Below are 57,671 nucleotides of genomic sequence, written 5' to 3' on the forward strand. Positions count from 1 at the left end.
CCGCCAAACATAATATGTTTGTCAGCAGTCTGAGTTGCCGCTGTCGGCAACTCTTTTTACTTCGACTATTTAAGTTTTGTCAGTGACAGGCGGAGCGGTTTCTTTTTCGCTACGGGCTAAAGTTTTTTCCAGCAATACAGAATATAGCGGTTTGCCACCTAAAAATTGAGCCATCATTGTGGCGCCAATGCAGGTAATAATCATCGGTAAGATTAACTGGTAGTTATTTGTCATTTCTAAAACTAAGACTATCCCAGTTAATGGGGCTCTGACGGTTGCGGCAAATAAAGCTCCCATGCCTGCAATAGCGAAAGTCCCCACTTCAATTTGGTAATTAGGGAATATTTCGAGGGCGGCGTAGCCGAAAACACCACCAAATAATGTCCCAAGGGCGAGTAAAGGAGAGAAAATACCACCTGGAGCCCCAGAGCTAAAGCTAATCGTCGAAGTTAAAAACCGCAAAGCAAAGAATATGAATAACAAAGTGATGGTAAATTGGCCTGCTACCATCTGGTGGATCACGGAATATCCACCACCTACAATTTCAGGCAGGTAAACGCCAATTGCACCACAAGCACCACCAATTAACCCGCCCATCAATACAAAGCGAGAAATTTTATTTTGGTAAAATGCTAAAAATTTACTTTGTAGGTACAATAAAAAACCATTAAAACAGATACCGATAACACCAAACATTAATCCTAAAATTAAATAAAGCCATAAAGTATTCATAGGTGCAGAAGAAAATTGGCCGATATTTAATACAATAGCTTCTCCATTGATTAGCCGATAGACAATGGTGGAGGTAACAACACCGATAAATACCGCTTTAATTGAAATTAAACTGTATTTAAATTGCGGACGCATTTCTTCAATAATAAACAAGATGCCAGCTAAAGGGGCATTAAATGCTGTAGATAAACCTGCCGCCGCACCAGAGGCAAGCAAGGTGTGGCGTGACTCATTATCTTTTAAACGAAATAAATCATAAAACATTTGGCTAAGGTTCGCACCAAGTTGCACGGTTGGTCCTTCACGGCCTAATACCATACCTGAGCCCAATGTTCCTAATCCACCAATAAACTTAACTGGGATGACTCTCCACCATCTTACGGGGCGTAAATCCTGTAATGCACCTTCAATTTCTGGGATCCCAGACCCACCAGATTCAGGAGAGAACCGTTTAACAAGGTAATAGCCTAACATGGCAAGAAGTGCCGAGATAAAAAACATCCCAACAACCATCAGCCATTTTGGGGCAACCCATTCACTCACCGATTGCACGCGATAGTTGCTAATCCAAGTTGTTCCTAATTCAAATAGTGAACCGATAAGACCGACCGCCGCACCAATGAGTGCCGCAAGTAGTAAGATTTTTACAGGTGTTTTATCTGATTCCTTTAGCCGTTTAAAAATCCGCAATCGGGTTTTTATCATAGATTTACTAGCTGAATTTACCTGGCTCATCTTTATTGGATTCTCTTTATACGATGGAATAACAAACACTTATAGGTAAGTATAACAAGAGTTATCGTAAGAGCGTTATCAGGATATAAATAAAATGCAAAATAGTGCATTTAAGCAAGAAAAGTGAAAACAAAACCAACAGTACGAATAGCATACTTTCATTACTGTGAATAGTTCTCATTTGCAATGAATATTAATATAGATCAATAAACCATTAGATAATGAATAATTCCACTTTTTTATTCTAATAAAGAGCGTAGTCTTAATGTTGTATTTGAAATGCAACTTTAAGAGGCGAACAACATGTACTGTGTGCAATGTGAACAAACAATTAGAACTCCAGCTGGTAATGGCTGTGCATACGCGCAGGGTATGTGCGGTAAAACAGCAGAAACTTCTGACCTACAAGATTTATTAGTTGCTGTATTGCAAAGCTTATCTGCAAGTGCAGTCACTGCCCGCTCACTGGGTATTATTGACCATGATATTGATAGTTTTGCTCCGCGCGCATTTTTCTCTACTTTAACCAACGTCAATTTTGATTCAGAGCGTATTATCGGTTACGCCCGTGAAGCTATTTATTTACGTGATAAATTAATAAAACATTGCCAATCCGTGAATAGTGTAGTGGCTTTCAATCATCCATTAATTAGTTTGCAATTAAATGGTACTGACATTCCAACCTTACAGGCACAAGCGGCTCAATTTTCATTAGATATTGATAAAGCTGAAGTCGGCGAAGACATTCACGGTTTACGTATGTTATGCCTATATGGCTTAAAAGGGGCGGCAGCCTATATGGAACACGCCCATGTTTTAGGTCAGTATGATAATGAGGTTTATGGCCAATATCATGAAATTATGGCTTGGCTGGGAACATTGCCATCGGATATGAATGAACTGCTTGATAATGCCATGGCAATTGGTCTGATGAATTTCAAGATCATGGAAATTTTGGATGCAGGTGAAACGAGCGAATTTGGTCACCCAACTCCAACGGAAGTCAACGTTCGTCCAGTCGCAGGGAAATGTATTTTAATTTCAGGTCATGACCTGAAAGACTTAAAAATGTTGTTAGAACAAACTGAAGGTACGGGTATCAATGTTTATACCCACGGCGAAATGCTGCCAGCACATGGTTACCCAGAACTGAAAAAATACCCTCATTTAGTCGGTAACTATGGTAGCGGTTGGCAAAATCAGCAAGTGGAATTTGCAAAATTCCCTGGGTCTATCTTGATGACCTCTAACTGTATTATTGACCCTGATGTTGGGGATTATAAAGACCGTATCTGGACGCGTAGTATTGTGGGTTGGCCGGGTGCAAAACATTTAGTGGGTGATGATTTTTCTGCAATGATTGCTCAAGCTCAGTCACTTGCCGGTTTCCCGTATACTGAAATCGAGCACAAAATTACGGTTGGTTTCGGTCGTCAAACACTGTTAGGTGCGGCAGACGCGGTGATCGATTTAGTTTCACAGAAAAAACTACGTCACGTATTCCTTGTTGGTGGTTGTGATGGTAGCCGTGGCGAACGTAGCTATTATACGGATTTTGCCCGTAGTGTACCTGAAGATTGCTTAATCCTTACACTCGCATGTGGTAAGTATCGTTTTAATAAATTAGATTTTGGCACATTAGAAGGGCTACCACGCTTACTGGATGTGGGCCAATGTAACGATGCATATTCTGCCATTATGCTTGCGGTGAATCTATCAGAGAAACTTGGTTGTGGTATTAATGACTTGCCATTGAGTCTGATTCTGTCTTGGTTTGAGCAAAAAGCGATTGTCATCCTTTTAACATTATTAGCGTTGGGTGTGAAAAATATTTACACCGGCCCAACAGCACCTGGTTTCTTAACTGAAAACTTATTAAATGTGCTAAATGAGAAGTTTGGTATGCGTAGTATTACGACAGTTGAGCAAGATCTGGCAGAAATTTTACCTGCATGATCAATAAACCGATAGAGAAAGCTTAAAAACGATGTGAAAGATGGGGGCTGCGACCCCCTTTAAAGGAGTAGCGCGATGACCATGCCAAGCAGTTTATGTCCAAATAGAATGCAAGTTCATTCTATTATTCAAGAAACATCAGATGTCTGGACAATCAACCTTATCAATCATGATTTTTATACATATTCACCTGGTCAATATGCTTTGGTCAGCATTAAAAATAGTGATGATGTCATGCGTGCTTATACTCTTTCATCATCACCGGGGCAAAGTCGTTTTATTTCCATTACTGTCAGGCGGTTAGACGATGGTGAAGGGTCAAATTGGTTAACACGTTCGGTTAAAGAAGGCGACTATCTTTGGCTTTCTGAAGCGCAAGGGGAATTCACCTGCGCTAATCTAAAAAACACTGAGTATTTGATGTTAGCTGCTGGATGTGGTGTGACACCAATTATGTCAATGACACGTTGGCTGATGGTGAACCGCCCGAGCTCCCATGTAAAAGTACTATTCAATGTTCGCGATGATAAACAAGTTATTTTTGCCGAGGAATGGCAAAAACTCGTCCGCTTATATCCAGAACGGTTGCAATTGTGTGTTATGGCAGAAACACCAGATAATGGCGATATTGCACAAGGACGTTTAACTGAAGAGAAATTGAAAGCGTTAGTACCCGATATTGATTCACGAATTGTGATGACGTGTGGGCCTGTGCCTTACATGAAAAATGCACAGCAATTTGCTGCTAATTTAGGCGTCCCTGCTGAACATTTCTTTATGGAGCGTTTTTCAACTGAACCAGAGGTTGTTGATAGTGAAGATATTCTTATATTAAAAATCCGTCAACGATTGGTCGACTTTAAAGTCCCAGTAGGTACTTCTTTATTATCTGCACTGGAGCAAAATAAACAGCCCGTTATTGCAGCTTGCCGAGCAGGGGTTTGTGGAAGCTGTAAAACAAAAGTGTTATCAGGTAAATACACAACAACAAGCACAATGACATTAACTGAAGCAGAAATAGCTGAGGGCTATGTTTTAGCTTGTAGTTGCCAATTACAGGGTGACACTGAAATAGCGTAAAATTATATAACATGTGCAAACTGTCTCATTAGAGTATTAATGGGACAGTATTATTTAAAATAAATCATAGTAATTATTTACAATACTCAAAATGAGAGTGCAATTAATGTTTCGGTAGTGAGCTATGTAAAAAATAAATAGATAATTTACTTAATGTATTAATCGCTGATACAGCAACCTCTTTGTTTGGATCCTGACATAAGTCTATGATTCGTATGATGGCATCATTATATTCAATCGTTGCTTTGAAATCACCTAAAGCAGAAATGGCAGCAATTTTGATTTCATCGTTTACGCGAAATGTTAGTTTCGTTAACATTCCAACAATTACTTTATCCATAATAAAACTTTCACTGTTATATAAAATAAAAAATATTCTAAGATAATTCTTGTAATATTTAATACTAAATTGATATCTGCAATTAAATATTAACAATTTAAAAGAATGCTTTTTAATGATAATTTCGAATTAAATAATGCCTTAAGTGTATTTTCTTACTTCATTATTTGTTTGTTGGCTTATTTTTAATATAAAAAACCAACTAATGACTGATATTAGTGATTACTTGTACTCTAATAAAGCGTTTTAATTATATTAAATTGGGCTTACTCCTTTATATTGTTTTTTTTGTATTGTACGGTAAATAGTGAATTAAGTTTTGATTAATTATCGGTAAGGTTTACTAAATAATATTACAAATGATACTTTGATTTCTCAAAGGGTTGGTTATTGATAAGTAAATAAATATATTTACTTCAATTCTAATATTCATTCTTATTATTAGTTACATTTTGTTACTTTATAAAGATATATTTAATATAAACTTAAACAGAACCTAAACAATAAGTTTTCCATGCGTAAAAAAACGTAGATATAGGGTGGCAATTAATTCACCAATGGGTATAATTCGCGCCGCATCCAAAGTGCAGTATCTCGTTAGGCGAGGCTCCTATACAAACATAGGTTACTGATCTGACGACGTCGAGAGACGCCCAAGATTAGGACAGGATATATCGACCGAAGGTATATCCCCATGTAACTTCCTGCTAAGTCAGGATACGTTGTATAGTGCTAAAACCGAGACGAAGAGATAGCTTTCGCATTCTCTCATCTGGTTTCGCCCCTATGTGAGTACTGTTTGAGTAACCAACAGTAATAGGGACTAAAAAAATGACATTCACTACCCAGAACAAAGCGGGAGCAGTTGCTATTGCTCAATCCGCAATGAAAGGCGCACGCCTCAAAGACAATAACACACAGCCAGCAAAAGTTGATGATGCAACAGTCAGCGCTTATATGAGTCAATCATATTTGCCAGTATCTGTCGCAGACTCAATAGCTTGCGTGAAAAAAAATCTTATTGAACACCTTGATGGCGAGCAAATCCCAACCTATTTATTTGTTGTCGACAATGACAATTATTTAAATGGCATTCTTTCAGTTAAATCATTATTAGCTTCACCTGAAAATTTATTAGTGTCTGATATCATGCGACACAATTATTTTTCTGTTGCCCCAGAACAATCACGTCATGATGTTTATGATCTGATTAATCATAGCGGTTTAGATATGATACCTGTGGTGCAATTTGGCAAATTAATGGGTGTTTTGCGTCCGCAAGATATCGCCGAACTGATTGAAGATGAGAATACACTCGATGCGCAGCTACAAGGCGCTACTACCCCATTAGATGAGCCCTACTTAACGACAAGCCCTGTAACTTTATGGCGTAAACGTGTCGTTTGGTTGTTGATGCTATTTGTGGCCGAAGCGTATACAGGTACTGTATTAAAAGCATTTGAAGAACAGCTCGAAGCCGCAATTTCGTTAGCATTTTTCATTCCGCTGTTGATTGGTACAGGCGGTAATAGTGGAACACAAATTACATCAACATTAGTCCGTGCAATGGCATTGGGCGAGGTGAGTTTACGTAACCTTGGTACCGTACTGAAGAAAGAGGTTTCTACCTCATTTTTAGTGGCGGTGACCATCGGTGGTGCGGCATTAATTCGTGCATGGATTTTAGGTGTTGGCCACGAAGTGACTATTGTGGTTAGCTTAACCATCGTTGCCATTACAATGTGGAGTGCGATTGTTTCTTCAATTATTCCAATGGTATTGAAGAAAATGAAAGTGGACCCAGCAGTTGTTTCTGCCCCGTTCATTGCAACTTTCATTGATGGTACAGGCTTAATTATCTACTTTGAAATCGCAAAATTAGTGATGACGGAGTTTGCTTAAGCGCACACCTCAAACTTGATGCGGCAGAAAGTCTAATTTTCTGCCGCAGCGACAGAAATCCCTTCTTGTTTCAATACTTCTCCACATTTTCGACATAAATATTGGTTTTCACCACGTAGTACTTTGTTGTGGCGGCGTATGGTTAATTCATGGGACACTTCACAGGCACAACGGTAGAGAAATGTTTTACTTTTTACTGTTGTAACCACAAAGTTATGTGTACGTTTCGCCGTGACTTCCAGTACGTGTTGCATCATCCATTTCCATTCTTTGCCATGAGGTGCGATACCTTTGCGGCCAAATACATGAAAAACCAACAAATGCGCTAATTCATGAGGCACAACCTCATCAATAAATTGCTCTGTATTTTCGATAAGTAAACTGGGGTTAAGGCGAATTTCCCATTCTTTTAAGTAAGCACTACCCGCAGTTGTCCCCCGTTGTTTGTAATTAACCGTTGGCTCTGAAAATGATTGTTCGAGTTTGTGTTCTGCAAGTGCGAGTTTTTCTCGCAATGTGCGCATGACTTGTTGCTGTAAAAAGAGTGGAACACGGATTGTTTTCATGGGGTAAAGGATACGTGAAGGTAATGGACATAAACAAGCAATAATTGACAGTAATTATATAAAAACATATATTGTATTTTTATATAATATTAATTAGAAATAACATATGCCCAATAATACCTCTGAACAGCAACTGTTAGCGATGAAGCAGGCCGCATCAGAAACGGCTTCATTATTGAAAACACTAGGGAATCCAGATCGCTTAATTTTATTATGCCAATTAACACAGGGTGAAGCCTGCGTTAGCGAGTTAGAAGAGCAGTTAGGAATATTACAACCGACACTCTCTCAACAATTAACAGTATTGCGTAATGAAGGCTTAGTGATGACGCGTCGAGAAGGAAAGCGCATTTACTATGCGATAGCAGATGAAAAATTATTTACGTTGCTCAATACGTTATATCAGCTTTATTGCCCTGTGAAGGAGAAATGAAATGACAATAGATTGGGCTAATTTTACGCCACTTTCTGCCGCGATTGGCGGTGTGCTGATTGGCTTAGCCGCAGCAATTTTATTAGTATTCAACGGTCGTATAGCAGGTATCAGCGGTATTTTAGGCGGTTTATTGAAACCAACTAAGGGGGATACTGCATGGAAATTGGCATTTATTATTGGTTTGATGAGCGCCCCAACGTTGTTTACTTGGTTGGCGTATACACCAGAAGTTAACATTGCGACCAGCACACCTATTTTAGTATTAGCTGGGTTATTTGTCGGTTTTGGCTCACGACTGGGAAGTGGCTGTACTAGCGGTCATGGGATCTGCGGCATGGCAAGGTTATCCCGTCGTTCAATTGTTGCAGTATTAGTCTTTATGATTGTTGCTTTTGCGACAGTCGCATTAGCCAACCATTATGGGATAGGGAGATAAAGCAATGCCTATTCTTATCGCATTAATTTCAGGGATACTGTTTGGTTTAGGATTGGTCATTGCCGGGATGGGAAATCCAGCAAAAATTTTGGCATTTTTAGATATTACGGGAACGTGGGATCCTTCTTTATTAATTACGATGGCAGTTGGAATGGTAATCAGTGGTATTGCTTTCTTAGGGGTTAAAAAACGCTCTGTTAGTGTACTTAATTGCCCATTGCAAATTCCTACCAATCAAACGATAGATAAAAAACTAGTCACCGGAAGTGTGTTATTTGGTGTGGGGTGGGGGTTAGCAGGGATCTGCCCAGGACCTGCATTATTGTTAACAGGAATGGGATTGACACAAGGGATAATATTTACATTAGCAATGGTTGCGGGGATGGCTATCTTCCAGTTTACGCAAAAAAATTAATCGCTCATTGTGAGCAATAAAAAACCCATCATTTGATGGGTTTTTGTATGTGACTTATTGACTAAAGAGATTACAGGCCTGCAGCGGCACGCAATGCTTCAGCTTTGTCAGTTTTTTCCCAAGGGAACTGAGAACGACCAAAATGGCCATATGAAGCAGTTTGTTGGTAAATCGGGTGTAATAAATCAAGCATTTTGATTAAGCCATAAGGGCGTAAATCAAAGAATTCACGAACTAATTGAATCAATAATGACTCATCAACTTTACCTGTTCCAAAGGTTTCTACCATAATCGATGTCGGTTCTGCCACGCCGATAGCGTAAGAAACTTGGATTTCACAACGGTCAGCAAGGCCCGCGGCGACAATGTTTTTTGCCACGTAACGTGCTGCATAGGCTGCTGAACGGTCAACTTTTGACGGGTCTTTACCAGAGAATGCCCCACCACCATGGCGAGCCATACCGCCGTAGGTATCTACAATGATTTTACGGCCTGTTAAACCGCAGTCACCCATAGGACCACCGATGACAAAGCGACCTGTTGGGTTAATAAAGTATTTTGTATCTTTTGATAACCATTCTGCCGGTAGGACTGGCTTGATGATTTCTTCCATCACGGCTTCATGCAGGTCTTTTTGTTGAATATCTTCAGAATGCTGAGTCGATAAAACAACAGCGTCAATACCGACAATTTTATTATTGTCGTATTGGAAAGTAACCTGACTTTTTGCATCTGGGCGTAACCATGGCAATGTGCCATTTTTACGGACATCTGCTTGGCGTTGAACTAAGCGGTGTGCATAAGTAATAGGAGCAGGCATTAATACATCAGTTTCGTTGGTTGCATAACCAAACATTAGGCCTTGGTCACCAGCACCTTGTTCTGATGGGTCAACACGATCAACACCTTGATTGATATCGGGCGACTGTTTACCAATCGCACTTAAAACGGCACATGAATTGGCATCGAAGCCCATTTCGGAACTGGTGTAGCCAATTTCGCGAACAGTTTTGCGCGTGATTTCTTCAATATCAACCCAAGCACTGGTGGTGATTTCTCCCCCGACCATTACCATACCTGTTTTGACGTAGGTTTCGCAGGCAACGCGAGCTTTCGGGTCTTGTTCCAGAATAGCATCAAGTACTGCGTCAGAGATTTGATCAGCAATTTTATCTGGATGCCCTTCTGATACAGACTCAGAAGTAAAGAGATGTGTAGCCATGAGATTAATACCTTAAGAATTCGCAAATTTATAATTGGATGTTTTAACATCTAGACGGCTATTTTAGTCCCATACAGTAAAAATTTCTACCTGTATTTATATAAAAAACGAATAGAGACATAAAACAACCATTGGTAAAGTTTTATCGCAATTTAGTCATTTTGGTTTTGCTTTTTGAGCGCAATAGATGTATAAACTGCGACCGTAACGGATGGTTGTTATTTCCCGTTATATACCAGCAGAATAATATAAAACTTCTGCTATCTATCAGGAATGTTTATAAACTTTTGAATTTCAATAAAAAATAAGGTGATATAGCTTAAATCAACAGGTCAAACTGCCAAAATAGTGCTACCACATTGAAATTTTAAAGGGGTAAACAGTTATATTGGGGGTTAATGGGTAATGATCCATAATCTACTGAATAACAGTATCCAACCGTCATATGCGGATCGCCGCGTGACTTTGGCATTTACTTTCCTGTCATTCTTTACTTCATCACGAAGTTACCGTCACATCTTTAATACACCTTCGAGGCTGAGTCATTAATCTGTCAGCTTAAGGTCGTATATTGTCACTGTTTAGAAGTTCTAAGCACTTTTTATTAAAATCTGAGTATTGCCGTTTCCCCGACATAACTGCCTTGCAGTGTTATGTCTTCACTGACATACATCAGGAAGGAGAACGCGTCACTCACCCCTCCATAAAAGGAGTTTATTATGAATGATAATATCGCTCGCAAAATGCGTCAGACGTACAACATCGCGTATTGGGGTGGTGGTTACTATCAGGTGAATGAGCGCGGAAATGTCTGTGTTTGCCCGAACCCTGAGAACCCTGATACCTTTGTTGATTTAGCTGACCTCGTTAATCAGGTTAAAGAAGAGCAGGAGCATTTACGCTTGCCTGCATTGTTTTGTTTCCCGCAAATCTTGCAGCACCGTTTACGTTCAATAAATGCAGCATTTAGACGTGCACGTGAGTCCTATGGCTATAAAGGCGATTATTTCCTGGTTTATCCAATAAAAGTTAACCAGCAACGCCGAGTCATTGAATCACTGGTTAATTCTGGGGAACCGTTAGGGCTTGAAGCGGGTTCAAAAGCTGAATTAATGGCCGTTTTAGCGAACGCAGGTAAAACACAAACCGTTATCGTCTGTAATGGATATAAAGACCGTGAATATATCCGATTAGCATTAATTGGGGAAAAATTGGGTCACAAGGTTTACCTTGTTATCGAAAAAATGTCTGAGATTGAGATGGTATTGGCAGAAGCGGAAAGCTTAAATGTCACGCCACGCTTAGGGGTTCGTGCCCGTTTGGCTTCCCAAGGCTCAGGTAAATGGCAGGCAAGTGGCGGTGAAAAATCTAAATTTGGTTTGGCTGCAACTCAAGTACTGCAATTAGTGGAAATTTTACGCAATGCCAATCGCCTAGATAGCCTGCAGTTGCTTCATTTCCATTTAGGCTCCCAGATGGCTAATATTCGTGATATCGCAACCGGTGTCCGTGAATCAGCCCGTTTTTATGTTGAATTGCATCGCCTAGGAGTCAACATTCAGTGCTTTGATGTGGGTGGTGGCCTAGGTGTTGACTATGAAGGTACTCGCTCTCAATCCGATTGCTCAGTCAACTATGGCTTAAATGAATATGCCAACAATGTCATTTGGGCGATTGGGGATGCGTGTGAAGAGTTTGATTTACCACATCCAACGGTAATTACGGAATCAGGCCGTGCGTTGACAGCGCACCATACGGTGTTAGTGTCCAATGTGATTGGGGTTGAACGTAATGAATTTACCAAAACAACACCGCCTCATGAAGATGCGCCACGTTCATTAATTTCCTTATGGGAAACGTGGGAGTCAATGCAGCACCAAGGTAATAGCCGTTCATTACGCGAATGGTTGCATGATAGCCAGTTCGACTTACAAGAAGCGCACACTCAATATGCTCATGGTGTGTTAGATTTGACCCAACGTGCATGGGCAGAAGAGTTATACCTAAATATTTGCCGCCGCATTCAACAGGATTTAGATCCAAGCAATCGTGCTCATCGTCCGATAATCGACGAACTCCAAGAGCGCATGGCTGATAAGTTTTATGTGAATTTTTCCTTATTCCAATCGCTACCAGACTCTTGGGGAATTGATCAAGTGTTCCCAGTATTACCGATTGAAGGGTTAGATAAACCATTAGACCGTCGTGCAGTACTGTTAGATATCACCTGTGACTCAGACGGTATTATTGACCATTACGTTGATGGTGATGGCGTTGAAACCACAATGCCAATGCCTGCATATGACCCAGAAAACCCACCAATGATAGGTTTCTTTATGATTGGGGCATACCAAGAAATTTTAGGTAATATGCATAATCTGTTTGGTGATACCGCAGCAATAGATGTCTGGGTTGATAGCCAAGGTAATCTGCGTTACTTGCAAAGTGAAGAGGGCGATTCTGTCGCAGATATGCTGCAATACGTCAAATTAGTCCCAGAAGTCCTATTAGAAAGCTTCACAGAGCAAGTAAAAGGGACAGGCTTGAGTGAGCAACTGCAAAAAGATTTTGTAGAAGAATTTGAAAATGGCCTATATGGGTATACTTATTTAGAAGACGAGTAAATGCTCAATGCGCGTTATATTTCGCACCGTCGCGTTGTTGGCTGCATTTGCCAACCCTAGCCACATACTTGTGTATGCTCCTAGGGATTGGCTCATTTTGCCGCCTAGCGACAGCACGAACTATTTAGCGCATTAATATATGAGGCTAATGCATTCAATGTTCGTTATGTTTCAAGTGGTGGTGTAGCAACGCTCGGCTATTTGGGGCACATACTTGTGTATGCTCCTAGGGATTGGCTCATTTTGCCGCCTAGCCACAACATGAACTATTTAGCGCATAAATGCGTCATAGGGCGCTATATGTTTCATAGAGCATTAAGATAGTGAACAGATAATAACTTTGTGCAAATAACATGATTTGTTTATTATTTATACTGTGCGAAGTTGATTTAGGTAGAACGATTCGAATCGAATATTAAAAGGGCTTGCTAACGGGCAGGCCTATTTTGAGGAACAGAAATGATTAATAGTACTTTAGGCAATCAAGTTGATAATTCACTGGTTTCTAACGCATTTGGTTTCTTACGTTTCCCGCTGAATTTTCAGCCTTATAGTTCAGATGCAGAGTGGGTGATCACCGGTGTACCCTTCGATATGGCAACTTCAGGTCGTGCAGGTAGTCGTCATGGGCCAGCCGCAATTCGCCAAGTTTCCACAAATCTTGCATGGGAAAGCCACCGCTGGCCTTGGAATTTCAAGTTAACAGACCGTTTGAATGTTGTTGACTGTGGTGATGTGGTATTTGCTTTTGGTGATGCACAAGATATGAGTGACAAGCTGCAAGCACACACTGAAAAACTACTTGAATCAGGTAAACGTTGCTTGACCTTTGGTGGTGACCATTTCGTTACACTGCCATTGCTGCGAGCTCATGCGAAACACTTTGGTAAAATGGCCTTAGTTCATTTCGATGCACACACGGACACCTATGGCAATGGTAGCAAATTTGACCACGGAACCATGTTCTATCATGCACCAAAAGAAGGTCTGATCGACCCAAATCATTCAGTACAAATTGGTATTCGTACCGAACATGACAGCGACAATGGCTTTACTGTATTGGATGCAGGTCAGGTGAATGATCGTAGTGTGGATGATATGGTTGCGCAAATCAAAGAGATTGTTGGCGACCTACCTGTTTACTTGACTTTCGATATTGACTGCCTTGATCCAGCGTTTGCGCCGGGGACAGGAACCCCTGTTATTGGTGGTTTAACGTCAGATCGTGCATTGAAATTATTGCGTGGAATACAGTCTTTAAACATCGTGGGTATGGATTTAGTCGAAGTGGCTCCGGCTTATGACCAATCTGAAATCACGGCACTCGCCGCAGCGTCTATTGCATTAGAAATGCTGTATATCCAAGCTGCTAAAAAATAAGTTATTTATATTTTACTGTATCAAGAAGCCACCGATTGGTGGCTTTTTTATATCCACAATTTATCTATGTGATTATTATTTATACTGAAAATGAAGGAATCGCACTTTTTGTTTATTGAGTTGAGAATGATTTTTATTAACAATAATCTTGTAATTTACGTATATATGCTTTTTTCTACGGTAAAAAAAATATATTCACCATGTTAATAGTGTAATATTTTTTATAAATATTAAATGTTAGAGTAAAATCATTGCTTTGTAACTTATTGTTATTGTTGCTAACTTAATATTAAAGGTGAACTAGTCAATTTGGCTATTACTCAGTAGGAGATAAGTATGGCGTTAAATAATAAAGTTATTTTAGTTACTGGTGCAGCTCAAGGGATTGGCCGTGGTATCGCATTACGTTTAGCGAAAGAAGGGGCTGATATCGCACTGGTAGATTTGAAAAAAGACAAGCTTCAAGATGTTGCCAAAGAAATTGAAGCTTTAGGCCGTAAAGTAACAACATTTGCCGCAGATATCAGTCAACGTGACCAAGTTTTTGCTGCGGTGGCTCATGCAGAAGCTGAGTTAGGTGGTTTTGATGTAATGATTAATAACGCAGGGATTGCACAAGTTAAGCCAATCGCTGATGTTCGCCAAGAAGATATGGATTTAATCTTCAAAATCAACGTAGATGGAACCATGTGGGGAATTCAAGCCGCCAGTGAAAAATTCCAAGAACGTAAACAAAAAGGAAAAATCATCAACGCCTCCTCTATTGCAGGACATGATGGTTTTGCGATGTTAGGAGTTTACTCCGCTACAAAATTTGCGGTACGTGCATTGACTCAAGCGGCTGCAAAAGAGTATGCAAGTTCAGGTATAACTGTGAATGCTTATTGCCCAGGTATTGTTGGAACAGATATGTGGGTAGAGATTGATGAGCGCTTCTCTGAAATCACCGGTACGCCAAAAGGTGAAACCTATAAAAAATATGTCGAAGGCATCGCATTAGGTCGTGCGCAAACGCCAGATGATGTGGCTGGTTTGGTTGCATTCTTAGCGAGCGATGATTCTGACTATATTACTGGTCAATCTATTTTGACTGATGGCGGGATTGTGTACCGTTAATTCACTTATGTGAATCTAGGATGTAAATAATAGCCGCGATGAATAACTCATCGCGGTTTTTGCTTATGTAGCGTGCTGCTGAATATCGGCTAAAATAGCTTCTGCTTGTGTCCAAAGTAGGGAGCCTCCCTCATCACTTAATAAATGATGTTGGCAATTGGGAAAACGGCTGGCTAATATTTTGCCAAAATCAGGGGAATGAACTGTGCTCATATCGAGTTCGCCATACCATAAAGAGACTGGCACGCGGGTCGTTTCAGGGGTGAATTCCCATTTCTGTAATGCAATTAATAAGTCTTGAACATAACCTTGGTTGCCTTGGGCGAAAGCACGTCGCATGCAATGGCTATATGCCTCAAGGAAATGTTCTTCATTATAGAGTTGCTGGTCTATTTCTGCGCTGCAATTAAGAATAAATGCTAATAACCACTCGCCAGTGACATTTTTTAATAACCAATCAGACAGCGCTTTAGGGGTGTTAAGGGCTTGTTCTTGCATGTTCACAACATCAGCACTGAGTACCGCACGAGTTGCAGGGTATTCAAATTGGTCTTGCCCTGACACGATAGACAGTGAAATAGGTTGGCAATAGTGGGCGACGGCCATCGCAAAAACGGCGCCTTGAGAAAAACCGACAACTGAAAATTGAGTAATAGATTGTTCATCTAGTAGGGCTTGAACATCCATAGCAAAGCTTTTCAATGATTTTTCAGGGTGAAATGTTGACTCACCAAGACCCGCGCGTTCAGGAACAATTAAACGAATATTTAGTTTTTCGAGTAAATCCAAACCAAACCCTAATGAACCACTCATTCCCGCTCCAGTACAAAAAATAACAGGAAAACCTGTTTTAGGGCCTGATTCGAACCAGCAAAATAGACGGCTATCAGGTAATTTCATCGTGTGTTGATTCAGGTTGGTTAGTGGAACGTTATACATGGTGAATTCCTAACACAGAGCTGGTACAGATTGGGTGATAAGATAGGTCAGTTAATAATTATTAAAACTGGCATTGTTATAGTTACAATTTTAAAGTATTAAATAGGTAAAATGCAAAATATTAGCGTAATAAACATCAATTCATTAACAAAGAGAAGAGTAAAATGGCATTTTCCGAATCAGAAAAGCAGATTTTGCTGGCCGTTAAAGGTGTCGGTCCCATGGTGATTAGCCGCTTAGAACAAATGGGTTTTAGCTCACTCGCACAACTGAGTGAAGCATCTTACGATGAAATTTTAATTTCTGGTGCTGCATTGACAGGTTCAAGTTGCTGGAAAAATAGCCCGCAAGCAAAAAAAGCGGTAGAGGGGGCTATTTTAGCGGCTAAACAGGCGGTTAGGTCACCATCTTAATTAGTTTGATTTCTGGTTTTCCATTTTTTGCTGCGCAAGATATTAAGGACTTGTACTGCCATGGAAAAGAACATCGCAAAGTAGATATAGCCTTTTGATACGTGAACTTGAACACTTTCAAGTAGTAAAGTGAAACCAACTAGAATCAAAAACGATAAGGCTAAGATTTTTACGGAGGGGTAGCGCTCAACAAAGTCGCCAATGGGTTTGGCCGCAAGCATCATAATGAGTACAGCGATGACTACCGCTGCCATCATGATAAATAAGTGGTCTGATAGCCCCACTGCGGTGATCACGGAATCTAAACTGAAGATAATGTCTAATAAAGCAATTTGCACGATAGCGCCCCAAAATGAGCTCACTTTTTTATTTGCTAGATTATTTTCACTTTCCCCTTCAATCGTATCAAAAATTTCTTGGCTTGCTTTCCAAATAAGGAAGATCCCACCTGCGCATAATATGAGATCGCGAGCGGATACAACATGGTCTGCGACAGTGAAAAGCGGCGTGGTAAGGCGTGATAACCAAGCAATCGAAGCCAATAACGCAAGGCGCATCACCATTGCCGCAATAAGGCCTGTCCGTCTGGCACTATTTTGCTGGTGGCTTGGAAGCTTGCTCACCACAATACTGAGGAAAATAATATTATCGATGCCTAGGACAATTTCTAATATGGTTAGTGTGGCGAGTGCCATCCAAGCATTGGGGTCCAGTATCCATTCAAACATCTTAGTACCTTCTAATTAACAAATTAAACAGTGATAATAATTTATCGTCTGCTTTGGTACAGGCGATGGTTAGCGACTAACTTAGATTAAAATGCCGCGCTAATAGGGGCGCGGTAAAATCTTTTTTGAGATAAAAGCCACGAGGTAGTGTCATAATCGGTTGACCGAACTCACCAATCGCTTCCGTTAGTGCCTTATTGTTTGCGGCCTTAGGGCGGATCTGTAATACCTGCCCATGGCGTGCAGTGATACTTTCCACTTTGCCTAATACAATGAGGTCCATTAGCTCTTCCCAATCTTGTCTTAGTAACTGTTCTTCAAAGGGAGATGGGCTCCAGATTAACGGGTTTGCGACTCTGCGTTGTGAGAGTGGAATTTGCCTTTCCCCTTCGATAGGAAACCATAAAATGCGGGATAGTTTGCGGCGAACATGGCTATTTTCCCATGTTAAGCCACTATTCCCCGTTAATGGTGCTACAGAAACAAAGGTCGTTTCGAGTGGAGCACCATAACGGTCAATAGGAATGGTTTTTAATTCAATCCCAATATGAGCGAAATCTTGCTCTGCCTTGCTTCCCGCACTCGCACCTAAATAATATTCCAATAGCATACCAACCCAGCCTTTATCTCGTTTGAGGTCAGGAGGGATAGGGATAGCAGCATGTTGGGCGAGCTCACCAAGCGTATAGCCAGCAAGGGCTTGCGCTCGACCCATTAAGGTTGCTTCGTTATCAGGTGGCGGTGGCGCAATAAATGGCATCATGGTTTGAATATTAATGTATAAAAAGTAGCCAGTGAAAATACATAGAACTGAAGAAGTATAACACTTTTTCTTTGATGTTTTTAACTATTTGATATATAGGGATATAATGTTATTTATTCATCCAGGTCATAAATTATAACAGAGGTTATTCAAGTTCATCCCAAGATAATCACAGGATCATGCACTAGGTTATCCACAGGATTTCTGGATAACTGTGAAAAATAGAGATTACTGTGTGTATTTACAGCCTTGACTAAACGGTTTTTATGACGAATATCACAAAATATGAGTAAGTTGAGCACATATCTTGTGGATAAATACAACGTTGTTTGATCTTTGCTCAGTTAAAGTCTTAAGTATTTTAGCTAGAAAAATAGCCAGTGGATAAAACGCTTTTTTGTTATTTACTTATTTGATTTATCAATGATTATTTGACTATTCTTTTTTTTGATAAAAAAGTGGCTTGGGGATATACCCTGATTACCATGAGGTTGTTCACATGGATATCCACAGAAAAAGTGAATAACATCCTTATTATTCATTTTATCTGTTTATAACTATCATTATTTTGCTAGGTTATCCTCAGAGGGTTTAAACCATGCAGATTTAAAATCAAACCAGCCAAAGGTATTCATCCGTACGCCGCGCATGGTTTTTTGGCCTTGTAGTTCAAGCCAATGATGAAAAATAGGGTGGAAAATTTGCGAGTCAATTAAGCTTTCACACCAGGCTTCTACATCTAATTGGTTATTACGCCATAGATTAAGTTCATCGCGGAGAGTGTTATTAAGGCATTCGCGCAGTAATGGCATTTCGTACAAGGTAGCAAAGATAGAAAATTCAAGAGGTTTAAAAAAGTTAGCTGTTGCTAACCAAATATCACTTTGCCCATTGCCATTAAACCAATCATCATAATCAATGATATTAATCTTGAGCTCCACGCCTTGTGTCTGTAACACGCGTTTCATAATTTGGCTAATCGCATAGAACTCATGGTGGTTGCGATAAAAAGTAACAGTCAGCTCAGTCAAATCTTCAGGCTTAGGGAACAAGGTTAGCATTTTACTATGATGCCAATGGAGTAATAAGCCATAAGCTGGCGCCCAATGGCGCTGATAAAACGGTTCACAATGGGCAAGTAGGTTGACAGGTGTTAAAAAGCTACATAACCATTTACGGACATCTTCACGTTGAGCAACCGGTGAGCGCTGATCCATTAAGAGGAAATAACAGCCTTCTTCCATGCGGCTTTCAAGTGAATCATTATGGTGCTTGTCACCATCCATTTTTAATGTCGTACAAACCATTTGTTCTGAAAGTTCAGGAACCACCCAAATGGTCACTTCATCTAGCAGTGCACGATAGCCAAAATAGCGGTCGAAAGCCGTGATAGTCAGCTTTTGTGGCAAGTTTTTTTCTACTTGATAGGGGCCAGTGCCGATAGGGCAACGGCTAAAGTTTTCGAGGCTCTCCCACTCTTTCGGTAAAATAGCCGCATGATGACTGCCTAATAACCAAGGTAGCTGTTTATCAGGCTCACTTAACGTGATATCAATAACATAAGGTTGCGGTGAGCTGACGGATTGTATATGTGAAAATAGCGGCCAACAGGTTTTTAAGCGTAAAAGGGAATAGATAATATCGTCGGCAACCATTTCTCTCCCATGGTGGAAATAAATAGCAGGGCGTAAATAGAAACGCCATTGGGTATCACTTATGGGTTGCCAATGGTGGGCAAGGCCATCTTCCACTTCCCCTTTTTCCTCATTTATATGGGTAAGGCCATTAAATATTTGACTCATCAAGTGAATTTCTGAGCGGCGCATGGGGGCACCAGGAAGAAGTGTCGGGAAATCTCGATAATAAATAATCCGTAGTAAATTCTTACCTTGTCGATAGCTGCGTTCCAGTTCAGACAATACCATTTGGCGAATGGTTTCCTTATCACCCACTAGGGCGACAAGTTTTTCAATACTTTCTTCTTTGAGTAGTTGTTCAGCCTGTGCCTGTTGTAGCTCTAAGCCATTAACATGAAAAATAAGGGCCGAGCGTTTTCCTCGACCAGACTCAGCCTGCCAACTGAGCCAACCTTGTGACTGCATATTATTAAGTAGCGTCCGAACATGACGGCGAGAGCAAAACAGCGTATCAGCGATATCTTGCAGAGTTGTTTCACTGTCTTGGCCCTGAAAGTGTTGCCAGAGACGAATGAACTGGGTTTGTAATCGCGAATTAGACATAAAAGAGGAACTCCGGCAAAAAATACATCAATTTTAATTTCCTAAAATCTCACGATAATAGAAGGCAGTAAGTAGCTCGTTTGGTTTGCATGTTGCAGGCCGACTCCCCCATTTAGAGTAATGGTGTTTATCACCGAGCCGGTTTTTACCGGCTTTTTTTTATTTTTTCGTCATATTTCGCACTGTCGCGTTGTTGGTTTCGTTCAGCTACTTGGGTCACATACTTATGTATGCTCCCCAAGATATCTTCTCTCACCGCCTAGCTACAGTGCGAACTATTTAGAAAAAATCGTTCAGTTAAAGGCAAAAATCTTATTTTGTTATTAATTATACAGGAAGATATTAACGGGGAAGTGATTTTGGATTGTAAATTTTTAATGATGGATGAATTCCGCATTTTTGGTGCGAAGTAGGCGGTTTAGTTGGATAATTAGAGCTAAAAGAGGAACTACGCCCACCAAAGTAGGCGTAGAAAAGGATTTACTGCATAAAGGATGGAATCTTGCTTTCAAAATCGGTGATCTGGTCGACATGCTGCAACGTCAAACCAATACTATCCAAGCCATTCATCATGCAGTGGCGGCGGAAGCTATCAATTTCAAAATGATAGGTTTTATCACCAGCAGTCACGGTTTGAGCTTCTAAGTCTACCGTAAACTGGCAACCTTCATGGCTATTAACATAGTTAAACAGCTCATCCACTTCAGTTTCACTTAATTTGATTGGTAATAATTGGTTGTTGAACGAGTTACCATAAAAAATATCAGCAAAACTTGGGGCGATAACCACTTGAATACCAAAGTCAGTTAATGCCCAAGGTGCGTGCTCACGGGATGAACCGCAACCAAAGTTTTCGCGAGCTAATAAAATACTTGCCCCTTTGAAAACTGGCTTATTTAAGACGAAATCAGGGTTAGGTTGTTGCCCGTTCTCATCTAAAAAGCGCCAGTCATTAAACAAGTGTTGCCCAAAACCTGTGCGAGTCACTTTTTGCAAAAACTGTTTAGGGATAATGGCATCAGTATCCACATTGGCTGCATCTAAAGGAGCGACAATCCCGACGTGTGTAATAAACTTTTCCATCATTTTCTCCTTAGATTTGAATATCACGTACATCAGCAAAATGGCCATTAATCGCTGCAGCAGCTGCCATTGCTGGGCTAACCAAGTGAGTACGACCTGCGCGACCTTGGCGGCCTTCAAAGTTACGGTTACTGGTTGATGCACAGCGTTCGCCAGGGTTTAAGCGGTCATTATTCATCGCTAAACACATAGAGCAACCCGGTAAACGCCATTCAAAACCCGCTTCAATGAAAATTTTATCTAAACCTTCTTGCTCAGCTTGGGCCTTAACAGGGCCAGATCCCGGAACAACAATAGCTTGTACGCCATTAGCCACTTTTTTACCTTTTGCAATTGCAGCAGCGGCACGTAAATCTTCAATACGTGAATTCGTACATGAACCAATAAATACTTTGTCAATTTTGACATCAGATAATTTAATGCCAGACTCTAACCCCATGTAAGCTAATGCTTTTTCAGCAGAAGCTCGTTCAACAGGGTCTGCAAATGACTCAGGAGCAGGGATCGGCTGGTTGATGGCAATCACCTGCCCAGGGTTGGTTCCCCAAGTGACTTGTGGCGCGATGCTACTTGCTTGAATAGTGATGACTTTATCAAATTGTGCATCATCATCCGTTTTTAATGTTTTCCAATAAGCAACCGCATCGTCCCATTGTTGGCCTTTAGGTGCAAATTGGCGACCTTTCATATAGGCAAAAGTGGTTTCATCCGGTGCGATAATTCCCGCTTTCGCGCCTAATTCAATTGCCATGTTGCATACCGTCATGCGGCCTTCCATGCTTAAGTTTTCGATAGCTTCACCACAAAACTCAACAATATAGCCAGTACCGCCTGCGCTGCCCGTTGTACCGATAATCGCTAAAACGATATCTTTTGCAGTAATACCTGCTGGAGCTTTGCCTACGACTTCAATTTTCATTGTTTTAGCGCGTGCTTGTTTCAGCGTTTGAGTCGCCATCACGTGCTCAACCTCAGATGTTCCGATACCAAAGGCTAATGAGCCAAATGCACCGTGTGTTGCGGTGTGGGAGTCTCCACATACAATGGTCATACCGGGTAAAGTAATACCTTGCTCAGGCCCCATCACATGGACAATACCTTGGTATGGGTGATTCAAATCATATAAAGTTACGCCAAACTCTTTACAGTTTTTCATCAACTCTTGCATTTGAATACGAGCCATATCGCCACACGCATTAATATCTTTGGTTTGCGTTGATACGTTGTGATCCATTGTGGCAAAAGTTTTACTTGGTTGATGTAAAGGACGTTTCTTAGTTCTCAAACCATCAAACGCTTGAGGTGATGTCACTTCATGTACCAAATGGCGATCGATATAAATCAAAGGGATTTCATTTTCGACCTCACGGACAACGTGGGCATCATACAATTTTTGATATAAAGTCTTGGCCATGTTAAACCCCTTCTGCAATATAACGAGCAATAATATCGCCCATTTCACTGGTACTTATTGACTGACCTGCACCTGCTAAGTCTGATGTTCTAAAACCTTCTTCTAAGGCCTTATTGACCGCACGCTCGATTGCATCTGCTGCATCGGCTTGGTCTAAGCTAAATCTTAGCAACATGGAAGCAGATAAAATTTGTGCAATTGGGTTGGCAATATTTTTTCCAGCAATATCTGGAGCAGAGCCTCCCGCAGGTTCATACAAACCAAATCCAACTTCATTTAAGCTCGCAGAAGGTAACATGCCCATGGAACCGGTGATCATCGCACATTCATCAGAAATGATATCGCCGAACAAGTTAGAACATAACACCACATCAAACTGTGATGGGGATTTGATCATTTGCATGGCTGCGTTATCGATATACATATGGCTGACTTCAACATCTGGATATTCTTTTGCGATTTGATTGACCACTTCACGCCATAAGACCGAGCTTTGTAACACGTTTGCTTTGTCGATTGATGTGACTTTGTTATTACGTTTGCGGGCTGATTCAAAAGCAATACGTGCGATACGCTCGATTTCATAGCGGTGATAAACTTCAGTATCAAATGCGTATTCTTCTTGGCCTTCACCTTTGCGGCCTTTTGGTTGACCGAAGTAAATCCCACCTGTTAATTCACGCACACAAAGAATATCAAAGCCTTGAGCTGCGATGTCTGCACGTAATGGGCAAAATGCTTCTAATGCTTGATATAAGCGAGCAGGGCGTAAATTACTGAATAATTTAAAATGCTTGCGTAAAGGCAATAATGCACCACGTTCAGGCTGGCTATCAGGTGGCAAGTGTTCCCATTTCGGCCCACCGACAGAACCAAATAAGACAGCGTCAGCTTCCTCACAACCTTTTACTGTGGCCTGTGGTAATGGCTCACCGTGCTTGTCGATTGCCGCACCGCCAACATCATATTCAGTGGTGTTGATTGTTATTGCAAAACGTTTGCTGATAGCAGCTAAAACCTTGTGAGCTTGCGCCATCACTTCTGGACCGATGCCATCTCCCGGTAATACGGCAATTTTATAACTAGACATTGTTAAACAGCTTCCTTCGTGTTTGATTGTGATTCTTGATTTATTTTTTGTTTTTCTTTTTCAACTTGCTCTGAGCGCCAAATGCTATTCAACACATGCACCATGGCTTTTGCTGAAGATTCAACGATATCTGTCGCTAACCCCATCCCGTGGAACTTACGGTTATGGCATTCAACCACGATATCTACTTGGCCTAATGCATTTTCGCCGTGGCCTTTAGCTGACAACTGATAAGAGACTAACTTCATAGGGAATTGTGTAATGTTGCTGATAGCTTGGTAAATCGCATCAACGGGGCCATTACCGGTTGCAGCTTCAGATTTCACTTCATCACCACACTGCATTTTGACTGTTGCTGTCGCAACAATACTAGAGCCTGATTGCGTACTGAAATAGTCCATTACGAAGTGGTCAGTTTCATCTTGTTGTTTAGTAAAGAAAGCCAAGGCTTCTAAGTCATAGTCAAACACTTGACCTTTTTTATCGGCTAAATTCAAAAATGCAGTATATAATTCATCCAATTTGAAGTCTTTACCTTCGTGATACCCCATTTCCTCCATACGGTGCTTAACAGCGGCACGGCCTGAGCGTGAGGTTAAATTCAGTTGTTGTTCTTTTAAGCCAATGGACTCAGGCGTCATGATTTCATAGGTTTCGCGGTTTTTCAGTACGCCATCTTGGTGAATTCCTGATGAGTGAGCAAATGCGTTGCTGCCGACAACCGCTTTATTCGCTGGAATTGGTGTATTACATAATTGGCTAACTAATTGGCTGGTCCGGTAAATTTCTTTGTGATTAATATTGGTATGCACATTTAACATTTGCTCGCGCAATTTAATTGCCATAATCACTTCTTCTAATGCCGTGTTGCCAGCGCGTTCACCTAAGCCATTAATTGTCCCTTCTACTTGGCGGGCACCGGCTTGCACGGCACTGATTGAGTTAGCAACCGACATCCCTAAATCATCATGGCAATGAACAGAAATAACGGCTTTATCGATATTTGGCACACGGTTATACAAATCAGTGATAATTCCACCAAATTGGTAAGGCGTTGTATAACCTACAGTATCTGGGATATTAATGGTGGTGGCTCCCGCATTTATAGCTGTTTCTACAATGCGGCACAAATTGTCAGGGTCAGTACGGCCAGCGTCTTCACAGGAGAATTCAACGTCGTCGGTATAGCGTCTAGCGCGCTTGATGGAATTGATTGCCATATCCATTACGCCATCAAAGGATTTATTTAATTTTTTCTCCATATGCAAATTGGAGGTGGCTAAGAAAATATGGATACGAAAGGCTTCGGCAACCTTTAATGACTCGGCTGCAACATCAATATCATTTTCAATACAACGTGCTAATGCACAAATTCGGCTATTTTTGATTTCTCTGGCAATGGTTTGAACGGACTCGAAGTCACCTGGTGAAGAGACTGGGAAACCGGCTTCAATGATATCAACGCCTAAACGTTCTAACGCAAAGGCGATTTGTAATTTTTCTTTGACTGATAAACTAGCCTGTAATGCCTGCTCACCGTCGCGTAAGGTGGTATCAAAGATAATGACTTGGTTGCTCATATTGTGTTCCTCATATCGAATTTTGTTTTTACTGAGTGTTATGTTCTTCCAAAGCCGCAGGCATAAAAAAACCCGCGGTTGCGCGGGTTCTTAATGTTTGTGGACAGTTTGTTTCTATTTTTCGTCCATAAGCATACCGCGCAAATTTAATGCGAGTAGTAGTAGGCTTAGTAGGCGAATAGAAAATGTCATTGCAACCGTCTCTCTTGAGTATCTTAATTAAACTGTATTTATTGATACGTTATCTTAAAGTTAATGTCAATCATAGATTTTTAGCATATTTTTACTAATCATGAATTATGGCTTTTAGTTGGTGGTTGTTGCTATTTTTTTGGTGTAACTCTTCTGTTTTGTCTGGATTTTTATGTAATTATAAGGGTAAAATTCTTTAATCAGGCATTGTCTAAGTATTGGTTTGGTTTAATGTGTTGAATTTTATAATGTTTTTCTATTTTCCTATGAGTTAAAGTTCAACGCAAGGAATGAATCACCTACACCAATGCTTTTTAATTAAGTTAATTATCTAATAAATGAGTATTTAAAAAATAATCTGATAATGAGGATATTTATTGATTCTAAATACGATTTATTATGATTTCTTGCAAAAATTGCTTTATTATTTTTACGGTGAGTGATTGCAAGTCTAATTAGTAGTTATCACTCATTATTTTGATGAATATTTACGTTTTATGATGATATTTATACTGCAAGTTTAATTAATAGGTTAAGTAATATAAACGTCGTTTTAATAAATGCAGGGAAAGCGAAATAGCTTATTATCTATAAGTTGTTTTAAGAATAATATTTAATGAATTTATATATTCGTCGGTTTCTTTAGATGAATGACTCTTTTCGTTAATGAAAAATGATAAATATATTAGTGGAGTAAAAAATGACTGATTTTGATACAATTTCAACAGCTAAAAAAGATAGTAGCGATATTCATTTACGTAATGTTGATCTTAACCTATTAACGGTTTTTGACGTGGTTATGCAGATGCAAAACGTGACAAAAGCTGCGCAAGTTCTAGGGATGTCTCAGCCTGCAGTAAGTAATGCAGTTTCACGTTTAAAATCAATGTTTAATGACGAGTTATTTGTGCGGTATGGGCGTGGTATTCAGCCGACATCGCGTGCTAAACAATTATTTGGGCCTATTAGGCAAGCATTACAATTAGTTCATAATGAATTACCTAGCGCAGGTTTTAACCCACAAAATAGTGATCGGGTATTTAATTTATCTATCTGTTCACCGTTAGATATTCGCCTAGCTGCTATTATTGTCGAAAAATTTAAGGTAGTTTCGCCTAATATTAATATAATCATTCATTCTTTTATGGGTGATAAAATTGCTCATCAATTAAAATACCAAGAAATGGATTTCTTCCTTGGCTATAATCAATTAGAAAAGACGGAATTTCAACATCAGGTTTTATTTGATGACGAATTGGTATTAGTGGTGGCAAATCATCATCCACGTATTGGTAATTCAATTTCTGAAACTGAACTAAATAATGAACGCCACGCTATTATGTCAATGGATAACATGGGGTCATTTAGTAAACCTTATTATAATAATACTGAGTTATCGCATACGGTTAGTTATCAAGGGACTGACTTAAATAGTGTATTGAGTATTGTTGCTCAAACTGATCTCGTGGCTATTGTGCCAAAATGGTTAGTTAATCATCACGTTGGGCAACTTAAATTACGTACGTTAACGTTACCTTGGCTTAAGGATACACTGCCTTGTTACTTAACTTGGCATGAATCAACGGTTAGGGATAAAGGCCATCAATGGATGAAGTCTCAATTCAATCAATTGATTGAGGAACTCTCTGAACAGCCTGTTGCGGCATAACACGCCTATTTAAAATATTAGAGGTTGTAGGCTATCTCGAACTGATGAGAAAGAAATAGCTCATTTTGTTAAGGGACAATAACAAATGAAATTGTCCCTTAAGGCCAACAACCTCTATATTTCTGCAAACGTGCTTATAACAAAATATACATGCCAACAAGCATGATTAACTCATTATCGTAGGTGCTATGGTGAGTTTTGTAGCAGACATAACATTTGCAAAAAATTTACATATAAATGCTTTTCACGCATCTCTTTAGTCGATACACTGCGAATATTCAGCTAACACTTGTAAGCTGAAATAATAAGAATGGTTAAGTGCTTGTGAATGTGCCGAGTAGCTTATATCGATAATGACTTATAGGGAATAAACTTTGATTACTGAAAATCTATATCCATACCACTTGGTTAATCGCTTACGTAGCAGGGTTACTGCACAAGAATCAGCGAACCGGATAGCTTTCAGTCAATGGGATAACGGGCAACGTAGCTCATTAACGTGGGGGGAGGTTGGCGATCGCACTTCAGCAATTTCTCGACACCTCTTAGCATTAAACGTTATCGCACAAGAAAATATTGGGTTATTTGCCCACAACAGTATGAATTGGTCATTAGTGGATTTTGCCGCGTTACAAATTAGGGCGGTCACGGTGCCACTTTATGCGACTAGCAGTGTCGAGCAAGCTGCGTATATTATTAACGACGCAAATATTAAAGTGTTATTTGTTGGGGAAGAGGCGCAATATCAAGTTGCATGCCAGTTACCCGCTCTTTGCCCTCAATTAACCACGATTGTTGTGATGAATGACAATGTTAAGTTGGCTGATATTTCAATCAATACCATGCATTTATCCACGTTTATGGCGCAATCACAAACCGCATACCAAGCAGAACTGGATGAACGCATCGCTGCGCATAATCTCAGTGATTTATTTACCATCATCTATACATCAGGTACTACCGGAGAACCCAAAGGCGTTATGTTGGATTACTACAACATGGCTGCGCAGCTGTATCTCCATGACGAACGATTACAACTCACCGCTGATGATGTTTCTTTAAGTTTTTTACCACTTTCACATGTTTTTGAACGTGCGTGGAGCTTTTACGTTATGCACGTTGGAGCACTAAACGTTTATTTAACGGATACCAATCAGGTTCGGGAAGCATTAGCTGAGGTAAAACCGACAGTAATGTGTGCGGTTCCACGTTTTTATGAAAAAGTTTATTCAGCAATACACAGTAAAGTGGCAAAAGCACCTTTAGTACGTAGGGCACTATTTCGCTGTGCATTATCCCTTGGCAGAAGCCGAGTGAAAGCCTTAGCAAAAGGCCGCAAACCCTCTTTTATTAACCGCGCTATTTTCCCGATGGTCGACAAACTGGTCCTCAATAAAATTCGTGAAGGGTTAGGGGGGCGAATTCGGTTCATGCCAGCTGCAGGTGCCCGTCTTGATGACGATGTGATTGCATTTTTCCTTTCTGCAGGGGTAAACATTAAATACGGCTATGGTATGTCAGAAACCTGTGCCACGGTATCTTGCTGGGAAGAAGGGAAATACCCATTAGGCTCGATTGGTACACCACTATCTTCTGTTTCAGTGCGTATTGGTAAAGACGATGAAATACAAGTAAAAGGGCCGGTGGTTATGAAAGGCTATTACAACCGCCCGATTGAAACCTTAGATACATTTACAGCGGATGGCTGGTTAAAAACAGGTGATGCAGGGAAAATTGACGAACAAGGTAATTTATATATTACAGATAGACTAAAAGATTTAATGAAAACGTCTAATGGAAAATATATTGCACCGCAGATGATTGAAGGCGTATTAGGGCAAGACAAGTTTATTGAACACATCGCAGTCATTGCCGATGCTCGTAAGTTTGTTTCAGCGCTTATTGTGCCTTGCTATGACAGCTTAGAAGAATATGCCCATTCAATAAACCTGAAATATCGAGATCGTTTAGAACTCTTAAAAGACTCGAATATTGTGGCATTATTCGAAAGTCGCTTAAAAGATTTACAAAAGAATATCGAAAATTTCCATCAAGTTAAGCGTTTTACATTGCTACCAACCACATTTTCAATGGAAAAAGGTGAATTAACGCCGACTTTAAAGCTACGTCGTAAAATCATTTCTGAGCGCTATCAATTAGAAATTGAATCGATGTACAAAGAATGATTTACCATTTAATTATCTGGCTTACCTGTATTATAGGTAAGTCAGGTCTTGTTTTTGTTCTGTTCTTATTTATTCATTCAAATAATAGCTCAATATTAAAAATTGTAACGGTTCCAACTAATTAAAGTTGCACTGTTTTTTCATTCATGCCAGTCATTTTTCCTTCTATTATTTTCATACGCAGTCAATTTATCTATCAAATTCCCATGTTCAAGATGATGTGAAAGTTTCGTGATCCTTGCACTGAAATGGTGTTTGCTTCGTTTCAGCCGGAGAGATATGTTAATAGTACGAATTTCACTATTTAAATGATAAAAATAAAGAGGTAGAGCATACCTCTTCACTTGCAAATAATGTCTGGGGGCAAACTCATGGAGATGTTGTCGGGAGCGGAAATGGTCGTCAAATCGTTGATTGACCAAGGAGTAAAGCACGTGTTTGGTTATCCAGGCGGTGCCGTATTGGATATTTATGATGCACTTCATACTGTTGGCGGGGTAGAACACATATTAGTGCGTCATGAACAGGCTGCGGTGCATATGGCTGATGGTTATGCACGTTCAACAGGAGATGTTGGGGTCGTGTTAGTGACATCGGGGCCAGGGGCAACGAATGCGATTACGGGTATTGCGACAGCTTATATGGATTCAGTACCGATGGTGGTGTTATCGGGGCAGGTTGCCAGTTCGCTAATTGGTAATGATGCGTTTCAAGAATGCGACATGGTTGGGATTTCAAGGCCAATAGTAAAGCACAGTTTTTTAATTAAAAGCGCAGAAGAAATTCCTGAAACCATCAAGAAAGCTTTTTATATTGCGGCAAGTGGGCGTCCTGGGCCTGTAGTTATTGATTTCCCTAAAGACACCGTTAACCCTGCCTTGAAGTTTGCTTATCGTTATCCAGAAAATGTTTCTTTGCGTTCTTATAACCCAACGCTGCAAGGCCACAAAGGTCAAATCAAAAAAGCGTTAACTAAATTGGTTTCGGCAAAAAAACCGGTTTTTTATATTGGCGGGGGAGCGATTAACGCGAATTGCTCTGCTGAACTTATTGAGTTGGCAGAAAAACTACAATTACCAGTAGTATCAACCTTAATGGGGTTAGGAGCTTTCCCAGAAACTCACAAGCAGTCTGTCGGGATGCTTGGAATGCATGGAACCTATGAAGCTAATAAGGTTATGCATAACTCAGATGTGATTTTTGCTGTTGGTGTTCGTTTTGATGATAGAACAACGAACAACTTAGAAAAATACTGCCCAAATGCGACTGTTATCCAAATTGATGTTGACCCAACGTCTATCTCAAAAACGGTTAATGCGGACATCCCAATCGTGGGTGATGCGAAACTTACATTAAAGCAAATGTTAGGTCAGTTAGACCAGGCTTCAGCAAAACAAGATAACCAAGCGCTCACTGCATGGTGGAAAGAAATTGAACAGTGGCGTAGTAAACAATGTTTACGTTACGAAACCAGCCCAACAAAAGTTAAGCCACAACAAGCTATTGAAATGATTTACCGTTTAACGAAAGGTGAAGCGTATGTGACATCTGACGTCGGGCAGCACCAAATGTTTGCCGCATTATATTATCCCTTTGATAAACCTCGTCATTGGATAAATTCTGGAGGTCTTGGCACGATGGGCTTTGGTTTACCTGCTGCATTAGGGGTGAAATTAGCGCATCCAAAATCGACAGTTGTTTGTGTGACCGGAGACGGCAGTATCCAAATGAACATTCAGGAGCTTTCAACAGCCCTGCAATATGGTTTACCGGTTTTAGTACTCAACTTAAACAATGGTTTCTTAGGCATGGTAAAACAATGGCAAGATATGATTTATCAAGGCCGCCATTCGCAATCCTACATGCAATCATTGCCTGATTTCATCAAGTTAGCGCAAGCTTATGGCCACGTTGGTATTTCGATAACAACACCTGATGAGCTGGAAGAAAAACTAAAACAAGCCCTTGTTGAAGTAAATGAAAATCAGCGATTAGTCTTCGTTGACGTAAATATTGATGAAACTGAGCACGTTTATCCAATGCAGATCCGTGGCGGCGCAATGGATGAAATGTGGTTGAGCAAAACAGAGAGGACCTGATCATGCGTCGTATTTTATCCGTTTTATTAGAAAATGAATCAGGTGCTTTGTCCCGTGTCATAGGTCTGTTCTCTCAGCGTGGTTATAATATTGAAAGTTTGACCGTGGCGCCAACGGACGATCCAACATTGTCACGTATGACTATCCAAACTAAAGGGGATGCAAAAGTTCTTGAGCAAATTGAGAAACAATTGCATAAATTGGTTGATGTGCTGCGTGTCAGTGAGCTGACGGCGTCAGCACATATTGAACGTGAAATCATGTTAGTGAAGCTACAGGCCTCTGGATATGGGCGTGATGAAGTGAAGCGCTGTGCGGATATTTTCCGTGGACAAATTGTTGATGTAACCCCAACGCTTTATACCGTTCAGCTAGCGGGAACAAGCGAAAAACTGGATGCTTTTATCGAATCAGTGCGTGGTGTTGCTGAAATTGTTGAAGTTGTACGCTCAGGGATTGTCGGAGTTTCACGCGGTGATAAAATTATGCGATGAAAAATTTATCTTCCGAAGGTAGAATAATCGCGTTTAAGGCCCCGAATGATTCGGGGCTATTCCCAAAATTGTAAAGAGGTTAACGTGAAACTGGATGAGATAGCCCGTCTAGCGGGTGTTTCCCGCACAACGGCTAGTTATGTGATCAACGGCAAGGCCAAGCAGTATCGAGTCAGCGATAAAACTGTAGAAAAAGTGATGGCAGTCGTCAGAGAGCACAATTACCATCCAAATGCAGTTGCTGCGGGGCTACGAGCAGGGCGTACCCGTTCTATAGGGTTAGTGATCCCAGACTTGGAAAATACCAGCTATACCCGTATAGCAAATTACCTTGAAAGGCAGGCGCGTCAACGTGGTTATCAACTACTAATAGCATGCTCAGAAGACCAACCTGACAATGAAATTCGTTGTGTTGAGCACCTTTTGCAACGACAAGTTGACGCCATTATTGTTTCGACAGCTTTACCGCCGGAACACCCGTTTTATCAGCGTTGGGCGAACCGTTCTTTACCGATTATCGCACTTGATAGAGCCCTTGAAAAAGAGCATTTTATTAGTGTCGTTGGTGATGACCAAGAAGATGCTTTCATGATTTCAGCAGAACTACGCAAGTTTAATGCTGAATCCGTATTGTATTTGGGGGCGTTACCTGAGCTGTCTGTCAGCTATTTACGCGAGCAAGGTTTCCGTAAAGCATGGAATGAAGACCCGCGCAAGATTGATTATCTGTATGCAAATAGCTATGAACGCGATTCAGCAGCAGAGGTTTTTGCACATTGGCTTGATAGCGGTAACGAGATGCCTGACGCGTTATTTACAACATCATTTTCCTTACTACAAGGTGTATTAGATGTTGCGTTGAAACGTAGTGGTCGTTTACCTGAGCACATGGTCATTGCCACATTTGGTGATAATGAGTTATTAGATTTTCTCGAGTGCCCAGTGCTTTCCCTTGCACAACGCCATAGGGATATCGCTGAACGTATTTTAGAATTAGTACTTGCCAGCCTTGATGAAAAGCAAAAACCAGAACCTGGTATTACTCGTATTCGCCGTGATTTATGCCGTCGTGGAAGTTTAGGTCGTAAGCAGTAGTAAAATAGACTTAACTTTAATCGAACAGTGAATATTTACACGATAATGAGTGATGTTGGTCACAATAATGAGTAATATAACGGCCCCTATCTTGTAGGGGCTTTTTTTTTATAAGCTAAAAGTAGGTAAATATTTAACTTTAGGATTTATCTTAAGATATTTATTGCTGATTTTAAAATGAAAGCTAAATCGGATGATTAAATTAATATAAATTTATTGTAGATGTATTACTGATTTGTGCGATAAATATTTAAAATTAAATACTGTTTATTAAAACAGTTATTTATTATGTTGATATTTAATGGTTTTATTTTTCTTTCGGGGTGTTTTTACCATTATTAGATATTAATGATTATTTGGGGACTCAATAAAAGTAAATAACTGGTACAAGATATACTGATTAAAAATGAGACTTAAGTTGAATTTATAATGATTTGTATGATTTTGCAGCAATCTAGAGTGATCTCGCTTATTTAAGTTGCACTTTATAAAATATATTAATTATATCAACTTGTTATTTCGCATTTTCTTTCCAAGTCATATTTTACCTACCCTTATTTTTTCTGAATTGTTCTGTAAATAAAGCTAAAGCTGAGTGCGACTGGCTTGACAACGTTTTCATACCATTCGTAAACTTTATATGTGGTGAATTGTGGGGTAAAGTGGGTGGCTTGGAAATAAAAGGGGTTTAATCGGGTATGTTTCGTGGGGCAACACTGGTTAATCTCGACAGCAAAGGGCGTCTAACCGTGCCGACTCGTTATCGAGGAATGCTGAACGAGGAATCGAAAGGGCAAATGGTTTGTACCATTGACCTTCACCAGCCATGTCTGCTGCTTTATACCTTACCTGAGTGGGAGATTATCGAAGAAAAGCTTTCTCGGTTATCGACGATGAACCCTGCTGAACGACGCGTGCAACGGCTGTTATTGGGCCATGCAAGTGAATGCCAAATGGACAACGCGGGGCGTCTTTTGTTAGCCAGTACATTGCGTCAACACGCAGGGCTAACCAAAGAGGTCATGTTGGTTGGCCAGATTAATAAATTTGAACTTTGGGATGAACAAACTTGGTATCAGCAAGTGGAAGATGATATTGCCGCTGAGCGCCTTACCAATGAACCACTTTCAGCCCGCTTACAGGATTTGTCACTTTAATAATGACGCAACAGCAATTTAAACACGTAACAGTATTACTGGATGAAGCCGTTAATGGCTTAAACATTAAACCTAACGGTATCTACATTGATGGCACATTTGGTCGTGGTGGTCATTCAAGGTTGATATTAAGTCAGCTTGGCGAAAATGGTCGTTTAATCGCCATAGACCGTGACCCAGAGGCAATAAAAGCGGCTCAAACTATTGATGACCCTCGTTTTATGATTAAACATGGCCCATTTTCTGCGATTGCAGAGTATGTCGAAGAAGAAGGGTTGGTCGGGCAAATTGATGGCGTACTGCTGGATTTAGGCGTTTCTTCACCCCAGTTAGATGACCCTGAACGCGGTTTTTCCTTTATGCGTGACGGGCCGTTAGATATGAGGATGGACCCAACCAAAGGGCAATCTGCACAGCAATGGTTGATGGACGCAGAAGCGGATGACATAGCTTGGGTTTTAAAAACTTTTGGTGAAGAGCGTTTTGCGAAACGAATTGCGAGAGCGATTGTTGAGCGTAATCATAACCCGGAAGAAGAACCGTTAACACGCACACGGCATCTTGCTGAATTAATTGCAAAAGTTAGCCCAATGAAAGACCGACATAAGCACCCAGCGACGCGTAGCTTCCAAGCCATTCGAATTTATATCAACAGTGAATTGGAAGAAATAGAAAAAGCGTTAGAAGGCGCAATGAACGTTTTAGCACCTCAAGGGCGTTTATCAGTTATCAGTTTCCATTCGTTGGAAGACAGGTTAGTAAAACGGTTTATTCGCAAAAATAGTAAAGGTCCATCGGTGCCAGCAGGTATTCCTCTAACTGAAGCGCAGATTAAAGAGTTAGGTGCAGCGCAGTTACGTGACCTAGGTAAGATGAAACCTTCGGAAAACGAAATTGATGAAAATCCACGCGCACGTAGTTCCGTGTTGCGGTTTGCTGAGAAGGCGGCGGAATAATGGTTCCAGAAAGGCACAGCCTAGCTCGCGTCATTGGGCGTGATTTATTTCGTTATGGCATCGTTCCTTTGATTTTATTAGTGGCAATTATTATCAGTGCTGTTTTTGTGGTAACAACGGCACATGAAACGCGTTTACTAACGGCCGCAAAAGATAAGTTGTATGAAGAAAAAGACTTGTTAGATATCGAATGGCGTAATTTGATCCTTGAAGAAAACGCCCTTGCGAGCCATAGCCGAATAGAACGTTTATCGGTTGAAAAATTACAGATGGTGCAAGTTGAACCATCACAAGAAAAAATTATTGTTTCTAAGCAATAAAAAGGTTCCTAATGAAAGCACCAAAAACAGCGAAAAATAAGAAACAAGAAGAGAGTACCAGCTTTGTCCGCTGGCGCTTTATTTTGCTGTGCGGATGCATTGTCTTAGCGTTAGCAGGGTTGCTAACGCGGGTGGCTTATCTGCAAATTATTGCGCCAGAGAAACTGGTGAAAGAAGGCGATATGCGCTCTTTACGAGTGCAAGAAGTTGCGACATCACGAGGTATGATTAGCGACCGAGAAGGGCGGCAACTTGCCGTGAGTGTGCCAGTCAATGCGATCTGGGCAGACCCCAAAGAGGTATTTGAAAAAGGGGGAATAAGCAATGACGAACACTGGAAAGCACTGGCAGACGCACTTGAAATTCCATTAGAACAAATTACGAGCAAAATATCGGCCAATCCAAGAGGCCGTTTTGTGTATTTAGCGCGCCAAGTTAACCCATCTATTGGTGATTACGTTAAAAAATTAAAAATACCGGGTATTTACTTACGCAAAGAATCTCGTCGTTATTACCCATCAGGCCCAGTTACCGCTCACTTACTGGGGGTAACAAACATTGATGGTGAAGGGATTGAAGGCGTCGAAAAAAGCTTTGACCGTTGGTTAAAAGGTGCGCCGGGTGAACGTACAGTCCGTAAAGACCGTAATGGGCGAGTGATTGAAACCATTTCGTCTATTGACAGCCAAGCTGCGCATAATCTGACATTAAGTATTGATGAACGTATTCAATCCATTGTTTACCGTGAATTAACACGTGGCGTGCAGGAAAATAAAGCGGAATCGGGTGTGGCAATTTTAGTTGATGTTCATACCGGTGAAATTTTAGCAATGGCGAATAGCCCATCCTATAACCCAAATAACTTAACGGGTACATCAATGGATGCGATGCGTAACCGCGCCATTACGGATATTTTTGAGCCGGGCTCAACAGTAAAACCTATGGTGGTAATGAGTGCGCTACATAACAAAATTATTAAAGAAAACTCAGTAATTAATACTTATCCGTATCGTATTAGTGGTCATGAGATCAAAGACGTAGCACGATACGCTGAGCTAACTATTACTGGGATTTTACAGAAGTCGAGTAACGTAGGTGTTTCAAAACTTGCGTTAGCGATGCCTGCCACTGAGCTGGTGGATGTGTATAGCCGCTTTGGGTTTGGCAAGCCGACTAATCTGGGGTTAGTCGGGGAAAGTAGTGGCATCTTTCCAAGTAAAAAAACACGGTGGTCTGATTTAGAAAGGGCCACCTTTTCTTTTGGCTACGGGCAAATGGTAACACCGTTACAGTTAGCGCGAGCCTATGCAACGATAGGGAGTTTCGGTATTTACCGGCCTCTATCAATCACTAAAGTTGACCCTCCCGTGCCAGGGACGCGTGTTTTTCCTGAGCCAATTATGCGTACTGTGGTGCATATGATGGAGAGTGTAGCTCTACCCGGCGGTGGGGGAGCTCGAGCAGCCATTAAAGGCTATCGCATTGCCATTAAAACCGGTACAGCAAAAAAAGTGGGCCCTGAAGGGCGCTATGTTAATAAATATTTAGCTTATGCCGCAGGTGTTGCGCCTGCGAGTAATCCACGCTATGCGTTAGTTGTGCTTATCAATGAGCCAAGTGCAGGTAAATACTATGGTGGTGCGGTTTCTGCCCCCGTATTTGGCTCAATCATGGGTGGGGTCTTGCGGTTGATGAACGTTGAACCCGACGCATTGCAACCAAACGAACAAAATGAAATCGTAAATAGTCAAAAAGAGGTTAAAAGTGGCAGATCGTAATCTTTGTGATCTACTCTCACCCTTTGGTGTGAGCACAACTCCAATCTCACTGCGTGAGATGACGCTAGACAGTCGAAAGGCTGCCGCGGGCGATCTGTTTATTGCAATAAAAGGTCATCAATCGGATGGGCGACACTATATTCCTCAAGCGATTGCTCAAGGGGTTTCCGCTGTAATAGCAGAGGCGGAAGGTGAAGCCGTTGAAGGCGAAATTCGTTTCGTTCATGGCGTACCTGTTATTTATTTGAATGACCTGAATAACCGTTTATCTGCACTGGCCGGTGAGTTTTACCACCAACCTTCTGCAAAAATGAAACTCGTTGGTGTAACGGGGACTAACGGTAAAACCACCACCACACAATTAATTGCTCAATGGGCTCAAGGGCTAGGGGAAACCAGTGCAGTAATGGGAACCGTGGGTAATGGCCTATTAGGCCATGTGTCACCAAGCGAAAATACCACGGGCTCTGCGGTAGATATTCAACTTGAATTGACCCAGTTATTGAACCAAAAAGCAACATTAACAGCGATGGAAGTTTCTTCCCATGGATTAGTACAAGGCCGTGTCGCAGACTTACAGTTCGATGCCGCTGTGTTCACTAATTTAAGCCGTGATCACCTTGATTATCACGGCGATATGGAAAGCTATGAAGCCGCTAAATGGCTATTGTTTTCCACACATAATACAAAATCGCAAATTATCAATGCGGATGATGCGATTGGTTTGAAGTGGCTGCAGCGTTTACCACAAGCGTGCGCGGTGACCATGGAAAACAAAATTCCTCAAGATTGGCAAGGCCCATGGTTAAAAGCAACGGAAGTTGAATACCACGACAAAGGCGCCACTATCCATTTTGAATCCTCGTGGGGAAATGGTGACTTTGAAAGCCCATTGATGGGAGCATTTAATGTCAGCAACTTATTAGTGGCAATGGCAACTTTGCTGATGATGGATTATCCGTTAAACAAACTGCTGGCTGCTACATCTTCATTGTCACCAGTTTGCGGCCGTATGGAAGTGTTTAGTGCACCGAATAAACCGACAGTTGTTGTTGATTATGCGCATACTCCTGATGCCTTAGAAAAAGCCTTAGCGGCAGCACGCTTACATTGCAAAGGGCAATTATGGTGTGTATTTGGTTGCGGTGGTGACCGTGACAAAGGTAAGCGCCCTCTGATGGGAGCCGCAGCAGAAGAATATGCAGATAAAATCGTGATCACAGATGACAACCCGCGCAGCGAAGACCCTATCGATATTATTAATGACATCATGGCTGGACTATTAGATTCCAGCCGTGCCTTGGCCATTCCAGGTCGTCCAGAAGCAGTGACAAACACCATTTTGCAGGCATCTCCTGATGATGTGATTGTGATTGCAGGCAAAGGTCATGAAGATTATCAAATTATTGGTCAGCGCAAGCTAGATTACTCCGACCGTTTAACGGTGGCTCGTTTGTTGGGGGTAATCGCATGATCTCTTTAACACTCGCTCAGCTGGCACAGATTACCCAAGGGCAGATTGAGTCTGCTCCAGATACCAATGTTTTGATTAGCACTGTTAGTACTGATAGCCGTAAAATTGCTGAAAATTGCCTATTTATTGCCTTAAAAGGTGAACGCTTCGACGCCCATGATTTCGCACAACAAGTGGTGGTTACGGGAGCTAAAGCGTTACTTATTGAGCGCAAGCTGAATGTAGATTGCCCACAAGTTATCGTGAAAGACTCGCGTATTGCGATGGGCCAATTGGCTGCATGGGTTCGTCAGCAGAGCAGAGCTCGAATCGTTGGCTTGACGGGGTCTTCGGGCAAAACATCTGTTAAAGAAATGACAGCATCTATTTTATCTGAGCGCGGTAAAACCTTATATACCGCCGGTAATTTAAACAACGATATTGGTGTGCCTTTGACACTATTTCGTTTAACAAATGATGATGAATTCGCTGTGATAGAAATGGGTGCTAATCACCCTAATGAAATCGCCTACACAACCAATATTGTTAAACCAGAAGCGGCGTTAGTTAACAATTTATTTGCTGCGCACTTAGCGGGCTTTGGTTCACCAGAAGGGGTTGCGACAGCCAAAGGTGAAATTTATCAAGGTGTTCCAGAAGAAGGAACCGCAATTGTTAACCTTGATAGCTACAGTGAAAAATGGCAGTTTCAGCCACGCCAAACTGTTTGGTATTACTCGCTAACTTCACAAGCAAAAGCGGATTTCTATCCTTCTGATATTCAAGTGAAACAGCTAACAACAGATTTTGTGTTACATACCCCTGTTGGTAGTGTCGATATCACCTTGCCATTACCAGGGTGGCATAACATTGCTAATGTGTTAGCGGCAAGTGCATTGGCGATTTCTGTCGGCGCTAGCCTAGAAGATATCAAAAACGGCATAGCAAAAACGCAAGCGGTACCTGGGCGTTTATACCCTGTGCGCTTGAGTGAACACAAAGTGGTATTAGATGACACTTATAACGCCAATGATGGCTCGATGATCGCAGCAATTCAGGTCCTCGAAAAAATGCCGGGTTACCGCATCTTAGTGGTAGGGGATATGGGGGAACTGGGTGATTATGCCGAAGATTGCCACCAACGTGTAGGTGTTGCCGCTAAGCAGGCGGGTTTAGATAAGGTATTCAGTGTTGGTCAGTTAAGTGAGTTGATCAGCCAATTTAGTGAGTGTGGTGAGCACTTCACAGTGAAAGCAGATTTATTAACCCGACTAATTCCGCTAGCGCAGCAGAAGGACGTTGTTTCTATTTTAGTTAAAGGTTCACGCAGCTCCGCGATGGAAGATGTTGTGAATGCATTGAAGGAGTGCTTCGAATGTTAGTCTGGCTTGCCGAAATGTTAGTCCACAAGTTTTCTGTTCTGAACGTCTTTTCTTATTTGACGTTCAGGGCCATTGTCGGTTTGCTGACGGCACTCGCCATTGCTCTGTGGATGGGGCCTCATTTAATTGCTTACCTGCAGAAAATGCAAATTGGTCAAGTCGTTCGTAACGAAGGCCCTGAGTCTCACTTTAGTAAGCGTGGAACCCCAACCATGGGCGGGTTATTGATTTTATTTTCAATTACCGTTTCAACATTGTTATGGGCTCGATTAGACAACCCTTACGTTTGGTGTGTACTACTCGTGCTAGTCGGGTATGGCATTGTCGGTTTTGTTGACGACTATCGGAAAGTGGTTCGTAAAGACACTCGTGGCTTAATCGCGCGTTGGAAATATTTCTGGCAATCCGTGATTGCGTTAATTGTTGCCTTTTCCATGTACGCGATTGGTAAAGATACCCCAGCAACTCAGTTAGTTGTACCATTTTTCAAAGACGTAATGCCACAACTGGGCATGCTGTATATTTTGCTGACCTATTTTGTGATTGTTGGAACCAGTAACGCAGTAAACCTAACAGATGGCTTGGATGGCTTAGCTATCATGCCAACGGTATTTGTTGCCGCAGGTTTTGCATTAGTGGCATGGGCAACAGGTAACGTCAACTTTGCCAGTTACTTACATATTCCATTTTTACCCCATGCAGGTGAACTGGTGATTGTTTGTACTGCCATTGTGGGGGCAGGGTTAGGCTTCTTATGGTTTAACACATACCCAGCGCAAGTATTTATGGGCGATGTCGGCTCATTGGCGCTTGGCGGTGCACTAGGGACTATTGCGGTATTACTGCGCCAAGAGTTTTTATTAGTGATTATGGGCGGTGTGTTCGTCGTTGAGACGCTGTCAGTTATTTTACAAGTCGGTTCATTTAAATTGCGTGGGCAACGTATTTTCCGTATGGCACCAATTCACCACCATTATGAATTGAAGGGTTGGCCAGAACCACGTGTTATCGTGCGTTTCTGGATTATCTCGTTAATGCTAGTCCTGATTGGGCTGGCAACCTTGAAGGTGCGTTAAGATGGTTGATTATCAGGGTAAGAACGTCGTTATTATTGGGCTGGGGATCACCGGCCTATCTTGCGTTCACTTTTTCCTTGAGCGCGGCGTGGTGCCTCGCGTTATGGATACCCGTGCAGTACCGCCTGGTGTAGATAAACTCCCAGAAAATGTAGAATGCCATAGTGGTAGTTTGAATAATAACTGGTTACAGGCCGCCGATTTAATTGTTGCTAGTCCAGGAATTGCGTTAGCGACCCCTCAATTACAGCAGGCCGCAGAAAATGGCATCGAAATTGTGGGTGATATCGAATTATTTTGCCGTGAAGCAGATGCACCGATTGTCGCGATTACAGGTTCAAATGGTAAAAGCACTGTCACGTCATTGGTTGGAGAAATGGCTAAAGCAGCGGGTATTTCAGTTGGTGTAGGTGGCAACATTGGTACGCCAGCACTTTCATTACTCAATGCAGGGCATCGTTTATACGTTTTAGAACTTTCAAGCTTCCAATTAGAAACCACCTCAAGCCTAGAAGCGACCGCCGCGACAGTCTTAAATATTAGTGAAGATCATATGGATAGATATCCATTAGGTCTAGAACAGTACCGTGAAGCGAAATTAAAAATTTATCACAATGCTCAAAACTGCATTGTTAACGTACAAGATATACTGACCTTACCCGCTAATCATACTTTGGATGAATGCATTAGCTTTGGCTTAAATAGTGGTGATTATTTCTTTGATACCCAAAAACGGGTATTAGTGGCTCAAGGAAAAGAGCTATTAGATGTCAATGAAATGCACTTAACCGGCCAACACAATTACCTTAATGCGTTAGCCGCGTTAGCATTGGCGGATGCAGTGGATATTCCTCGTCCAGCTTGCCTTCAAGTATTGAAAGAATATGCGGGGTTAGCACATCGTTTCGAATTAGTGTTATTCAATAACGGTGTTCGCTGGATTAATGACTCTAAAGCCACAAATGTTGGAAGTACAGAAGCGGCATTAAATGGGTTACACGTGAATGGCAATATCTATTTATTATTAGGTGGGGATGGCAAGTCAGCCGATTTTTCACCATTAAAACAATATATTGCTGCGGATAACTACCGCTTATATTGCTTTGGTCGTGATGGGAAAGCATTAGCTGATATGGCACCTGAAAAATCAGTATTGACTGAGACTATGGAACAAAGCTTACGCCAAATTGCGCCACAATTAAAAGCGGGGGACATGGTGCTGTTATCCCCTGCATGTGCCAGTTTGGATCAGTTTAAAAGTTTTGAGCAGCGTGGAACTGTCTTTGCTCAATTAGCCCAGGAGTTAGGTTAATGACGATACCGGGTGCGATGCGTTTAAAAAATTGGGTCATTGGTGAAAAAAATGGCGTGATTTCAGGCTCAACGCTTTACGACCGTACATTAGTGTGGTTGGCATTCGGTTTAGCCGCAGTGGGTTTTATCATGGTTACATCCGCTTCCATGCCAGTTGGCCAACGCTTAACAGAAGACCCGTTCTATTTCGCTAAGCGTGATGTGGTGTATATCGTTATCGCATTTATTTTAGCATTGGGTGTCATGCGTATCCCGATGGCAGTTTGGGAAAAGTACAATTTCATTTTGTTGATGGTTTCACTTGGCATGCTAGTGGTGGTGCTGGTTGCAGGAAGTTCAGTTAACGGGGCATCACGCTGGATAGACATCGGTTTGGTAAAAATTCAACCAGCAGAAATTTCGAAATTTACGTTGTTTTGCTATGTGTCCAGTTACTTGGTGCGTAAATCCGATGAAGTCAGAACCCGTTTTCTTGGCTTTATTAAACCGATGTGTATTTTGATTGTTATGGCGTCATTGCTTTTATTACAGCCTGACTTAGGGACCGTTATCGTATTAGTGGTTACCACTCTGGGATTGTTATTTTTAGCGGGCGCAAGGTTAGCGCCGTTTATTATTGGTATTGCCGCTTGCGCAGTGGGGGTATTGGCTTTGATTTGGTTCGAGCCGTACCGCTTACGTCGTGTTACATCGTTTTTGAACCCGTGGGATGACCCGTTTGGCAGTGGTTATCAGCTAACCCAATCTTTAATGGCTTTTGGTCGTGGTGAAGTGTTTGGGCAAGGGCTTGGTAATTCAGTACAAAAATTAGAGTATTTGCCAGAAGCACACACAGACTTTATTTTCTCGGTTTTAGCTGAGGAGCTCGGGTACTTTGGCGTTGTATTGGTTCTGCTGATGGTCTTTATGTTGGCATTTAGAGCAATGATGATTGGCCGTCGCGCATTGATGTCAAACCAATTATTCGGTGGTTATTTAGCTTGTTCAATTGGTATTTGGTTTACCTTCCAAGCCTTAGTTAACGTTGGGGCTGCATCCGGTATGTTACCGACAAAAGGTTTAACATTGCCATTAATTAGTTATGGTGGTTCGAGTTTACTGGTAATGGCTGCTGCCATTGCGATATTACTGAGAATTGATTTTGAAACACGCCTTGAAAAAGCGCAGGCGTTTGTAAGGAGCACTAAATGAGTCAGGCAAAGAAATTACTCGTCATGGCAGGTGGAACTGGAGGACATGTTTTTCCAGGTTTAGCCGTGGCACATTATTTGCAGGCTCAAGGGTGGGAAATCCGTTGGTTAGGCACGGCTGACCGAATGGAAGCAACATTAGTGCCTAAACACGGTATCGATATTGAATTTATTCAAATTTCTGGTCTCAGGGGTAAAGGCATTGCCGCCCAACTGGGGGCGCCATGGCGTATTTATAAAGCAATTCGCCAAGCAAAAACAATTATCAAGCGTTATCAGCCAGATGCTGTATTAGGCATGGGAGGCTATGTTTCGGGGCCCGGTGGTATTGCGGCATGGCAATGTGGTGTACCCGTTGTGCTTCATGAACAAAATGGTATTGCAGGGTTAACGAATAAATGGCTATCTCGAATTGCAAAAAGAGTATTACAAGCCTTTCCGGGGGCATTTCCTGACGCACCAGTTGTAGGGAATCCAGTACGGGAAGATGTTTTGGCTCTACCTGCACCACAGGAACGTTTAGCGGGCCGAGAAGGCGCTATACGCGTATTGGTTGTCGGTGGTAGCCAAGGGGCACGGATTTTAAATCAGGTGATGCCTCTGGTTGCTGAAAAAGTAGGCAAACAGTTAAATATCTGGCATCAAGCGGGAAAAGGCAGTAAGGAATCGACAGAAGCATTGTATAATGAGCACATGCAAGTTTCAGTCAATTCTGAGTATAAAGTTACTGAATTTATTGATGATATGGCGCAAGCTTACGCATGGGCAGATATTGTTGTTTGTCGGTCTGGCGCACTAACCGTAAGTGAAATTGCAGCCGCAGGTTTACCGGCTATTTTTGTTCCTTTTCAACATAAAGACCGTCAACAGTATTGGAACGCATTACCGCTAGAAAAAGCGGGGGCGGCTAAAATTTTAGAACAGTCACAATTTACCGCAGATGCTGTGGCGAGCTTATTAGGGCAATGGGACAGAAACGAATTACTCTCAATGGCTGAAAAAGCACATAGTTGTGCAATTACTGATGCAACAGACCGAGTTGCTGCCGTGATCTGTGAAGTGGCTAAATAATATTAGTCATAATTGATACCGAATTAATTTAGAAGCGAAGAAATATAGTGAATACACAACAATTAGCGAAATTAAGAACATCAGTGCCAGAAATGAGAAGAGTCAGGCACATCCATTTTGTCGGCATCGGCGGTGCTGGCATGGGTGGTATCGCTGAAGTGTTGGCAAATGAAGGCTATGAAATTAGTGGTTCAGATTTAGCTCCGAATGCAGTGACTCAACAATTAACCGCATTAGGGGCAACGATTTACTTTAATCACCGTCCAGAGAACGTTGAAAATGCCAGTGTTGTCGTCGTATCAACAGCGATCTCAAGTGAGAACCCAGAAATTCAAGCCGCCAAAGAATTGCGTATTCCTGTTATTCGTCGTGCAGAAATGTTAGCGGAATTAATGCGTTATCGTCATGGCATTGCTGTTGCAGGTACCCACGGGAAAACCACTACGACAGCAATGATTTCTGGGATTTATGCACAAGCAGGCCTTGACCCCACATTTGTGAATGGGGGATTGGTTAAATCAGCAGGAACGCATGCACGTTTAGGTAGTAGCCGCTACTTGATCGCAGAAGCCGATGAAAGCGATGCTTCATTCTTGCATTTGCAACCGTTAGTTGCAGTTGTGACCAATATCGAAGCAGACCATATGGATACTTACCAAGGTGACTTCGATAATTTAACGAATACGTTCATTAATTTCTTGCACAATTTGCCATTTTACGGGCGCGCAGTGATGTGTATTGATGATCCAGTCATTCGTTCGTTACTACCCAAAATTGGCCGCTATATCACCACTTATGGTTTTAGTGAAGACGCTGATGTGCGTATCACGCAATATGAGCAAAAAGGAAATCAAGGCTTTTTCACTATTGCCCGTGAAAATATGCCAGAACTGACGGTGGTTCTAAATGCACCAGGGCGTCACAATGCTCTCAATGCGACAGCCGCAGTGGCGGTCGCCACAGAAGAAGGTATTGACGATTTACATATTTTATCTGCACTAGTTGAATTTCAAGGAACAGGGCGTCGCTTTGATTTCCTAGGGAATTTCCCTCTGCGAAATGTGAATGGCAAAGAGGGTGAAGTGATGCTAGTCGATGACTATGGTCATCACCCAACCGAAGTGGATGCAACGATTAAAGCCGCGAGAGCAGGCTGGCCAGATAAGCGTATTGTAATGGTATTCCAACCGCATCGCTATACTCGTACTCGTGACTTATACGATGATTTTGTTAACGTTTTGGGGCAGGTTGATGTGCTGCTAATGTTAGACGTATATTCAGCGGGCGAAAAGCATGTACCAGGTGCGGATAGCCGCTCATTGTGCCGCTCAATTCGTGGTCGTGGTCAGATTGATCCTATTTATGTTGCAGATATTGAACAAATTCCACATATTTTAGCTCAAACTCTTGATGAAAATGATTTAATTTTAGTTCAAGGCGCAGGAAATATTGGTAAAATAGCCAAAAGCCTAGCAGAAGCAAAATTACAGCCACCGATGATTGAGGAATAAAAATGACAGAGAAAGTTGCGGTTCTATTAGGAGGCTCATCTGCTGAACGTGAAGTTTCACTTCAGTCAGGAAATGCTGTGCTGGCAGGGCTACGCCAAGCAGGTATTGATGCTCATCCTATCGACCCTCAAGATTTCCCTGTAGAAACATTGAAAGATGCAGGTTTCAATAAAGTTTTTATTGCGTTACATGGCCGCGGTGGTGAAGACGGTACATTACAAGGGCTGTTAGAAACACTAAATCTGCCTTATACCGGCAGTGGTGTTATGGCTTCAGCGCTTAGCATGGATAAGTTGAGAACAAAACAATTATGGCAAGGTGCAGGGTTAAGTGTATCGCCGTATGTTTACTTAACAAAGCAGCAGTATAAGCAGGCTTCTTATGAGCAAATTGTCGCTAAAGTGCAATTTCTCGGATTACCTCTTATCGTGAAGCCAAGCCTTGAAGGCTCCAGTGTTGGTATGAGTAAAGTTGATAACTTAGAGGCATTGCCTGCTGCACTGGATCTTGCGTTTCAATTTGATGAAACGTTGTTAATTGAAAAATGGCTGAGTGGTCCTGAGTTCACGGTCGCGGTGTTAGGAGACAACACTCTGCCGCCAATTCGTATTCAACCACCAGGTATTTTTTATGACTACGAAGCGAAATATTTATCTGATGAAACTCAATATTTTTGCCCAAGTGGTTTAGATGAACAGCTTGAGTCAGAACTCGCAGACTTAGCGCTGAAAGCTTACCAAGTTGTTGGTTGTGAAGGCTGGGGGCGAGTTGATGTAATGCAAGACAGCAATGGCCAATTTTATCTGTTGGAAGTTAATACATCGCCAGGTATGACAAGCCATAGCCTAGTGCCAATGGCTGCTCGTCAGGCAGGTATGAGTTTTTCACAGTTAGTTGTGCAAATTTTGAGATTGGCTCGTTGATATGTCACAAGCAGCACTAAATGTTAGGCATCATAATCAGAAGAACGATGAGGATCCTCGTTCTGGAGGACCTAGTAATGGTGCATTTTTAGGTGGGTTATTTTTCTTCCTATTTGTGGTTGGTACTATCATCTGGAGTGGTTGGATGGTAATGACTTGGATGAAAGATGCGGATCGGCTGCCGATGTCCAAGTTAGTGTTAACGGGTGAGCGCCATTACACCAAAAATGATGATGTTAGAAAGGCTATTTTAGCGCTAGGGCAGCCGGGGACGTTTATGACCGTCGATGTCAACGCTATCCAGAAGCAAATAAGCATGATGCCATGGGTACGCCAAGTGACTGTGCGTAAACAATGGCCAGATGAATTGAAAATTCATATTGTTGAATACCGCCCATTCGCTAGGTGGAACGACCAAAACATGGTGGATGAACAAGGTCGGGTATTTAACTTACCGGTTAGTGAAAATGGTAAAGGCGATTATGTGTTGCTTTATGGGCCACAAGGTAGCCAAAAAGAGGTTCTTAAAGAGTTCACAGTCTTTAAGAACACATTAGCTGCACATAATCTAAAGCTAAAATCGCTATCGATGACAGCCAGAAATGCATGGCAAATTATTTTAGACAACGATGTTAGAATCGAACTGGGTAAGAAAGATGTGTCAGAGCGGTTAAATAGGTTCCTTGAACTGTATCCGCTTTTGCAGCAAACAACGGATAAACGCGTTGACTATGTTGACTTACGTTATTCCAGTGGTGCTGCGGTGGGCTGGGCGCCACTGTTGGTTGATGCTCCACCGGAGTTACAATAAAGACGATGACTAATAACAAAAATTAGGCAGAAAAAATGATTAAAGCAACGGACAGAAAATTAGTGGTAGGCCTTGAAATTGGAACTTCCAAGGTATCAGCCCTTGTTGGCGAAATTCTGCCCGATGGTATGGTTAATATTATTGGGGTGGGAAGTTGTCCATCTCGTGGAATGGACAAAGGTGGCGTAAACGATCTTGAATCAGTGGTAAAATGTGTACAAAGAGCCATTGATCAGGCAGAACTCATGGCTGACTGCCAAATTTCATCGGTTTACCTTGCGCTATCGGGTAAGCACGTCAGTTGCCAAAATGAGATTGGTATGGTGCCAGTTTCAGAAGAAGAAGTGACGCAAGAAGATGTTGACAGTGTTGTGCATACAGCAAAATCGGTACGTGTTCGCGATGAGCACAGAATTTTGCACGTGATACCGCAAGAATTTGCAATAGATTACCAAGAAGGGATTAAAAATCCGGTTGGTTTATCAGGTGTACGTATGCAAGCCAAAGTTCATTTGATCACCTGCCATAACGATATGGCAAAAAATATTGTTAAAGCCGTTGAACGCTGTGGGTTAAAAGTTGATCAGCTTATTTTTGCTGGTCTCGCTGCAAGTTATAGTGTTTTAACGGAAGATGAGCGTGAATTAGGTGTATGTGTCGTTGATATCGGTGGCGGCACTATGGATATGGCGGTTTACACTGGCGGGGCTTTGCGCCATACAAAAGTCATCCCGTATGCAGGCAATGTGGTGACAAGCGACATCGCTTATGCATTTGGAACACCACCTAGTGATGCAGAAGCCATTAAAGTGCGTCATGGGTGTGCAGTCGGTTCTATCGTGAGTAAAGACGAGACCGTGGAAGTGCCAAGTGTTGGTGGGCGACCACCAAGAAGCTTACAGCGTCAAACCTTAGCAGAAGTGATAGAGCCAAGGTATACTGAGCTGTTAAACTTAGTAAATGAAGAAATTTTAAATTTACAGGAACAGTTACGCCAACAAGGTGTCAAACACCATTTGGCAGCTGGTATCGTGTTGACTGGTGGGGCCGCACAAATTGATGGTCTAGTCGAATGTGCGCAAAAAGTGTTCCATACGCAAGTGCGAATTGGTACACCGCTCAACATCACAGGGTTAACGGATTATGCGCAGGAGCCATATTATTCAACAGCAGTAGGGCTTCTGCATTACGGTAAAGAAAGCCATTTAGGCGATGATACCGAAGTAGAAAAACGTGCATCAGTTAGTGGATGGTTTAGTAAAATCACCAGTTGGCTGAGAAAAGAATTTTAATTTTGATAAAGAAGCATATTATTAGCTTCAAAAGTAGTAAGCACAAAACGGAGAGACATTATGTTTGAACCAATGGAGCTAACCAACGATGCGGTGATTAAAGTCATCGGCGTTGGCGGCGGCGGCGGTAACGCCGTTGAACACATGGTGCGTGAACGTATTGAAGGCGTTGAATTCTTCGCTGTCAATACAGATGCACAAGCGCTGCGTAAAACCGCAGTTGGACAAACTATCCAGATCGGTACCGGTATTACCAAAGGTCTGGGTGCAGGTGCAAACCCTGAAGTTGGCCGTAATGCCGCTGAAGAAGATCGTGAGGCGCTGCGTAATGCTTTAGATGGCGCGGATATGGTCTTTATCGCAGCAGGTATGGGTGGCGGTACAGGGACTGGTGCAGCTCCGGTCGTTGCCGAGGTTGCCAAAGAATTGGGTATTCTGACAGTTGCTGTCGTGACTAAACCTTTCAATTTCGAAGGTAAAAAGCGCATGGCATTTGCAGAGGCAGGTATCACTGAGTTGTCAAAACATGTTGACTCACTGATCACTATCCCAAATGATAAATTATTAAAAGTACTTGGTCGTGGTATCTCATTACTGGATGCTTTTGGTGCGGCAAATGACGTACTAAAAGGTGCAGTACAAGGTATCGCTGAACTGATTACACGCCCAGGTTTAATGAACGTAGACTTTGCTGACGTACGTACTGTGATGTCAGAAATGGGCTACGCAATGATGGGGTCAGGTGTTGCTCGTGGTGAAGATAGAGCAGAAGAAGCGGCAGAAATGGCTATTTCTAGTCCACTTCTTGAAGATATCGACCTGTCTGGTGCACGTGGTGTATTAGTTAACATCACGGCTGGTTTCGACCTGCGTTTAGATGAGTTTGAAACGGTGGGTAACACTATTCGTGCTTTCGCATCTGATAATGCAACTGTGGTAATCGGTACATCTCTTGACCCAGAAATGCACGAAGAACTGCGTGTTACAGTTGTTGCTACAGGTATTGGTATGGACAAACGTCCAGAAATTACTTTAGTTAGCAATAAAATGTCTCAGCAGGCGTCAATGGAACAGCGCTATCAGCAAATGCAAAATAGCATGTCTTCATTAACAGAAGAGAAACCAGCGGCTAAAGCGGTCAATGACCAAAATACGCAAACAAATAAAGAACCAGATTATCTTGATATTCCTGCGTTCTTGCGTAAACAGGCCGATTAATTTTATTTATATTGGTTTCTCCGCTTTTTGTGCTAAAATTTCCTACTGATTATCTTGTATGATGATCAGTAGGACTTATAACATTGCGAGAAAAATACGATGATCAAACAACGGACACTAAAACGTATTATTACAGCGACTGGTGTTGGTTTACATACCGGCAAGAAAGTTACGCTTACATTACGTCCAGCGCCGGCCAATACCGGGGTCATCTACCGTCGTACTGACCTTAATCCACCGGTTGATTTTCCGGCAGATGCGAAATCAGTTCGTGACACCATGTTATGTACTTGCTTAGTCAATGAAGATAATGTGCGTATTTCGACTGTTGAGCATTTGAATGCTGCCTTAGCAGGGTTAGGTATCGATAACATTGTTATTGAAGTCAATGCGCCTGAAATCCCTATTATGGATGGCAGTGCCGCACCATTTGTATTCTTACTGCTTGATGGCGGTATTGAAGAATTAAATTGTGCAAAGAAATTTTTACGTATAAAAGAAACAGTACGTGTTGAAGATGGTGATAAATGGGCTGAAATGCGACCTTATAATGGGTTTAGCCTTGATTTCACAATCGATTTTCAGCATCCAGCGATTGATAGTAGCACACAACGCTACTCACTTGATTTCTCAGCGGAATCATTTGTAAATCAAATAAGCCGTGCGCGTACTTTTGGCTTTATGCGTGATATTGAATATCTGCAATCAAAAGGCTTATGCTTAGGCGGTAGTTTCGACTGCGCCATCGTTGTTGATGACTATAAAGTTCTTAACGAAGATGGCTTACGTTTTGAAGATGAATTCGTTCGTCACAAAATGTTGGATGCAATTGGTGATTTATTCATGTGTGGGCACAATATTATTGGCGCATTCACGGCGTTTAAATCAGGCCATGCATTGAATAACAAGCTATTACAAGCAGTTTTAGCGAAAGAATCAGCTTGGGATCTCGTCACATTTGAAGACGAAGCTCAATTGCCTGTCGCATTCAAAGCACCTTCAACGGTGTTTGCATAAAATTTGATTATGCAGCTATCTTCGAGAACTGATCGAATTTAGCCTTTTCTGTTGGTTGCGCTAGTACTCTCTCCGGCTAGCGCAGCCAGCCGCTCAAACCTTTCTTTTAATCCTTTCGGGCTATTTTCGGCTAATTTCAAAAGCGCTTGTGCAGTTTGTGGACTTATCTGACGTTCGTTCATTTTTTGACTTATTGAGACTGTTTGCTTAGTTAGTGAACTATTTTGTCTCGATTTTCGCATAAGATCGGGATTGATTCTGATGTCGATAGAGGATAAAGATGGTAGAATGGACGTTCTTAATGCAGAAAGAAGATTGATTTTTTCGTAATTAAGTCGGGTCATCCAACTGGCGTTTGCCACTTCAATGACCATAACATTATTACGATAGTTTGCAACACGGCACATGGGTTTGATTTCAGCCGGCAGTAATCCTTTTACAGCACGATTCAGTTTGATAATCGCTTTTGCATTACGCTGAATAGTTTGTAAAGTGTTTGATGATGTTGCCAATGAGCCTTCAAGAACATCAAAAAGTGCTTGTGGATGACTATCTCTCATTTTTAGCTCCAGCTGAGAATGAAACAACGAATTGCAAATAATAATTTTGTCACTTATTCATTATATAAGAGTTTGATGGGCATTTTAAATTTTTGGCGACAACTTGGTAGAAAATACTTTTGGTCCCACCTGCTATTAGGTGTGGTTGCCACAGGTGTCGGCTTGCCTACAATTTTAAATGCGTTATCAGATTCTCAACATACACAGGTTAACTCTTCTCCAGTTAATCGCCAAAGCCAAGCTGTGAATGCTTTTGACAATTTATTTGCTCAACAGAATTCCCAACGCTCTTCGTCATCATCGTCATCTTATTCAGTAAATTACTGGCAGCAACATGCGGTAAGAAACGTTATTCGGCAGCTAACTTTTGCTTTTTCGGCGACAGAAGACGATGATGTAAACGCTGCAACAGAAGAGACTGAACAGCTTATTGCCCCACAATTGATGTTAGACACGCTGTATGCCATGTTAGCACAGCGTTCACTTCAGTGGGATGAAAGTGTTATTCAATTTAGTCATTATAACTATCCCCATATTATTGCCTATCAACCTGCAATTTGGATTGCTCAAGTACACGGCATTCGTGCCGGCCCGTTAACAGTTTAATCTTCATTCATGGTAAAACAGCTCATCGCTGTGCTGTTTTACGCCATAAAATTTATAAAAATTTAAAGTAATTAATTGATTATTAGAGATTAAAATATGTTAACAAAGATTTTGACCAAAGTTTTTGGTAGCCGTAATGACCGTACGTTGCGCCGCTTACGTAAAGAAGTTGAAAAAATTAACCGTCTTGAACCCGATTTCGAAAAGTTATCTGATGATGAGTTAAAAGCAAAAACGGTGGAATTTCGTGAGCGTTTAACGAAAGGTGAAAGTTTAGAAAGCATCATCCCTGAGGCATTTGCAACTGTTCGCGAAGCAAGTAAACGTGTATTTGGTATGCGTCACTTTGATGTACAGCTTATCGGTGGAATGGTACTGAATGAACGCTGTATCGCAGAAATGCGTACGGGGGAAGGTAAAACATTAACGGCAACACTACCAGCTTATATCAACGCATTAAGTGGCAAAGGGGTTCACGTAGTTACGGTGAATGATTACTTAGCCAAACGTGATGCTGAAAATAACCGCCCATTATTTGAATTCTTAGGCTTAACTGTGGGTATCAACCTGCCAGGTATGGCTCCGCCTGCAAAACGTGAAGCATATGCGGCAGATATTACTTACGGTACTAATAATGAATTTGGTTTCGACTACCTACGTGACAACATGGCGTTTAGCCCTGAAGAGCGTGTTCAGCGTAAATTGCATTATGCTTTGGTGGATGAGGTTGACTCCATTCTTATCGATGAAGCGCGTACACCACTGATTATTTCAGGTCCTGCAGAAGACAGTTCTGAACTGTACCAAAAAGTTGATAAACTTATTCCATATCTTCAACGTCAAGAGAAAGAAGATTCAGATACTTTCCAAGGGGAAGGCCATTTTTCTGTCGATGAAAAATCGCGTCAAGTGACTATAACTGAACGTGGACTGGTGTTAATCGAAGAGCTTCTAGCAAAAGAAGGTTTAATGGATGAAGGAGAGTCTTTATATTCACCTTCTAACATCATGTTAATGCACCATGTGATGGCGGGCTTACGTGCTCATGCGCTATTTACCTTAGACGTTGATTATATTGTAAAAGACGGTCAAATTGTTATTGTTGATGAACACACCGGCCGTACAATGGAAGGGCGTCGTTGGTCTGACGGCTTACACCAAGCAGTAGAAGCGAAAGAAGGCGTTGAAATTCAAAACGAAAACCAAACCTTGGCTTCAATTACTTTCCAGAACTATTTCCGTTTATATGAAAAGCTTGCAGGTATGACAGGTACTGCGGATACCGAAGCTTTTGAGTTTAGCTCAATTTATAAACTCGATACAATTGTTATCCCAACTAACCGCCCAATGGTGCGTAAAGATTTACCTGACCTCGTTTATATGAACGAAGCTGATAAGTTTGCAGCAATTATTGAAGATATTCGTGAAAGAACTGCCAATGGGCAACCCGTTCTTGTTGGTACAATTTCAATCGAAAAATCCGAATTGATTTCGAATGCGTTGAAAAAAGCTAAAATTGCTCATAATGTTTTGAATGCAAAATTCCATGCAATGGAAGCTGACATCATTGCGAATGCGGGTCAAGCTGGAGCTGTAACGATCGCAACTAATATGGCCGGTCGTGGTACTGACATCATGCTAGGTGGTAGCTGGCAAACTGAGGTTGCTGCATTAGAAGAGCCAACTCAAGAGCAAATTGATGAAATCAAAGCAAACTGGAAAGTTCGCCATGACGCTGTTTTAGCAGCAGGTGGTTTACATATTATTGGTACAGAACGTCATGAGTCACGTCGTATCGATAACCAGTTACGTGGTCGTGCCGGTCGTCAAGGGGATGCGGGTTCATCTCGTTTTTACTTATCAATGGAAGATGCGCTGATGCGTATTTTTGCTTCAGACCGCGTTACTGGCATGATGAAAAAGTTAGGTATGAAGCCGGGTGAAGCGATTGAACACCCATGGGTGACCAAGGCTATTGCTAATGCGCAACGTAAAGTTGAAAGCCGTAACTTTGATATCCGTAAACAATTACTTGAATATGATGATGTTGCAAGTGACCAACGTCGTGCGATTTATACTCAGCGTAATGAACTACTGGATGGCGGTGATATTAAAGAAACGGTTGATAGCATTCGTGAAGATGTATTAACCACAACGATGGATGCCTATATTCCACCTCAATCACTTGAAGAAATGTGGGATATCGAAGGACTACATCAGCGTTTAGTCAATGATTTTGACCTCGATTTACCAATCAAAGAGTGGTTAGATAAAGAGCCAGAGTTACACGAAGAAACATTACGTGAACGTATTATGGCAAAAGCGATTGAAGTTTATGATCGTAAAGAAGAAATTGTTGGCGCGGAAGCGATGCGTAATTTCGAAAAAGGTGTCATGTTGCAAACATTAGACACGTTATGGAAAGAGCACTTAGCGTCAATGGATTACTTACGCCAAGGTATTCATTTGCGTGGTTATGCGCAAAAAGATCCTAAGCAAGAATACAAACGTGAATCTTTCAGTATGTTTGCTAACATGCTTGAAGCATTGAAATATGAAGTGATTAGTACTTTATCTAAGGTACAAGTTCGTTTACCTGAAGAGGTTGAAGCATTAGAACAACAGCGTCGTGAAGAAGCTGAGCGTTTAGCGAAGAGGCAACAATTAAGCCATGAAGCGGGCGCTGAATCTTTAATGACTGAAACCGAAGCTAAAATTGCAACCCAAGGTCACAAAATTGGCCGTAATGACCCTTGTCCTTGTGGTTCGGGTAAAAAATACAAGCAATGCCATGGCCGTTTAAATTAATTTACTATTAACTCATTAATATAAAAAAGGCGGGGTAACCCGCCTTTTTGACGAAAAAATTATGGAAAAAAAACATTTGCATATCGCGGCTGGGATTATTCGTAACCCCGAGCAAAAAATTTTTATTACTAAACGACCAGAAGGCACGCATATGGCTGGTTTTTGGGAATTTCCCGGTGGGAAACTTGAAGTTAATGAATCTCCTGAAGCCGCTTTAATTCGCGAACTTGAAGAAGAAGTTGGAATTGTAGTGACTAAGAACGAGTTATTTCATCGGGTTGACCATGAGTTTGATGACCGTTTCATTACACTCTATTTTTTTATGGTATCTTCATGGGAAAATGAACCGTATGGCAGAGAAGGGCAGGATTCGCGTTGGGTTTCTCAGCATGAGCTTAAAGCTGAAGAATTTCCCCCAGCAAACCGTATCATTGTTGATTTATTAACACAGAGAAGTGATCAACATAATAGCTGATAATGATATTAAGTGGAAAATACACAATAATATATTTTCCACTTAATTTACGATGTCACGACTTATACACTATTTATCTGGTTGTTCACTCCAGTCATCGCTGTCAGAAATATCCCCTTGACTCGCAATTCGTTTTTCTTCACTAGCCCATTCACCAAGGTCAATAAGTTGACAACGCTTACTACAAAATGGCCGGAACGGGCTATTTTCATTCCAAACAACTATTTTTTTACATGTAGGGCAATTAACTTCAATGATTTCACTCATAAAAATATTTCTCTAGCTAGCAACAGGATAACTCAAAATTAATAATATCGGGGAGTATACCATTCTCACTGTCGATATGTAGAAAACGTAGTGCGAATCGTGTTTTGTGGCCAGAGATTTGTGGGTATACCAAGTGTTCTGCAGTTAACTTGATGCGTAGTAGTTCTTTACCTTCTACGTTGTCTTGATAAAAACCATTATGAGACTCTTTTTGTTCAAAGATTCCATTTTGCCGAATTAGTGTTAGAACAGCTTGCAATGCATCATTGAGTGGGTCGAGGCTTTGCAACCAGCCACTAATGACCTTGTCTCGTTCAGTTTGTGGAATATTTAACCAAAGTTGTAAAGTCGGTAGGTCGAAACTACAACAGCCACCAGGAATACTCAAACGTTGGCGTACCATACTAATAATTTTATCTGTACGTAGATGGTGGCCAAAGCGTGCTGCGGACATTAAATTGGATGTTGTTTCTGATAATTGTTTTAGTAATGTAGATATTAATTGGTTATCAGCGTTAGGAGCTTCTGCCCAATTAGATAGCCGAGTTCGTTGTTTTTCTAGTTCTTTTATAAGCTCAGAACGAACCTCTCCTCTATCTAGGATTTCAATTAATTCTGAAACTGAGCGAAAAAAAGCAATACCAGTAGAGTAGGAGGTAATATTACTTAACTCATAAATTTGAGATAAAAGTGTTTCAAGGCGCAACCACGAACGAATTTTTTCATTCATTGGGTATTCATAAGTAATTAAATTTGTTGTAATTAATTCGCCCATTTTAATTCCTATTTTTTTATTCTTGCTAGTGTTAAGTACTGGTTATGAAGAATTGCTACCTTGTCAGAGAGATCCGTGCCATGAGTATGGTTTGTTATTATATCGTTGGCATGACTAAGTCGTTTTTCACGACTAACTTGTGCATTAAGTATATTAGTTACTTGTTCTAAACTGGTCTTATCTCTTTTTAGGGTTCGTTGAATTTGTTCTTCGACAGTAACATCAACAACTAATACCCTATCAGCCAAATGATGAATATTATTTTCAATTAATAAAGGGACTACCCATAATACATAAGGGTAATCTATTTGTTGAAATTGTTTTTGCGTTTCTTGTTGAATCAATGGATGAAGTAGAGCATTCAGCCACTTTTTTTCATTGGGCTTAGAAAAAATAATGTCTCGTAAGCGTTGCCTATCTAGGCACCCGTTGGGAAGAATAATATCTTCACCGAAGTGATATCTAATACTTTCAAGGGCTGGGCTGTTAGGCTCAACAACCTGTCGTGCAATCACATCGGCATCAACTAGGGGGACTCCAAGTTTAGCAAACTCGTTTGCAACTGTTGTTTTACCACTTCCAATACCACCTGTTAAAGCAACTATATAAGGCATATGATTATTCATTTACTCGTTGAAAAAAATAGATTACACTGAAATAAATCATTTGTCTTCATCCAAAGTAATATACTGTGAATAGTTTAAAAAAATATTATATAAAGTTGTTAGGATAAAATGTAATATTCATATCCACATGAAATTATTTATAGTTCAGTTATAACGTTAC

General features: G+C 41.3%; 51 protein-coding genes and 1 riboswitch (1 of these 52 running past the window's edge). Of the genes, 34 read left to right on the forward strand and 17 right to left on the reverse strand.

Going from position 1 to position 57,671, the window contains the following annotated elements:
* Nucleotides 1-69: 69 nt before the first annotated feature.
* Nucleotides 70-1,467, reverse strand: a complete 1,398-nt coding sequence (gene clcA, locus PSE83_RS09165; RefSeq protein WP_004262096.1) for a H(+)/Cl(-) exchange transporter ClcA — start codon at nt 1,465-1,467, stop codon at nt 70-72.
* Nucleotides 1,468-1,770: 303 nt separating this feature from the next.
* Between clcA and hcp the strand changes: the two genes are divergently transcribed.
* Both hcp and hcr read left to right on the forward strand, forming a co-directional pair.
* Nucleotides 1,771-3,423, forward strand: coding sequence for a hydroxylamine reductase (gene hcp / locus PSE83_RS09170; protein ID WP_004262094.1), 1,653 nt, complete (start codon nt 1,771-1,773; stop codon nt 3,421-3,423).
* Between the two features lie 75 nt (nt 3,424-3,498).
* Nucleotides 3,499-4,503: an NADH oxidoreductase gene (hcr, locus tag PSE83_RS09175; protein ID WP_096863196.1), complete on the forward strand. Its 1,005-nt coding sequence runs from the start codon at nt 3,499-3,501 to the stop codon at nt 4,501-4,503.
* A 103-nt stretch (nt 4,504-4,606) separates the two neighbouring features.
* On the opposite strand, the gene PSE83_RS09180 is transcribed toward hcr, so the two are convergent.
* Complete coding sequence (locus tag PSE83_RS09180; RefSeq protein ID WP_004262089.1) at nt 4,607-4,843, reverse strand: HEAT repeat domain-containing protein; 237 nt, start codon at nt 4,841-4,843, stop codon at nt 4,607-4,609.
* A 586-nt stretch (nt 4,844-5,429) separates the two neighbouring features.
* A riboswitch (M-box (ykoK) riboswitch) is annotated at nt 5,430-5,601 on the forward strand.
* A gap of 73 nt (nt 5,602-5,674) precedes the next feature.
* Here PSE83_RS09180 and PSE83_RS09185 point away from each other — a divergent pair.
* Nucleotides 5,675-6,745, forward strand: a complete 1,071-nt coding sequence (locus PSE83_RS09185) for a magnesium transporter (protein WP_004262087.1) — start codon at nt 5,675-5,677, stop codon at nt 6,743-6,745.
* Nucleotides 6,746-6,777: 32 nt separating this feature from the next.
* Here PSE83_RS09185 and PSE83_RS09190 read toward each other — a convergent pair whose 3' ends face one another.
* Nucleotides 6,778-7,311 carry a SprT family zinc-dependent metalloprotease gene (locus PSE83_RS09190; RefSeq protein WP_096863314.1) on the reverse strand — a complete coding sequence of 178 codons (534 nt, stop codon included), beginning with the start codon at nt 7,309-7,311 and terminating at the stop codon, nt 6,778-6,780.
* A 106-nt stretch (nt 7,312-7,417) separates the two neighbouring features.
* On the opposite strand from PSE83_RS09190, the gene PSE83_RS09195 reads away from it, so the two are divergent.
* The 3 genes from PSE83_RS09195 to PSE83_RS09205 are packed head-to-tail and all read left to right on the forward strand — an operon-like array spanning nt 7,418 to nt 8,598.
* Nucleotides 7,418-7,744, forward strand: a complete 327-nt coding sequence (locus PSE83_RS09195) for an ArsR/SmtB family transcription factor (protein WP_004262083.1) — start codon at nt 7,418-7,420, stop codon at nt 7,742-7,744.
* 1 nt (nt 7,745) lies between these two features.
* Nucleotides 7,746-8,183: a YeeE/YedE family protein gene (locus tag PSE83_RS09200; RefSeq protein WP_004262082.1), complete on the forward strand. Its 438-nt coding sequence runs from the start codon at nt 7,746-7,748 to the stop codon at nt 8,181-8,183.
* Nucleotides 8,184-8,187: 4 nt separating this feature from the next.
* Nucleotides 8,188-8,598, forward strand: a complete 411-nt coding sequence (locus tag PSE83_RS09205) for a DUF6691 family protein (RefSeq protein ID WP_004262080.1) — start codon at nt 8,188-8,190, stop codon at nt 8,596-8,598.
* A gap of 70 nt (nt 8,599-8,668) precedes the next feature.
* On the opposite strand, the gene metK is transcribed toward PSE83_RS09205, so the two are convergent.
* On the reverse strand, nt 8,669-9,820 hold the full coding sequence (gene metK / locus PSE83_RS09210; protein ID WP_004262078.1) for a methionine adenosyltransferase: 1,152 nt from the start codon (nt 9,818-9,820) through the stop codon (nt 8,669-8,671).
* Between the two features lie 719 nt (nt 9,821-10,539).
* On the opposite strand from metK, the gene speA reads away from it, so the two are divergent.
* From speA to PSE83_RS09225, 3 genes are all read left to right on the forward strand, one after another.
* A complete protein-coding gene (speA, locus tag PSE83_RS09215) occupies nt 10,540-12,444 on the forward strand; it encodes a biosynthetic arginine decarboxylase (RefSeq protein ID WP_004262076.1) in 1,905 nt (634 codons plus the stop codon).
* A 459-nt stretch (nt 12,445-12,903) separates the two neighbouring features.
* The gene (speB, locus tag PSE83_RS09220) at nt 12,904-13,824 is read left to right on the forward strand and encodes an agmatinase (RefSeq protein ID WP_094961355.1); all 921 of its coding nucleotides are present in this window, start codon (nt 12,904-12,906) and stop codon (nt 13,822-13,824) included.
* A gap of 336 nt (nt 13,825-14,160) precedes the next feature.
* The gene (locus tag PSE83_RS09225) at nt 14,161-14,940 is read left to right on the forward strand and encodes an acetoin reductase (protein ID WP_004262072.1); all 780 of its coding nucleotides are present in this window, start codon (nt 14,161-14,163) and stop codon (nt 14,938-14,940) included.
* Between the two features lie 63 nt (nt 14,941-15,003).
* On the opposite strand, the gene PSE83_RS09230 is transcribed toward PSE83_RS09225, so the two are convergent.
* Nucleotides 15,004-15,879, reverse strand: a complete 876-nt coding sequence (locus PSE83_RS09230; RefSeq protein WP_004262070.1) for an alpha/beta fold hydrolase — start codon at nt 15,877-15,879, stop codon at nt 15,004-15,006.
* Nucleotides 15,880-16,043: 164 nt separating this feature from the next.
* On the opposite strand from PSE83_RS09230, the gene PSE83_RS09235 reads away from it, so the two are divergent.
* A complete protein-coding gene (locus tag PSE83_RS09235) occupies nt 16,044-16,292 on the forward strand; it encodes a hypothetical protein (protein ID WP_004262067.1) in 249 nt (82 codons plus the stop codon).
* Here the strand turns inward: PSE83_RS09235 and PSE83_RS09240 are convergent.
* The 7 genes from PSE83_RS09240 to leuA all read right to left on the reverse strand — a co-directional run bounded on the left by PSE83_RS09240 (nt 16,289) and on the right by leuA (nt 25,190).
* A complete protein-coding gene (locus tag PSE83_RS09240) occupies nt 16,289-17,020 on the reverse strand; it encodes a TerC family protein (RefSeq protein WP_004262066.1) in 732 nt (243 codons plus the stop codon). The two genes, PSE83_RS09235 and PSE83_RS09240, sit on opposite strands and share 4 nt — an antisense overlap.
* Before the next feature lie 76 nt (nt 17,021-17,096).
* Nucleotides 17,097-17,780 (reverse strand): DNA mismatch repair endonuclease MutH, encoded by a 684-nt coding sequence (mutH, locus tag PSE83_RS09245; RefSeq protein WP_036958529.1) that lies wholly within the window; start codon nt 17,778-17,780, stop codon nt 17,097-17,099.
* Nucleotides 17,781-18,346: 566 nt separating this feature from the next.
* Complete coding sequence (sgrR, locus tag PSE83_RS09250; RefSeq protein ID WP_153673180.1) at nt 18,347-20,023, reverse strand: HTH-type transcriptional regulator SgrR; 1,677 nt, start codon at nt 20,021-20,023, stop codon at nt 18,347-18,349.
* A gap of 480 nt (nt 20,024-20,503) precedes the next feature.
* On the reverse strand, nt 20,504-21,109 hold the full coding sequence (gene leuD, locus PSE83_RS09255) for a 3-isopropylmalate dehydratase small subunit (protein WP_094961358.1): 606 nt from the start codon (nt 21,107-21,109) through the stop codon (nt 20,504-20,506).
* A 7-nt stretch (nt 21,110-21,116) separates the two neighbouring features.
* Nucleotides 21,117-22,520 (reverse strand): 3-isopropylmalate dehydratase large subunit, encoded by a 1,404-nt coding sequence (leuC, locus tag PSE83_RS09260; RefSeq protein ID WP_004913219.1) that lies wholly within the window; start codon nt 22,518-22,520, stop codon nt 21,117-21,119.
* Between the two features lies 1 nt (nt 22,521).
* On the reverse strand, nt 22,522-23,610 hold the full coding sequence (gene leuB, locus PSE83_RS09265; protein WP_004262056.1) for a 3-isopropylmalate dehydrogenase: 1,089 nt from the start codon (nt 23,608-23,610) through the stop codon (nt 22,522-22,524).
* A gap of 2 nt (nt 23,611-23,612) precedes the next feature.
* Nucleotides 23,613-25,190: a 2-isopropylmalate synthase gene (gene leuA / locus PSE83_RS09270; protein WP_004262054.1), complete on the reverse strand. Its 1,578-nt coding sequence runs from the start codon at nt 25,188-25,190 to the stop codon at nt 23,613-23,615.
* A gap of 892 nt (nt 25,191-26,082) precedes the next feature.
* Here leuA and leuO point away from each other — a divergent pair.
* The 21 genes from leuO (at nt 26,083) to lpxC (ending at nt 51,394) form a co-directional block, all read left to right on the forward strand.
* Complete coding sequence (gene leuO / locus PSE83_RS09275) at nt 26,083-27,051, forward strand: transcriptional regulator LeuO (RefSeq protein ID WP_110592165.1); 969 nt, start codon at nt 26,083-26,085, stop codon at nt 27,049-27,051.
* A gap of 374 nt (nt 27,052-27,425) precedes the next feature.
* Entirely contained in the window at nt 27,426-29,237 is a 1,812-nt protein-coding gene (locus PSE83_RS09280; protein WP_036958469.1) for an AMP-dependent synthetase/ligase, read from the forward strand.
* Between the two features lie 371 nt (nt 29,238-29,608).
* Complete coding sequence (ilvI, locus tag PSE83_RS09285) at nt 29,609-31,336, forward strand: acetolactate synthase 3 large subunit (protein WP_036958468.1); 1,728 nt, start codon at nt 29,609-29,611, stop codon at nt 31,334-31,336.
* Nucleotides 31,337-31,338: 2 nt separating this feature from the next.
* A complete protein-coding gene (gene ilvN / locus PSE83_RS09290) occupies nt 31,339-31,830 on the forward strand; it encodes an acetolactate synthase small subunit (protein WP_004262045.1) in 492 nt (163 codons plus the stop codon).
* 84 nt (nt 31,831-31,914) lie between these two features.
* Nucleotides 31,915-32,925 carry a catabolite repressor/activator gene (gene cra / locus PSE83_RS09295; RefSeq protein WP_036958466.1) on the forward strand — a complete coding sequence of 337 codons (1,011 nt, stop codon included), beginning with the start codon at nt 31,915-31,917 and terminating at the stop codon, nt 32,923-32,925.
* A gap of 698 nt (nt 32,926-33,623) precedes the next feature.
* Nucleotides 33,624-34,082 (forward strand): division/cell wall cluster transcriptional repressor MraZ, encoded by a 459-nt coding sequence (mraZ, locus tag PSE83_RS09300; protein WP_004262043.1) that lies wholly within the window; start codon nt 33,624-33,626, stop codon nt 34,080-34,082.
* 2 nt (nt 34,083-34,084) lie between these two features.
* Nucleotides 34,085-35,038: a 16S rRNA (cytosine(1402)-N(4))-methyltransferase RsmH gene (rsmH, locus tag PSE83_RS09305; protein WP_004262042.1), complete on the forward strand. Its 954-nt coding sequence runs from the start codon at nt 34,085-34,087 to the stop codon at nt 35,036-35,038.
* Nucleotides 35,038-35,358, forward strand: a complete 321-nt coding sequence (gene ftsL / locus PSE83_RS09310) for a cell division protein FtsL (RefSeq protein WP_004262041.1) — start codon at nt 35,038-35,040, stop codon at nt 35,356-35,358. The genes rsmH and ftsL overlap by 1 nt, the downstream gene beginning before the upstream one ends.
* An 11-nt stretch (nt 35,359-35,369) precedes the next feature.
* Nucleotides 35,370-37,136 (forward strand): peptidoglycan glycosyltransferase FtsI, encoded by a 1,767-nt coding sequence (gene ftsI, locus PSE83_RS09315; protein WP_004262040.1) that lies wholly within the window; start codon nt 35,370-35,372, stop codon nt 37,134-37,136.
* Nucleotides 37,123-38,610 carry a UDP-N-acetylmuramoyl-L-alanyl-D-glutamate--2,6-diaminopimelate ligase gene (gene murE, locus PSE83_RS09320; RefSeq protein WP_136134542.1) on the forward strand — a complete coding sequence of 496 codons (1,488 nt, stop codon included), beginning with the start codon at nt 37,123-37,125 and terminating at the stop codon, nt 38,608-38,610. Before ftsI ends, murE begins: the two co-directional genes overlap by 14 nt.
* Nucleotides 38,607-39,971 (forward strand): UDP-N-acetylmuramoyl-tripeptide--D-alanyl-D-alanine ligase, encoded by a 1,365-nt coding sequence (murF, locus tag PSE83_RS09325; protein ID WP_272660825.1) that lies wholly within the window; start codon nt 38,607-38,609, stop codon nt 39,969-39,971. The genes murE and murF overlap by 4 nt, the downstream gene beginning before the upstream one ends.
* Nucleotides 39,965-41,047: a phospho-N-acetylmuramoyl-pentapeptide-transferase gene (gene mraY / locus PSE83_RS09330; protein WP_004262035.1), complete on the forward strand. Its 1,083-nt coding sequence runs from the start codon at nt 39,965-39,967 to the stop codon at nt 41,045-41,047. The genes murF and mraY overlap by 7 nt, the downstream gene beginning before the upstream one ends.
* A gap of 1 nt (nt 41,048) precedes the next feature.
* Nucleotides 41,049-42,359 carry a UDP-N-acetylmuramoyl-L-alanine--D-glutamate ligase gene (gene murD, locus PSE83_RS09335; protein ID WP_180312510.1) on the forward strand — a complete coding sequence of 437 codons (1,311 nt, stop codon included), beginning with the start codon at nt 41,049-41,051 and terminating at the stop codon, nt 42,357-42,359.
* Complete coding sequence (gene ftsW, locus PSE83_RS09340; RefSeq protein WP_004262031.1) at nt 42,359-43,552, forward strand: cell division protein FtsW; 1,194 nt, start codon at nt 42,359-42,361, stop codon at nt 43,550-43,552. Before murD ends, ftsW begins: the two co-directional genes overlap by 1 nt.
* Nucleotides 43,549-44,622: an undecaprenyldiphospho-muramoylpentapeptide beta-N-acetylglucosaminyltransferase gene (gene murG, locus PSE83_RS09345; RefSeq protein WP_172766909.1), complete on the forward strand. Its 1,074-nt coding sequence runs from the start codon at nt 43,549-43,551 to the stop codon at nt 44,620-44,622. Before ftsW ends, murG begins: the two co-directional genes overlap by 4 nt.
* 47 nt (nt 44,623-44,669) lie before the next feature.
* The gene (murC, locus tag PSE83_RS09350) at nt 44,670-46,133 is read left to right on the forward strand and encodes a UDP-N-acetylmuramate--L-alanine ligase (RefSeq protein ID WP_036958462.1); all 1,464 of its coding nucleotides are present in this window, start codon (nt 44,670-44,672) and stop codon (nt 46,131-46,133) included.
* A 2-nt stretch (nt 46,134-46,135) separates the two neighbouring features.
* The gene (locus PSE83_RS09355) at nt 46,136-47,056 is read left to right on the forward strand and encodes a D-alanine--D-alanine ligase (protein ID WP_004262027.1); all 921 of its coding nucleotides are present in this window, start codon (nt 46,136-46,138) and stop codon (nt 47,054-47,056) included.
* Between the two features lies 1 nt (nt 47,057).
* Nucleotides 47,058-47,867, forward strand: a complete 810-nt coding sequence (gene ftsQ / locus PSE83_RS09360; RefSeq protein WP_004262025.1) for a cell division protein FtsQ — start codon at nt 47,058-47,060, stop codon at nt 47,865-47,867.
* A gap of 35 nt (nt 47,868-47,902) precedes the next feature.
* Complete coding sequence (gene ftsA, locus PSE83_RS09365; RefSeq protein ID WP_004262024.1) at nt 47,903-49,159, forward strand: cell division protein FtsA; 1,257 nt, start codon at nt 47,903-47,905, stop codon at nt 49,157-49,159.
* 60 nt (nt 49,160-49,219) lie between these two features.
* Nucleotides 49,220-50,377 (forward strand): cell division protein FtsZ, encoded by a 1,158-nt coding sequence (ftsZ, locus tag PSE83_RS09370; RefSeq protein WP_004262022.1) that lies wholly within the window; start codon nt 49,220-49,222, stop codon nt 50,375-50,377.
* Between the two features lie 99 nt (nt 50,378-50,476).
* Nucleotides 50,477-51,394 carry a UDP-3-O-acyl-N-acetylglucosamine deacetylase gene (gene lpxC / locus PSE83_RS09375; protein ID WP_004262020.1) on the forward strand — a complete coding sequence of 306 codons (918 nt, stop codon included), beginning with the start codon at nt 50,477-50,479 and terminating at the stop codon, nt 51,392-51,394.
* Between the two features lie 38 nt (nt 51,395-51,432).
* Here lpxC and PSE83_RS09380 read toward each other — a convergent pair whose 3' ends face one another.
* Nucleotides 51,433-51,954 (reverse strand): DUF721 domain-containing protein, encoded by a 522-nt coding sequence (locus tag PSE83_RS09380; RefSeq protein ID WP_004262017.1) that lies wholly within the window; start codon nt 51,952-51,954, stop codon nt 51,433-51,435.
* A 75-nt stretch (nt 51,955-52,029) separates the two neighbouring features.
* On the opposite strand from PSE83_RS09380, the gene secM reads away from it, so the two are divergent.
* From secM to mutT, 3 genes are all read left to right on the forward strand, one after another.
* Nucleotides 52,030-52,560, forward strand: a complete 531-nt coding sequence (secM, locus tag PSE83_RS09385; protein ID WP_094961382.1) for a secA translation cis-regulator SecM — start codon at nt 52,030-52,032, stop codon at nt 52,558-52,560.
* 96 nt (nt 52,561-52,656) lie between these two features.
* A complete protein-coding gene (gene secA, locus PSE83_RS09390) occupies nt 52,657-55,368 on the forward strand; it encodes a preprotein translocase subunit SecA (protein WP_004262013.1) in 2,712 nt (903 codons plus the stop codon).
* Nucleotides 55,369-55,429: 61 nt separating this feature from the next.
* Nucleotides 55,430-55,843 carry an 8-oxo-dGTP diphosphatase MutT gene (mutT, locus tag PSE83_RS09395; protein ID WP_004262011.1) on the forward strand — a complete coding sequence of 138 codons (414 nt, stop codon included), beginning with the start codon at nt 55,430-55,432 and terminating at the stop codon, nt 55,841-55,843.
* 69 nt (nt 55,844-55,912) lie between these two features.
* Here mutT and yacG read toward each other — a convergent pair whose 3' ends face one another.
* The 4 genes from yacG to PSE83_RS09415 all read right to left on the reverse strand — a co-directional run.
* Nucleotides 55,913-56,110 (reverse strand): DNA gyrase inhibitor YacG, encoded by a 198-nt coding sequence (gene yacG, locus PSE83_RS09400; RefSeq protein WP_004262008.1) that lies wholly within the window; start codon nt 56,108-56,110, stop codon nt 55,913-55,915.
* A 16-nt stretch (nt 56,111-56,126) separates the two neighbouring features.
* Nucleotides 56,127-56,885, reverse strand: a complete 759-nt coding sequence (gene zapD, locus PSE83_RS09405; RefSeq protein ID WP_004262007.1) for a cell division protein ZapD — start codon at nt 56,883-56,885, stop codon at nt 56,127-56,129.
* Nucleotides 56,886-56,893: 8 nt separating this feature from the next.
* The gene (gene coaE, locus PSE83_RS09410) at nt 56,894-57,499 is read right to left on the reverse strand and encodes a dephospho-CoA kinase (RefSeq protein ID WP_036958461.1); all 606 of its coding nucleotides are present in this window, start codon (nt 57,497-57,499) and stop codon (nt 56,894-56,896) included.
* A gap of 149 nt (nt 57,500-57,648) precedes the next feature.
* A protein-coding gene (locus PSE83_RS09415) for a type II secretion system F family protein (protein ID WP_004262003.1) crosses the window boundary here: on the reverse strand, nt 57,649-57,671 show its 3' portion. The gene runs 1,165 nt beyond the window's last position; only the last 23 of its 1,188 coding nucleotides appear in the window; its start codon lies beyond the right edge, outside the window — the gene reads right to left on this strand; it ends in the stop codon at nt 57,649-57,651.

The organism is Providencia sp. PROV150, assembly GCF_028481025.1.
GTDB lineage: Bacteria > Pseudomonadota > Gammaproteobacteria > Enterobacterales > Enterobacteriaceae > Providencia > Providencia hangzhouensis.

Coding starts and splice junctions, on each gene's coding strand:
- PSE83_RS09195 (WP_004262083.1), top strand. CDS start 7,418: ATGCCCAATAATACCTCTGAACAGCAACTGTTAGCGATGAAGCAGGCC.
- ftsA (WP_004262024.1), top strand. CDS start 47,903: ATGATTAAAGCAACGGACAGAAAATTAGTGGTAGGCCTTGAAATTGGA.
- leuC (WP_004913219.1), bottom strand. CDS start 22,520: ATGGCCAAGACTTTATATCAAAAATTGTATGATGCCCACGTTGTCCGT.
- lpxC (WP_004262020.1), top strand. CDS start 50,477: ATGATCAAACAACGGACACTAAAACGTATTATTACAGCGACTGGTGTT.
- yacG (WP_004262008.1), bottom strand. CDS start 56,110: ATGAGTGAAATCATTGAAGTTAATTGCCCTACATGTAAAAAAATAGTT.
- PSE83_RS09190 (WP_096863314.1), bottom strand. CDS start 7,311: ATGAAAACAATCCGTGTTCCACTCTTTTTACAGCAACAAGTCATGCGC.
- PSE83_RS09185 (WP_004262087.1), top strand. CDS start 5,675: ATGACATTCACTACCCAGAACAAAGCGGGAGCAGTTGCTATTGCTCAA.
- ftsZ (WP_004262022.1), top strand. CDS start 49,220: ATGTTTGAACCAATGGAGCTAACCAACGATGCGGTGATTAAAGTCATC.
- ftsI (WP_004262040.1), top strand. CDS start 35,370: ATGAAAGCACCAAAAACAGCGAAAAATAAGAAACAAGAAGAGAGTACC.
- PSE83_RS09230 (WP_004262070.1), bottom strand. CDS start 15,879: ATGTATAACGTTCCACTAACCAACCTGAATCAACACACGATGAAATTA.
- hcr (WP_096863196.1), top strand. CDS start 3,499: ATGACCATGCCAAGCAGTTTATGTCCAAATAGAATGCAAGTTCATTCT.
- ftsQ (WP_004262025.1), top strand. CDS start 47,058: ATGTCACAAGCAGCACTAAATGTTAGGCATCATAATCAGAAGAACGAT.
- mutT (WP_004262011.1), top strand. CDS start 55,430: ATGGAAAAAAAACATTTGCATATCGCGGCTGGGATTATTCGTAACCCC.
- ilvN (WP_004262045.1), top strand. CDS start 31,339: ATGCGTCGTATTTTATCCGTTTTATTAGAAAATGAATCAGGTGCTTTG.
- hcp (WP_004262094.1), top strand. CDS start 1,771: ATGTACTGTGTGCAATGTGAACAAACAATTAGAACTCCAGCTGGTAAT.
- leuB (WP_004262056.1), bottom strand. CDS start 23,610: ATGTCTAGTTATAAAATTGCCGTATTACCGGGAGATGGCATCGGTCCA.
- metK (WP_004262078.1), bottom strand. CDS start 9,820: ATGGCTACACATCTCTTTACTTCTGAGTCTGTATCAGAAGGGCATCCA.
- leuD (WP_094961358.1), bottom strand. CDS start 21,109: ATGATGGAAAAGTTTATTACACACGTCGGGATTGTCGCTCCTTTAGAT.
- PSE83_RS09235 (WP_004262067.1), top strand. CDS start 16,044: ATGGCATTTTCCGAATCAGAAAAGCAGATTTTGCTGGCCGTTAAAGGT.
- murD (WP_180312510.1), top strand. CDS start 41,049: ATGGTTGATTATCAGGGTAAGAACGTCGTTATTATTGGGCTGGGGATC.
- PSE83_RS09240 (WP_004262066.1), bottom strand. CDS start 17,020: ATGTTTGAATGGATACTGGACCCCAATGCTTGGATGGCACTCGCCACA.
- coaE (WP_036958461.1), bottom strand. CDS start 57,499: ATGCCTTATATAGTTGCTTTAACAGGTGGTATTGGAAGTGGTAAAACA.
- speB (WP_094961355.1), top strand. CDS start 12,904: ATGATTAATAGTACTTTAGGCAATCAAGTTGATAATTCACTGGTTTCT.
- ftsL (WP_004262041.1), top strand. CDS start 35,038: ATGGTTCCAGAAAGGCACAGCCTAGCTCGCGTCATTGGGCGTGATTTA.
- PSE83_RS09200 (WP_004262082.1), top strand. CDS start 7,746: ATGACAATAGATTGGGCTAATTTTACGCCACTTTCTGCCGCGATTGGC.
- PSE83_RS09180 (WP_004262089.1), bottom strand. CDS start 4,843: ATGGATAAAGTAATTGTTGGAATGTTAACGAAACTAACATTTCGCGTA.
- mutH (WP_036958529.1), bottom strand. CDS start 17,780: ATGCCATTTATTGCGCCACCGCCACCTGATAACGAAGCAACCTTAATG.
- murG (WP_172766909.1), top strand. CDS start 43,549: ATGAGTCAGGCAAAGAAATTACTCGTCATGGCAGGTGGAACTGGAGGA.
- secM (WP_094961382.1), top strand. CDS start 52,030: ATGGGCATTTTAAATTTTTGGCGACAACTTGGTAGAAAATACTTTTGG.
- sgrR (WP_153673180.1), bottom strand. CDS start 20,023: ATGTCTAATTCGCGATTACAAACCCAGTTCATTCGTCTCTGGCAACAC.
- leuA (WP_004262054.1), bottom strand. CDS start 25,190: ATGAGCAACCAAGTCATTATCTTTGATACCACCTTACGCGACGGTGAG.
- clcA (WP_004262096.1), bottom strand. CDS start 1,467: ATGAGCCAGGTAAATTCAGCTAGTAAATCTATGATAAAAACCCGATTG.
- rsmH (WP_004262042.1), top strand. CDS start 34,085: ATGACGCAACAGCAATTTAAACACGTAACAGTATTACTGGATGAAGCC.
- PSE83_RS09380 (WP_004262017.1), bottom strand. CDS start 51,954: ATGAGAGATAGTCATCCACAAGCACTTTTTGATGTTCTTGAAGGCTCA.
- zapD (WP_004262007.1), bottom strand. CDS start 56,885: ATGGGCGAATTAATTACAACAAATTTAATTACTTATGAATACCCAATG.
- PSE83_RS09225 (WP_004262072.1), top strand. CDS start 14,161: ATGGCGTTAAATAATAAAGTTATTTTAGTTACTGGTGCAGCTCAAGGG.
- murF (WP_272660825.1), top strand. CDS start 38,607: ATGATCTCTTTAACACTCGCTCAGCTGGCACAGATTACCCAAGGGCAG.
- ftsW (WP_004262031.1), top strand. CDS start 42,359: ATGACGATACCGGGTGCGATGCGTTTAAAAAATTGGGTCATTGGTGAA.
- PSE83_RS09355 (WP_004262027.1), top strand. CDS start 46,136: ATGACAGAGAAAGTTGCGGTTCTATTAGGAGGCTCATCTGCTGAACGT.
- PSE83_RS09205 (WP_004262080.1), top strand. CDS start 8,188: ATGCCTATTCTTATCGCATTAATTTCAGGGATACTGTTTGGTTTAGGA.
- ilvI (WP_036958468.1), top strand. CDS start 29,609: ATGGAGATGTTGTCGGGAGCGGAAATGGTCGTCAAATCGTTGATTGAC.
- speA (WP_004262076.1), top strand. CDS start 10,540: ATGAATGATAATATCGCTCGCAAAATGCGTCAGACGTACAACATCGCG.
- leuO (WP_110592165.1), top strand. CDS start 26,083: ATGACTGATTTTGATACAATTTCAACAGCTAAAAAAGATAGTAGCGAT.
- mraY (WP_004262035.1), top strand. CDS start 39,965: ATGTTAGTCTGGCTTGCCGAAATGTTAGTCCACAAGTTTTCTGTTCTG.
- mraZ (WP_004262043.1), top strand. CDS start 33,624: ATGTTTCGTGGGGCAACACTGGTTAATCTCGACAGCAAAGGGCGTCTA.
- secA (WP_004262013.1), top strand. CDS start 52,657: ATGTTAACAAAGATTTTGACCAAAGTTTTTGGTAGCCGTAATGACCGT.